At 72.5% G+C, this 53074-nt stretch carries 46 protein-coding genes and 1 pseudogene; 21 read left to right on the plus strand and 26 right to left on the minus strand.

Annotated features, from left to right (window positions below; translation table 11 throughout):
* Both AB0E88_RS31590 and AB0E88_RS31595 read right to left on the minus strand, forming a co-directional pair.
* Positions 1-819: M48 family metalloprotease (locus AB0E88_RS31590; RefSeq protein WP_361637772.1), on the minus strand; the 819-nt coding region annotated here is incomplete at its 3' end.
* Complete coding sequence (locus AB0E88_RS31595) at positions 816-1184, minus strand: BlaI/MecI/CopY family transcriptional regulator (protein ID WP_361637774.1); 369 nt, start codon at positions 1182-1184, stop codon at positions 816-818. The genes AB0E88_RS31595 and AB0E88_RS31590, both read right to left, overlap by 4 nt.
* A gap of 107 nt (positions 1185-1291) precedes the next feature.
* On the opposite strand from AB0E88_RS31595, the gene AB0E88_RS31600 reads away from it, so the two are divergent.
* From AB0E88_RS31600 to AB0E88_RS31610, 3 genes are read left to right on the plus strand one after another with little or no spacing between them, the layout of a single operon-like run.
* Positions 1292-1960 (plus strand): DedA family protein, encoded by a 669-nt coding sequence (locus tag AB0E88_RS31600; protein ID WP_361637776.1) that lies wholly within the window; start codon positions 1292-1294, stop codon positions 1958-1960.
* On the plus strand, positions 1957-2565 hold the full coding sequence (locus AB0E88_RS31605; RefSeq protein WP_361637778.1) for a phosphatase PAP2 family protein: 609 nt from the start codon (positions 1957-1959) through the stop codon (positions 2563-2565). Before AB0E88_RS31600 ends, AB0E88_RS31605 begins: the two co-directional genes overlap by 4 nt.
* A complete protein-coding gene (locus AB0E88_RS31610) occupies positions 2562-3326 on the plus strand; it encodes a phosphatase PAP2 family protein (protein ID WP_361637780.1) in 765 nt (254 codons plus the stop codon). The genes AB0E88_RS31605 and AB0E88_RS31610 overlap by 4 nt, the downstream gene beginning before the upstream one ends.
* Before the next feature lie 73 nt (positions 3327-3399).
* Here the strand turns inward: AB0E88_RS31610 and AB0E88_RS31615 are convergent, their stop codons facing one another.
* The 8 genes from AB0E88_RS31615 to AB0E88_RS31650 form a co-directional block, all read right to left on the minus strand.
* On the minus strand, positions 3400-5238 hold the full coding sequence (locus tag AB0E88_RS31615) for a glycoside hydrolase family 15 protein (protein ID WP_361637782.1): 1839 nt from the start codon (positions 5236-5238) through the stop codon (positions 3400-3402).
* A 61-nt stretch (positions 5239-5299) separates the two neighbouring features.
* Entirely contained in the window at positions 5300-6955 is a 1656-nt protein-coding gene (locus tag AB0E88_RS31620) for a thiamine pyrophosphate-dependent enzyme (RefSeq protein WP_361637784.1), read from the minus strand.
* 19 nt (positions 6956-6974) lie between these two features.
* Entirely contained in the window at positions 6975-7802 is an 828-nt protein-coding gene (locus tag AB0E88_RS31625) for an MBL fold metallo-hydrolase (RefSeq protein WP_361637786.1), read from the minus strand.
* Positions 7803-7819: 17 nt separating this feature from the next.
* Positions 7820-8815, minus strand: a complete 996-nt coding sequence (locus AB0E88_RS31630; RefSeq protein WP_361637788.1) for a sugar phosphate isomerase/epimerase family protein — start codon at positions 8813-8815, stop codon at positions 7820-7822.
* 2 nt (positions 8816-8817) lie between these two features.
* The gene (gene iolE / locus AB0E88_RS31635; RefSeq protein WP_361637790.1) at positions 8818-9732 is read right to left on the minus strand and encodes a myo-inosose-2 dehydratase; all 915 of its coding nucleotides are present in this window, start codon (positions 9730-9732) and stop codon (positions 8818-8820) included.
* On the minus strand, positions 9729-10253 hold the full coding sequence (locus tag AB0E88_RS31640) for a hypothetical protein (protein ID WP_361637792.1): 525 nt from the start codon (positions 10251-10253) through the stop codon (positions 9729-9731). The genes iolE and AB0E88_RS31640 overlap by 4 nt, the downstream gene beginning before the upstream one ends.
* Positions 10250-11359 (minus strand): ferritin-like protein, encoded by a 1110-nt coding sequence (locus AB0E88_RS31645; RefSeq protein WP_361637793.1) that lies wholly within the window; start codon positions 11357-11359, stop codon positions 10250-10252. Before AB0E88_RS31645 ends, AB0E88_RS31640 begins: the two co-directional genes overlap by 4 nt.
* Positions 11356-13284, minus strand: a complete 1929-nt coding sequence (locus AB0E88_RS31650) for a GMC family oxidoreductase (RefSeq protein ID WP_361637795.1) — start codon at positions 13282-13284, stop codon at positions 11356-11358. Before AB0E88_RS31650 ends, AB0E88_RS31645 begins: the two co-directional genes overlap by 4 nt.
* 709 nt (positions 13285-13993) lie before the next feature.
* Here AB0E88_RS31650 and AB0E88_RS31655 point away from each other — a divergent pair.
* The 4 genes from AB0E88_RS31655 (at position 13994) to AB0E88_RS31670 (ending at position 19963) form a co-directional block, all read left to right on the plus strand.
* The gene (locus tag AB0E88_RS31655) at positions 13994-17626 is read left to right on the plus strand and encodes an ATP-binding protein (RefSeq protein WP_361637797.1); all 3633 of its coding nucleotides are present in this window, start codon (positions 13994-13996) and stop codon (positions 17624-17626) included.
* A 281-nt stretch (positions 17627-17907) separates the two neighbouring features.
* Positions 17908-18900 carry a dihydroxyacetone kinase subunit DhaK gene (gene dhaK, locus AB0E88_RS31660; protein ID WP_361637799.1) on the plus strand — a complete coding sequence of 331 codons (993 nt, stop codon included), beginning with the start codon at positions 17908-17910 and terminating at the stop codon, positions 18898-18900.
* A 60-nt stretch (positions 18901-18960) separates the two neighbouring features.
* The gene (dhaL, locus tag AB0E88_RS31665; protein WP_361637801.1) at positions 18961-19560 is read left to right on the plus strand and encodes a dihydroxyacetone kinase subunit DhaL; all 600 of its coding nucleotides are present in this window, start codon (positions 18961-18963) and stop codon (positions 19558-19560) included.
* A complete protein-coding gene (locus AB0E88_RS31670) occupies positions 19553-19963 on the plus strand; it encodes a PTS fructose transporter subunit IIA (RefSeq protein ID WP_361637803.1) in 411 nt (136 codons plus the stop codon). Before dhaL ends, AB0E88_RS31670 begins: the two co-directional genes overlap by 8 nt.
* Before the next feature lie 1062 nt (positions 19964-21025).
* On the opposite strand, the gene AB0E88_RS31675 is transcribed toward AB0E88_RS31670, so the two are convergent.
* The gene (locus tag AB0E88_RS31675) at positions 21026-21748 is read right to left on the minus strand and encodes a glycoside hydrolase family 75 protein (RefSeq protein WP_361637805.1); all 723 of its coding nucleotides are present in this window, start codon (positions 21746-21748) and stop codon (positions 21026-21028) included.
* Between the two features lie 453 nt (positions 21749-22201).
* On the opposite strand from AB0E88_RS31675, the gene AB0E88_RS31680 reads away from it, so the two are divergent.
* The gene (locus tag AB0E88_RS31680) at positions 22202-23170 is read left to right on the plus strand and encodes a fibronectin type III domain-containing protein (protein ID WP_361637807.1); all 969 of its coding nucleotides are present in this window, start codon (positions 22202-22204) and stop codon (positions 23168-23170) included.
* 170 nt (positions 23171-23340) lie between these two features.
* Positions 23341-23889 (plus strand): hypothetical protein, encoded by a 549-nt coding sequence (locus AB0E88_RS31685; protein WP_361637809.1) that lies wholly within the window; start codon positions 23341-23343, stop codon positions 23887-23889.
* On the opposite strand, the gene AB0E88_RS31690 is transcribed toward AB0E88_RS31685, so the two are convergent.
* The 4 genes from AB0E88_RS31690 to AB0E88_RS31705 all read right to left on the minus strand — a co-directional run bounded on the left by AB0E88_RS31690 (position 23837) and on the right by AB0E88_RS31705 (position 28055).
* Positions 23837-24457, minus strand: a complete 621-nt coding sequence (locus AB0E88_RS31690) for a PadR family transcriptional regulator (protein ID WP_361637810.1) — start codon at positions 24455-24457, stop codon at positions 23837-23839. The two genes, AB0E88_RS31685 and AB0E88_RS31690, sit on opposite strands and share 53 nt — an antisense overlap.
* Before the next feature lie 28 nt (positions 24458-24485).
* On the minus strand, positions 24486-26501 hold the full coding sequence (locus AB0E88_RS31695; protein ID WP_361637812.1) for an NADPH-dependent 2,4-dienoyl-CoA reductase: 2016 nt from the start codon (positions 26499-26501) through the stop codon (positions 24486-24488).
* A 155-nt stretch (positions 26502-26656) separates the two neighbouring features.
* Entirely contained in the window at positions 26657-27037 is a 381-nt protein-coding gene (locus AB0E88_RS31700) for a hypothetical protein (RefSeq protein ID WP_361637855.1), read from the minus strand.
* 145 nt (positions 27038-27182) lie between these two features.
* Complete coding sequence (locus AB0E88_RS31705; protein ID WP_361637814.1) at positions 27183-28055, minus strand: hypothetical protein; 873 nt, start codon at positions 28053-28055, stop codon at positions 27183-27185.
* A gap of 276 nt (positions 28056-28331) precedes the next feature.
* On the opposite strand from AB0E88_RS31705, the gene AB0E88_RS31710 reads away from it, so the two are divergent.
* A complete protein-coding gene (locus AB0E88_RS31710; protein WP_361637815.1) occupies positions 28332-30434 on the plus strand; it encodes a SpoIIE family protein phosphatase in 2103 nt (700 codons plus the stop codon).
* A 90-nt stretch (positions 30435-30524) separates the two neighbouring features.
* Positions 30525-31139, plus strand: a complete 615-nt coding sequence (locus tag AB0E88_RS31715; RefSeq protein WP_361637817.1) for a hypothetical protein — start codon at positions 30525-30527, stop codon at positions 31137-31139.
* A gap of 69 nt (positions 31140-31208) precedes the next feature.
* On the opposite strand, the gene AB0E88_RS31720 is transcribed toward AB0E88_RS31715, so the two are convergent.
* Together AB0E88_RS31720 and AB0E88_RS31725 are read right to left on the minus strand one after the other, a co-directional pair.
* A complete protein-coding gene (locus AB0E88_RS31720; RefSeq protein WP_361637819.1) occupies positions 31209-32003 on the minus strand; it encodes a putative protein N(5)-glutamine methyltransferase in 795 nt (264 codons plus the stop codon).
* 190 nt (positions 32004-32193) lie between these two features.
* Positions 32194-33240, minus strand: a complete 1047-nt coding sequence (locus AB0E88_RS31725; RefSeq protein WP_361637821.1) for a hypothetical protein — start codon at positions 33238-33240, stop codon at positions 32194-32196.
* Between the two features lie 79 nt (positions 33241-33319).
* On the opposite strand from AB0E88_RS31725, the gene AB0E88_RS31730 reads away from it, so the two are divergent.
* Positions 33320-33760, plus strand: a complete 441-nt coding sequence (locus AB0E88_RS31730) for a MarR family transcriptional regulator (protein ID WP_361637823.1) — start codon at positions 33320-33322, stop codon at positions 33758-33760.
* A gap of 9 nt (positions 33761-33769) precedes the next feature.
* Here the strand turns inward: AB0E88_RS31730 and AB0E88_RS31735 are convergent, their stop codons facing one another.
* Positions 33770-34486: a GNAT family N-acetyltransferase gene (locus AB0E88_RS31735; protein ID WP_361637825.1), complete on the minus strand. Its 717-nt coding sequence runs from the start codon at positions 34484-34486 to the stop codon at positions 33770-33772.
* A complete protein-coding gene (locus tag AB0E88_RS31740; RefSeq protein WP_361637827.1) occupies positions 34483-35409 on the minus strand; it encodes an NADP-dependent oxidoreductase in 927 nt (308 codons plus the stop codon). Before AB0E88_RS31740 ends, AB0E88_RS31735 begins: the two co-directional genes overlap by 4 nt.
* Before the next feature lie 148 nt (positions 35410-35557).
* Between AB0E88_RS31740 and AB0E88_RS31745 the strand changes: the two genes are divergently transcribed.
* The 6 genes from AB0E88_RS31745 (at position 35558) to AB0E88_RS31770 (ending at position 40885) form a co-directional block, all read left to right on the plus strand.
* Positions 35558-36163 (plus strand): sulfite oxidase-like oxidoreductase, encoded by a 606-nt coding sequence (locus AB0E88_RS31745; protein WP_361637829.1) that lies wholly within the window; start codon positions 35558-35560, stop codon positions 36161-36163.
* Positions 36156-36911 carry a ferredoxin reductase gene (locus tag AB0E88_RS31750; protein WP_361637831.1) on the plus strand — a complete coding sequence of 252 codons (756 nt, stop codon included), beginning with the start codon at positions 36156-36158 and terminating at the stop codon, positions 36909-36911. Before AB0E88_RS31745 ends, AB0E88_RS31750 begins: the two co-directional genes overlap by 8 nt.
* Before the next feature lie 125 nt (positions 36912-37036).
* A complete protein-coding gene (locus AB0E88_RS31755) occupies positions 37037-37624 on the plus strand; it encodes a hypothetical protein (protein ID WP_361637833.1) in 588 nt (195 codons plus the stop codon).
* 152 nt (positions 37625-37776) lie between these two features.
* Positions 37777-38745: an acetylxylan esterase gene (locus tag AB0E88_RS31760; protein ID WP_361637834.1), complete on the plus strand. Its 969-nt coding sequence runs from the start codon at positions 37777-37779 to the stop codon at positions 38743-38745.
* A 97-nt stretch (positions 38746-38842) separates the two neighbouring features.
* Positions 38843-40009 (plus strand): serine hydrolase domain-containing protein, encoded by a 1167-nt coding sequence (locus tag AB0E88_RS31765; RefSeq protein WP_361637835.1) that lies wholly within the window; start codon positions 38843-38845, stop codon positions 40007-40009.
* Between the two features lie 126 nt (positions 40010-40135).
* Complete coding sequence (locus AB0E88_RS31770) at positions 40136-40885, plus strand: GntR family transcriptional regulator (RefSeq protein WP_361637837.1); 750 nt, start codon at positions 40136-40138, stop codon at positions 40883-40885.
* A 57-nt stretch (positions 40886-40942) separates the two neighbouring features.
* Here the strand turns inward: AB0E88_RS31770 and AB0E88_RS31775 are convergent, their stop codons facing one another.
* The 3 genes from AB0E88_RS31775 to AB0E88_RS31785 all read right to left on the minus strand — a co-directional run bounded on the left by AB0E88_RS31775 (position 40943) and on the right by AB0E88_RS31785 (position 44151).
* Positions 40943-42736: an RICIN domain-containing protein gene (locus AB0E88_RS31775; RefSeq protein ID WP_361637839.1), complete on the minus strand. Its 1794-nt coding sequence runs from the start codon at positions 42734-42736 to the stop codon at positions 40943-40945.
* Between the two features lie 121 nt (positions 42737-42857).
* Positions 42858-43583 (minus strand): class I SAM-dependent methyltransferase, encoded by a 726-nt coding sequence (locus tag AB0E88_RS31780; protein WP_361637841.1) that lies wholly within the window; start codon positions 43581-43583, stop codon positions 42858-42860.
* A gap of 4 nt (positions 43584-43587) precedes the next feature.
* Positions 43588-44151, minus strand: a complete 564-nt coding sequence (locus AB0E88_RS31785) for a PadR family transcriptional regulator (protein WP_361637843.1) — start codon at positions 44149-44151, stop codon at positions 43588-43590.
* A gap of 71 nt (positions 44152-44222) precedes the next feature.
* Between AB0E88_RS31785 and AB0E88_RS31790 the strand changes: the two genes are divergently transcribed.
* From AB0E88_RS31790 to AB0E88_RS31800, 3 genes and pseudogenes are all read left to right on the plus strand, one after another.
* Complete coding sequence (locus AB0E88_RS31790) at positions 44223-44621, plus strand: nuclear transport factor 2 family protein (RefSeq protein WP_361637844.1); 399 nt, start codon at positions 44223-44225, stop codon at positions 44619-44621.
* 331 nt (positions 44622-44952) lie between these two features.
* Positions 44953-46119 (plus strand): transcription termination factor Rho, encoded by a 1167-nt coding sequence (rho, locus tag AB0E88_RS31795; RefSeq protein ID WP_361637846.1) that lies wholly within the window; start codon positions 44953-44955, stop codon positions 46117-46119.
* Positions 46120-46209: 90 nt separating this feature from the next.
* Positions 46210-47088, plus strand: a pseudogene (locus AB0E88_RS31800) (serine hydrolase); the annotation flags it as partial.
* 32 nt (positions 47089-47120) lie between these two features.
* On the opposite strand, the gene AB0E88_RS31805 reads toward AB0E88_RS31800, so the two are convergent.
* The 4 genes from AB0E88_RS31805 to aspA form a co-directional block, all read right to left on the minus strand.
* The gene (locus tag AB0E88_RS31805; RefSeq protein WP_361637847.1) at positions 47121-48581 is read right to left on the minus strand and encodes a glycosyltransferase 87 family protein; all 1461 of its coding nucleotides are present in this window, start codon (positions 48579-48581) and stop codon (positions 47121-47123) included.
* Positions 48578-50311, minus strand: a complete 1734-nt coding sequence (gene mptB, locus AB0E88_RS31810) for a polyprenol phosphomannose-dependent alpha 1,6 mannosyltransferase MptB (protein WP_361637849.1) — start codon at positions 50309-50311, stop codon at positions 48578-48580. The genes AB0E88_RS31805 and mptB overlap by 4 nt, the downstream gene beginning before the upstream one ends.
* A 16-nt stretch (positions 50312-50327) precedes the next feature.
* Positions 50328-51260 (minus strand): glutaminase, encoded by a 933-nt coding sequence (locus AB0E88_RS31815; RefSeq protein ID WP_361637851.1) that lies wholly within the window; start codon positions 51258-51260, stop codon positions 50328-50330.
* 68 nt (positions 51261-51328) lie between these two features.
* The gene (aspA, locus tag AB0E88_RS31820) at positions 51329-52756 is read right to left on the minus strand and encodes an aspartate ammonia-lyase (RefSeq protein WP_361637853.1); all 1428 of its coding nucleotides are present in this window, start codon (positions 52754-52756) and stop codon (positions 51329-51331) included.
* Positions 52757-53074: the final 318 nt, after the last annotated feature.

The raw sequence follows: 53074 nt of genomic DNA on the forward strand, positions 1-53074 counted from the left end.
GGAGGCGCCGCGCGGCGGGCGCGCGGCGGGCGACAGGAGGGCGGCCACGCGGCGCGGTACGGGGCCGGAGGTGGCCGCCGGGGTCATCGCGGGCCGGGTGGTGTCCGCCGTGTGCGTGGCGAGGGCGGCGCGAGCGATGGCGCGCGCGGTGAGGCGGCGGTCGCCGACGGCGGTCGCCGCGGCCTCGTCGGCGGCGCGCTCGGCGGCCAGCCGGATGGCCTCGCGGACCGGCCGCAGGGCGGGGTGGCAGTGGGCGGCCAGCTCGGCCGCCGCCAGGAAGTAGTGGTGTCCGCCCGCGTTGTGGGCGCGCTCGTGCGCGAAGAGCGCCTCGCGTTCCCGCGCGTCGAGGCTGCGCAGCATGGCGGTGGTGACGACGATGCGGTGCGGGCGGCCGGGCAGGGCGTACGCGTCGGGGCGCGGGGAGTCGACGACGCACAGGTCGCCCGCGGCGGGCCGGCGGCCGGCTTCGGAGCGCGCGGTGCGCAGCCCGGCGGCCTGCCGCAGCACCGTGCGGACCAGGGCGAGCGCGGCGAGGGTGAGCAGGCCGGTGGCCAGGGCGGCCAGGGGCAGGACCAGGCGCGCGGACGGCGTGTGCAGCGGGTGCACCAGCTCACCCAGCGCGGCGAGGGCCGGGATCCGCAGCAGGCCGGTCAGGGCCAGGGAGCCGAGTGCCGCGACGGTGCCGGCCGCGAGCAGGAGCGCCGAGACGGTCAGGGTCCACAGCGCGGCCACGGGCGCGCAGCGGTCGAGGACCCTGCGGGCCGGCGCGGATGCGGCCCAGGGCAGGAGCAGGGGGATCAGCAGCAGGGCGATCCTCACGGGCCCTCCTCCAGCAGTCGGCGCAGGACCTCCTCGTCGTCCGGGCTGAGCTGGGCGACGAAACGGGCGAGGACCGTCTCCCGGTCGCTGCCGCGGTCGAGTTCGCTGTGCATGCGCAGGGCGGTCAGGCCGTGCGGGTCCTGGGTGGGGCGGTAGGCGTAGCCGCGGCCCTGCCGCTGCCGCTCCAGCGTCCCCTTCTCGTGCAATCGGGACAGGATCGTCGTCACGGTCGTGCGGGCCAGGCCGGAGGCGAGTTCGGCCTGCACCTGGGCGGGGGTCAGCGGTGTGCCCGCCGCCCACAGCGCGGCCATCACCGCGGCCTCCAGCTCGCCCGCCGGCCGGCGTTCGTCCTTGTCGGCGCTCATGGAACGATCCTCACCCCGCGATCGTCTACAGTGTCGTAGACCGTCTACTTGATTGTAGACGGTCGGGTGCCGTGCATCCGGTGGCCCGCACAGAAAGGACTCATGCGATGACCACACCCGTGGTCCTATCGTCGCAGCTCGCGGTGAATCCCCTCGACGCCCGGTCGCTGCTGGCCGCCTTCGGCGTCCTCGGCGTCGGCGTGGTGATGTTCGCCGAGACGGGACTGCTGATCGGCTTCTTCCTGCCGGGCGACTCCCTGCTGTTCACGGCGGGCCTGCTGTGCACCGGCACGGAAGGGCACGGCATCCGGCTCTCCCTCGGGCCGCTGCTCGCCGCCGCGGCGCTGGGCGCGCTGGCCGGCGCGCAGTGCGGTTATCTGCTCGGGCGCCGTGCGGGCACCACCCTGCTCGCCCGCAGCCGCTCGGCGCGGCTGCACGAGGGGGCGCACAGAGCCGAGGAGCTGCTGGCGCGCTACGGGCACGCCAAGGCGATCGTCCTGGCGAGATTCGTCCCGGTGGTGCGGACCGTGCTCAATCCGCTCGCGGGTGCGCTCGGAGTGCCCGCGCGGGTGTTCACCGTGTGGCAGGTGGCCGGCGGCCTGGTGTGGAGCGTCGGCCTGACCCTGGCGGGATACGCGCTCGGGTCCTCCGTCCCGAACGTGGACCACTATCTGCTGCCGCTGGTCGCACTGATCGTGGCGGTGTCGCTGGTCCCGCTCGCCCTCGAGCTGTACCGCGGCCGCAAGGGTGCCAAGGCGAGGGAGGCCGGCGGATGACGCTCGCGTTCTCAGCGGCGTCGATCGACGGCTCCGCCTACCGCGACGTGGTGGACCTGGCGGGACGCGCGCCGGGCTGGCTGGACACCACGATCAGAGTGTGGTCGGACTACGGTCTGGCGGTGTTCGCCGTCCTCATGGTCCTCGTCTGGTGGCGGGCCCGGCGCACGGGGGCCGCCGCGGCGGTGACGGCGCTGGCCGTGCCGGTGGTCGTGGTCCTGGCGTACGGCCTGAACGACGTGCTGAAGATGTTCGTCCGCGAGGACCGGCCCTGTCAGACCCTTCAGGTGCGCACCCTGGAGGCCTGCCCGGCGCACGGGGACTGGTCGTTCCCCAGCAACCACGCGGCGATCGCCGCCGCGGCCGCCGTGGCGCTGCTGCTCGTCTCGCGATGGCTGGGGGCGCTCGCCTGCCTGGCGGCGGTCGCCATGGCCGCGTCGCGCGTGTGGATCGGCGTGCACTACCCGCACGACGTGCTGGTGGGGCTGGTCGTGGGCGGGCTCGTCGCGCTCGCGGCGCTCCCGCTGCTGCGGCGCCGGTCGGACGCGCTGGCCAGACGGCTGACGGCGGCCGCGCCGCTGCGTCTGCTGCTGACGGTCTCATGAACGGCGGGGGCGGCGGCACGGCGGCGAAAGAGCGCAGCGGGCGCAGGGACGTCGCCGATCTCGCGGGCAGCGTGGGAGTGGGCGCGTGGGCGGCGTTCGCCGTACTGGCGCTGGTGGTCACCGGCCGGGCCGGTGCGCCGCTCTGGCTGGACGACAGGTTCCTCATATGGTCCGTCGGCCACCGCCCGGAGGAGGCCGTGGCGCTCGCCCGGGGCGTGACCGCGACCGGCACGGGAGCCGTCCCCTACCTTCTCGCCGCGCTGGCCGGCGCGGTGGCCGGACGCACGCCGCGGACCCGGCTGCCGGCCGCCGCCGTCGCCCTGGCCTGCCTCGCCGCGGGCCAACTGGTGCGTTACGGCGTGATGGAGCTGGTCCGCCGCTCCCGTCCACCGGAGGCGGAGTGGACGGCTCACGCGAGCGGCTGGGCGTTTCCGTCCGGTCACACCACGACGGCCGCGCTGACCGCCGGCGTGCTCGTCGTCGCGCTCACCCTGCGCGCCCCGCGCGGAGGCACCGCGCTGCGGATCGCCGTGTGCGGCTGGGCGCTGCTCGTCGGCCTGACCCGGGTCTACCTCGGCGTGCACTGGTTCACGGACGTCGTCGGTGGCTGGCTGTTCGCCGCGGGCTGGCTGGGGCTCTGCCTGTGCGCGGCCGCCCGTCTGCTGCCCGCGTCCTTCCTCACCGGCCCGGCCACCCCGGAACCGGGACACGACGCCGCGCCCCCGGACCCCGGCCACCGGGGACGGCCGGGCGCTGCCTGACGCCGCGCGACGCCGAGGCACTCCGCGGTCGGAAGGGTGAGAGCACACCCCGCGCCCGGCCGCACCTCGCGGGTCACCGCCTGTCGAGCGCCTTGTCGAGGGTGAGGGTCGCGTCGATCAAGGCGAGATGGGTGAACGCCTGCGGGAAGTTCCCCAGTTGGCGGCCCGTCGGGTCGATCTCCTCGGAGTACAGGCCCAGATGGTTGGCGTACCCCATCATCTTCTCGAAGACCAGCCGCGCCTTCTCCGTCCGCCCCGCTCGGGCGAGGGCGTCGACGTACATGAACGTGCACAGCGAGAAGGTGCCCTCCGAGCCGCGCAGGCCGTCGGGCGACGTCTCGGGGTTGTAGCGGTAGACGAGGCTGTCGCTGACCAGTTCCCGCTCGATGGCGTCCAGGGTCGACGCCCAGATCGGATCCTCCGGGCTGAGGAACCCGACCGTCGCCATGCGCAGCAGCGACGAGTCCAGCACGTCACTGCCGTAGTGCTGGACGAAGGCGTGCGCCTTCTCGCTCCAGCCCTTGGTCATGACCTGCTCGTAGACGGCGTCCCGCTCGGTCTGCCACCGTCCCGACGCCGACGGCCACCCCTTCGACTGCGCGAGGCGCAGCGCGCGGTCGAACGCCACCCACGACATGACCCGGCCGTAGGTGAAGTCCTCGCGCCCGCCGCGGGTCTCCCAGATCCCCTCCTCCGCCTGGTCCCAGTGGTCGGCCAGCCAGTCCAGGTTCGCCCGCATCGAGGTCCATCCCTCGTACCCGACCTGGAATCCGTGCTGGTGCGCGAAGTACATGCTGTCCAGCGCCTCGCCGTAGATGTCCAGCTGGAGCTGGGTCGCTGCGCCGTTGCCGATCCGCACCGGCCGGGAGCGCGCGTAGCCCTCCCAGTGCTCGAGGGTCTGCTCGTCCAGGTCGGACGAGCCGTCGACCCTGTACATGATGTTGAGCGGCCCCGTGTCCCCACCGCTGCCGGCCCGCTCCTTGACCCGGTCGCTCAGCCAGGCGTTGAAGGCGCGCGCCTCCTCCGTGAAGCCCAACCCGAGCAGGGCGTACACGGAGAAGGAGGCGTCACGGATCCAGGTGAACCGGTAGTCCCAGTTGCGTCCACCGCCCAGTTGCTCGGGCAGCGCCGTCGTCGGGGCGGCCACCACGGCACCGCTGGGTGCGAAGGTCATGAGTTTCAGGGTGATCGCGGAACGCTCCACCATCTCGCGCCAGCGCCCGGTGTAGCGCGACTGGGCGAGCCAGGAACGCCAGAAGGCCGCGGTCTCGTCGAAGAGCTGCTGGTAGGCCTCCTGGCGGACTTCGGCCGGTGGCCCCCCGGCGCCCGTCTCCAGCACGAGCCCCCGCTGCTCGCCGGCCCGCAGCGTCAGCGACAGGTGCAGATCGGCGCCCTGGTCCGTGGCGACGTCGACGAGCCGCTCGTCCTGGGGTTCGCGGATGGGATGCACGGTGAGTTCCGTGCCGTCCTCCGCGGCGAAGACCGCTCCGTGCTGGGTGATGTGCAGCTCGTGCTTGCTGCGTCCGTAGTCGAATCGCGGGGCGATCTCCACCTGGAACGTCATACTGCCGCGCACACAGCGCACCAGACGCACCAGCCGGTGGCGGGGGGTGACCGTCGTACCGGTCACCGGCATGAAGTCGACCACCTCGCCGGCGCCCGCCTCGGTCATGAACCGGGTGACCAGGACAGCCGTGTCGGGCAGGTACAACTGCTTGGTCGCATGGGTGCGATGAGCCGGCCGGACCGTGCAGTGACCGCCCTTCTCCTGGTCCAGCAGCGCCCCGAAGACACTCGGCGAGTCGAACCGCGGGGAGCAGAACCAGTCGACCACGCCCTCGGTGGTCACCAGCGCGGCGGTCTGCAGATCGCCGATGAGACCGTGGTTCTCGATCAGTGGGTAACCGTCCATGGGGGCGTTCCCTCCGGTGTGAGCAGGTGTCCGCTGGAGATCGGATCTCCTCGGCGTCCCGCTAGTGCGCCTTCCAGTTCGCGTTGTCGGGGATCGTCTTGTCCGGCACGTGGACCTGGACGATGGACGGGCCGCTCGAGTTCTCCAGGGCGCCCGCGACGGCGTCTCCCAGCTCGCCGTACGTGCCGACTTCCCAGCCCCGGCAGCCGAAGACCTCCGCCAGTGCGCTGTAGTTCCACCGGTGCAGCTCGCACGGCTTGTAGAACGGCCTGTCCGAGTGGAATATCCCGGCGTCGGCGAGCCACTGCTCCACGGCGTAGACGCCGTTGTCGACGACGAAGATGACCGGATGGAGCCCGAACCGGGCCTGCGTCGAGAGGCACTGGGCGGTCATCTGGAAGCCGCCGTCACCCGAGAAGACCAAGACCTTGTGGTCCGGGCCCTTCGCCAGGCAGATGCCCGTCGCGGCCGCGGCGCTGTACCCGATCGCCGAGTAGGACGACTGGACGACGAACCCTCCCGGACCGGGCACTTCGAGCAGCAGGCTCCCGAAGTAGTTCATGCTCGCGTCGGCGCCGACGATGGTGTCCCTGTCGACGTACTGCTGGATGTAGTTGTAGAACCCCTGGTAGGTGATCACGTCGGTGTCGCTCACGGCCGGGACGCTGCGAGCCGGTTTGTCCGGCAGCTTCTGCGTCCTGGGCGTGATGTTCTCCGCCAGGATGCCGTCCACGAGGTGCTCGAGCGCGACCTGCCCGCCGAAATAGGTTCCGAACTTGACCGCGTCGAACGAAGCGAACGCGGTCTTGTCGTAGTCCGGGTCCCAGCCCAGCGAGTTGATGTCCGTCAGCCACACACCGAGGGCCAGTACGAAGTCGGACGTGTCGACCAGGTCCGTGACGGCGGTCGATGACGCCTGGCCGTCGAGCACACCGACGAACCGCGGATCGTCCTCGGAAAGGACCGCCTTGCTGAGGAGTTCCGTGACGTAGGGGACGTTCAGTGTCTCGATCAGCGTCATGGCCTTGTCCTGAAGGCCGAGCCGGTCGATCTCCACGCCGAGCCAGATGAGCGGATTCTCGGCGCTCTCGAGCCTCGCGCGGATCCGCGCGACCGACTCCTTCAGACTGGTCTCGTCCGACAGGGTTCTGGCCGGCTGGAGGACGCCCCTCGGCGGCTCGCACTCCAGGTCGACCATGTCCTGGAGCAGCTCGATGTAGATCGGGCGCCGTTCACTGATGCACCGGGTCAGCGCATAGTCGATCAGCGTCGGCGCGAGGTCGGGATTGTCGAGCCGGATGGCCGCGACCGTCACGTGCTCGAACGACTGGAGATCCGTTTCCCGCCCGCTGATGAAGTGGTGTGCGCTGAAGCCGGTCTGCTCGAAGGTGATGGTCTTCTTGATGCTCGGTGTGCCGTTGATCAGCACGAGCGGCACCTTCTCGACATAGGCGCCCGCGGCGGCGTTCACGGCGCAGAGCGCGCCCGCGGAGTAGGTGACGCAGAGGGCGCCGATGCCCTTCAGCCGTGCGTACCCGTCCGCCGCATAACCGGCGTTCACCTCGTTGACCTCTTCGATGATCTTCACGCCGCCCGGCGTGACATACCCGTTCAGCCATTCGATGGAATAGTCGCCCGCGATGGCGAACAGGTGCTCCAGCCCGAGTTGGCGAAGCCTGTCCACCAGGTACTTGCCTACAGTGCAGCCCTCGTTCATGGTCGGAGCACCTCCGTGGTCAGTAGTCGCTCGCGCCGCCGAACAGCCGGGGCATGTAGATGTCGAAGATCCCCGGGCACCTGCGTTCCGGATACCGCCGCAGCATGAAATTCTTGAAGGCGTCGTCCGTCAGCCCGTCACCGACCGCCTGCCGGGCGGCGGAAAGGTATTCGATGTTGCGGGCGACTTCGTTCTTGTCGGCCGGCAGACCGTGGCCCGGCATGAACAGTTCGTAGTCCGAGGCCAGCATGTCCTGCAGCACCCGGCTCCAGTGGTCCATGTGTTTCGTCAGGTACAGATGGGTGCCGCTGTAGATCAGGTCCTGAGCGACATACACCCCCACCTCCGGAAGCCTGATGGTGAGGTGGTAGTCGATCTCGGTGTCCGTCACGCGGTCGAAGACGTACCGGAGCCCGTCGATGGTCTCTTCACCGGGGCCGGCGACTTCCTTCGGAACGGCTATGCGCTCCGGAGCGAGGTCACCGAGTTTCCAGTGGTCGCTTCTCGAGTCCTCTCCGTGCTCCTGGATGAAGGTCTTGGTCTCGGACAGCGCGTACACCGTGACGTCCGTGAAGGCGGTGCCGAGTCCGAACCAGTGGTCGGGGTGGCGGTGGGAGACGTACAGCCTTTCGATCGGCTTGCCCAGGCTGTCCGCGTACTCCCGGAACGCCCTCGCGTAAGGGGTGAGGAACTGTCCGTCGACGAGGACCAGCTGGTTCCTGGTTTCGATGACATGCGTGGCGTTCGCGATGTTGTCGTCCGTGAAGGACGCGACGAAGGTGTGAATGCGGACATCGCCTGCCTGCTTCACGACCATGCTGATGGGATCCGATATCTGAGCCGGCATGGGAGGCCTCTTCCGGGTTAGGCGGTCCGCTGTCGCAGTTCCTCCAACGCGGCCCTCGCGACGTCGTAGGCGCTGTCCCTGCCGGGCACGGGGTCGTCCTCGCCGGGTCGCCAGAAACGCCGGCGTGCCATGCGCATGGAGCTGTCGAAGGGCGGGATCGCGTTGAACACTTCGATCAGATAGGGCCCGCGGTACACCGGCTCGATCTCGTTCGAGATGACGTCCCACGGGATCCAGCTGTCCTTCACCGCGCCCCGGTCGGGTGCGGAGATGTGGACGTAGTAGAGCCGGTGCTGCCCTACCGCTCGCGCGATGTTCTCCTTCAGGACCGACGGCCCCTGGCTCTCCATCACGACCTGTGCGGTGTCGATCGTCACGCCTCCCTGGGCGTGCTCGAGGCCCTCGAGGAAGTCCAGGACCTCCGAGACCATGTTGGGCGGCGGTGTCTCCCAGCTCTTGACGGGCTCGACGGCGAGCTTCACCTCGCGTGCTTCGGCGTACTCCACCAGTTCTTCGAAGACGGAACGCGCCGCGTCGTAGCGCGGCCTCATCCAGTCCTGGAGGGCGTCGCTCCAGATCGGCTCGTCGGTGTCCGTGACCGGGAAGACGCCGTAGGGATAGATGAACGGCCCGGACATGATCGAGTCGCCGCCCAGGACCCGGGTGATGTCGACACGTGACTTGAGGTAGGACAGGGCCTGCCCGCGCTGCTCCTCGTAGGGTGACGTCGGGTCGAAGGTCCGCGTGGTCCCCACGTTGGTGGTGAACTTCGCCTCCCCCAGCCCCGCCCGCTCGAACGCCGTCTTCAGGCCGCTGTAGCAATCGACCTCGAGCTTGTGGTCGACGCCGGCCGGCTGGGCGGCGATATGCACGTCGAAGCCGTCGTACCCCATGTCGGTGAGGGCCTTGAGGTGATCGATCAGGACCCCGGTGTACCGCGTGTCCTGGGGCCGGAGATCGGCCGTGAACATGAAGAAGCTGAAGAACACGTCCCGTCCGAGTGTCGCGTTCATCGTCACCACCCCAGGACGTCGGCGAGATAGGCGCGGGCCTTCTTGGCGTACTCGAGCGGGACCGCCTTGTTCGGGTCCTGCTCCGCCTCGACGACCAGCCACCCCTGGTAATGCGCGTCGGCCAGCACTTCGAGGATGGGCCGGAAGTCGATCGCGCCCTCTCCGGGCACGGTGAAGACGCCGAGCTCGATGGCGTCCTGGAACGACAGGCCCTCCTCCCGCACCCGCTTCACGACCTCGGGCCGGACGCTCTTCAGGTGGACGTGGCCGATACGGCCGGCGTGCGCCCGGGCCAGCTCCAGCGGGTTGTCGCCGGCGAAGGCCAAGTGGCCGGTGTCGAGGAGCAGGTGGACCAGGTCCGGGTCGGTCGAGGCCATCAGCCGGTCGATGTCGGCCCGGGTCATGACGCCGGTGCCCATGTGGTGGTGATAGCTGAGCTTCATCCCGGCCGAGCCGGCGATCCTGCCGAGTTCGTTCAGGCCCGAGGTCAGGGCGTCCCACTGGGCGTGGGTGAAGACCGGGCGGTTGGCGAACACGTCCACGGGCAGCAGGTGCGAGGAGGCGCCGAACTCGGCCACGACCAGTTCGGTCCCGCCCAGCGCCTTGATGTGGGCCAGCGTCTCCTCGAAAGCAGCGATCGTCTTGTGCCGCATGTTGCCGATGGTGAAGTACGTGCTCGTCCAGGGTTCGGACACCCGCAGGCCGCGGATCTCGAGGGCGGCCCTGAGCTCGGCCACGTCCGCCGGGTACTTGTGCCCGAGGCTGCAGCCCTGGAAGCCGGCGAGCGCCATCTCGCTCACGGCCTGACCGAAGGAGATACCGGCGTCGATGGTGGGGAAGTCGTCGTTCCACCACAGGGTGCAGCAGACGCCGAGCTGCACCTTGTCGGGGCTGAGGCGGTCGGCCAACGCCGTCATCGTGTCGCCCCCTTCAGATAGCGGTCGTCGATGCGGGGCGGCTGAGCCCAGGAGCCGTATCCGGGTGCCTTGGCGCCCGGAGGGTTGGCCCCGATGGCCCGCCACAGCAGCCCCTCCTGGTAGGAGGCGGCGGTGACCGTGGAGGTGCCCGCCCCGGTGTGGGGCCCGTAGTGGTCGACCCAGTCGGGGGGCAGCGCGTACCACATCCCGACGTACCAGAGCTTGATGACCTGGCGGGCCACCGGGCCGAGCCGGTCGTCGCCGAAGATCCGGTGGCGCAGGGCCCGGTCGAACAGGTCCCGGTCGAGCGGGGTGGCGGCGCTTGCGGCCTGACCGGCCGCGTCGGCCCGGGCTGCCCGGTGGGCGTCCAGGAGGGCGGTGACGACCTCGTCGCCGCAGGCCTCGCGCACTTTCGCCAGATACTTGTGGGCCAGGCCGGTGCCGAGGAGATCGGTCTCCTCGAAGGCCGTGAGGTCGACCGACAGGGAGAGGAACCTCTCGAAGGACGGGGCGGTCATCATGTCACCGCCCGGACCGTCGCGGCGGCATCCGGTGAGGCCTGCGGATCGGATCCGACCGCGTCCGGAATCTCGAAGGTGGGAGCGGCGTGCAGGCCGCCGCTGCCCGGCAGGGGGCTGCGCACCAGCCGGTTGAACCCGTCGCGCAGGCGGAACATCTCGCAGACGGCTTCCTGCAGGAGGCCCGGCTGCCCGTTGAACGCCTTGGTGAGCAGGGCGAGGAAGTTCGCGTAGTCGGTGTTGAAGTCCCGGGCGACGCGGGCGAGTTCCGACCCTTCCGGGTAATCGGCCAGGCGGGCACTCACCTTCACCTTGTACACGTCGTCCCAGCAGATGCTCAGCTCGGGTCCCGACGGTGCGCCGGGGTGGTCGCCCTCCTGGTAGTAGCGGCCGAGCTGGAGCTGGCGGAAGCGGTAGTAGTGGGCGAGCTCCCCGTCCGCGTCGTAGATCCCCGAGTCCAGGCCCTCCCCCTGGGCGGCGATGAAGCGGAGCGCCCGCTGGGCCGAGTCCAGGTCGGTGACGACGATGATCTCCCCGCCGCCGGAGTAGAAGAACTCCGGCCCCACCTGGCGAGCCGGATCCCCGCGGAACAGCGCGGGGTCATCGGCCGCCACCTTCTCGAGTCCTTCGATGATCTCCTCGTAGAACTCGCCGATGCTGTAGAAGCGCATCCCCTCGGTCGTGGGGCTGGCGACCAGCGGCGACGACCTGCCGTTCGATGTCGGCACCAGCCGTGACTCGCCGCTGGGTACCTTGCCCGGACGCTCGATCTTGCAGAACGTCTCGATCGCCTCGGGGGAGAAGGGCCGCAGGTCGACGGTGAAGTCGTCCTCGCCGTCGGGCAGGCGGGCCGGATACGACGGCACGAAGCCGGGGCGGGTCAGATCGGGCGTCCCGCCGATGGCGTTCAGGACGTTGGCGACGAGGGTCAGGTGCAGCATCTCCTCCACCGCTGCCACCCGGATGATGTGGGCGGCGTCGGAGTTGGTGGTGGAGCGGATGGAGTAGTACGCGGTCAGGTACGTGGGGATGGTCGCGTGCTCGAGCGCCATCGCCGCGTTCAGGTAGCTGGTCAGGTCGTCGCGGTTGCCGATGGTCGACACGGTCATCGGGCCACCTCCCCTGAGGTCGGCGCCGCGAGACGCCGGTCGGGAGCAACGTTCGTCGGAGCGGTCTCGGAGCCGAGCTGGGCCAGCATGGCCCGGACGCTGCGCAGGCACAGGGCGGCGACGGTGAGCGTCACGTTCGACGTGCCCACGGTGGGCATGCTTCCGCCGCCGACCAGGTAGAGGTTGTCGTGGTCCCAGCACCGCTGGTCCGGGTCGACCACCGACGTCGACGGGTCGTCGCCCATCACATGGGTGCCGGCGAGGTGGTTGCCCCCGCGGATCTCGTAGCCCACGCCGTCGTGGACGGCGTAGCCCCAGAAGTTCGGCTGGTACACGGTGTGGTCCTCGGCCCCGAGGCGGGCGAAGATCCGCTTCGACAGCTGCCGGGCGTATGCCACCCCGCGCATCGTGTACTCGGGGATGTCGTAGGTGAGGACGGGCCGCATGTTCCCCAGCGGGTCGGTGAAGTCCGGGCTCACGGTGACCCGGTTGCTGGGGTTGGCGGGGACCTCGACCATGAAGGCCAGCTGGAGCTGGCGGGACACACGGTCCACCAGGGCCTGGCGCAGGGACTCGCCGTAGCGGCCGCCGGAGTCCACCAGGCCGATCAGGTCGGTCATCGGTGAGCCCCGGGCCCAGCCCCAGCCGTCGTTGTGGATGTCGACGGTGAAGGCCGCCTGGTGGCTGCGGAAGCGGCCGCCGCGCAGATCGGTGATGCCTCCCGTGCAGTTCGTGCCGCGGAAGGTGCCGGCCACCTCCGGCAGCAGGCCCCACGCCAGCAGGTAGGCGTGGTCCATGAAGTTGCGCCCCATGAGCCCGCTGGAACTGCGCAGGTCGGAGGCGAGCATCAGCCGGGGGTTCTCCACCGCGTTGGCGGCCAGCACGAACAGCCGGCCACGGGCTCTCATCGTGGTGTAGCCGGGGCTGTCGGGCCGGGCGTAGCGGCGGTACTCGATCTCGGTCACCCGGCCCGTGTGTGCGTCGGTGTGCACCTTGTGGGCCACCGCCTGCGCCACCAGGTCGACCCGGCCGCTCTGGAGGGCGAGGGCGAGGGTTTTGCCGGCGTTGTACTTCGCCTGCACCGGGCAGATGGGCACACAGTTGTTGTTGCCCTGGCACCGCTCGCCGACCTCGACCTGGTACGCGCTGACCGCCCCTCGGGGCACATAGCCCTTGCCGCCGTCGTAGGCCGGGTTCGGTATGCCGTTGCGGCCCTGGGGGAACGGCCTGACCCGCAGCTCCCGCTGCTCCCCGTCGAGTTCGACCGGCATCCCGTCGAGGTCCTTGGCGACCATCCGGTCCAGGTAGGACAGGGGGAGCCCCTTCATGGGGAACACGTAGTCCTCGTCGAAGGTGATCCCCAGGTAGGCCTGGTCCTCCACGTCGGCGGAGACGCCGATCTCGCGTTCGGCCTCGTTGTAGTACGGGGCGAGGTCCTCGTAGCTGAGCGGCCAGTCCGCGCCCTCGCCGTAGAGCGTCCGCATCCGGAAGTCCTCGGGCAGCATCCGCAGCGTCTTGCCCTCCCAGTGCATGGTGGTGCCGCCGAGGACCCGCGTGTACGTGGTGTCGGTGGCGAAGGGCCCGGTCTGGACGAGGTAGGCCGAGGCATCGGGCGCCCCCGGGGTGATGCGCCGTGTCTCGCTGGCCCGGGGCATCGGGGCGTTGGGGACGGGCGGGTAGGGGGCCTGATTGTCCTTGCCGATGGCCGAGTAGAACCGGTCGAGGTAGCGCTCGTAGCCCCTGAGGGTGAGGTCTTCGGCGGGGCCCGCTTCGAGAATCAGCACTCTCTTGCCGGCCTCGCTCAGGCGCGAGGCGATCAGGGCGCCGGAGATGCCGCCGCCGACGATGACGGCGTCGTAGACGACCTCGGCCGCCGCCATGGGGTCGGTGCGCTGCGCCGCCCCCTCGGGGAACTTCGCGTACATGAGGCAGTCACCCCTCCTCTGCCTTCTCTGCTCCGTGAACTCACGAGCGGGTTCCGTGGAATCCGCTCGCGGTCGGCGCCGTGATCACGCGGATGGGAAAGGCGTGGGAGCCGAGTACGTCCGTGGGCGGTCGCCGGGAATACATGGAATTCCGGTGCGAGCGGGCCGGACGGCCGGCGCAAGGAAGCGCGGATCGGGTTTGTTCGGAGAATTTCGATGATCGGGCCGCATGTGTGATCGCTGCCGGTAATGCCCGGCACACGGACCACTGCCGCACTGCCGACGATACGCGGAAAGCGTCAAGATCGCCGACTGAGAACGGGGATTCCACCCCATAGTTCCCTGAGTGAACGTCATAAACTTACCCTGTAATGGGAGATGGGTTCCGAAAGGCCTGTTCCCGACGGTTGGGTGACCCGTCAACCACTCACACCTGAAAGTATCTCAGGTCATGTCGGCCGCCCCTCCGGACAACCCAGACCCTTGGGCAGCACACCTTTGTCCGCCGGCCCGGCGGCCGTGTTGCGGTATTGTCTGCCGGTGCTTTCATGGAATTGAAAGGCATACGTGCCGGTAGATATATGCGAGGCCGATGCTCTGAGCGCGGGGCGGCGATATCGCCTTCCGACACGACTCGCCGGTCTCCCTTCACACCAACACGCGGCGTCCACGCGACGTCCCGCCCATCCTTTCAGCGCGGAGGAGCCTCATGTCCACCAAGGTCATCCGCCATCCGGAAGGGGCGGTACGGCCGCACGGCGCCCCCTGGTACACGCTGTATCCGCGGCGGTGGTGGGCGCGGATATCGCGGGCGACAGGCAGGAGATGGCGCAAGTTCCGGACCGAGAGGGAGGCACGCAGGAGCATCGTCCCCAATCGCAGTTGGCGCTCCTGGAGGTTCACCCTCGGCCCGGTGTTGCGCGTGTGGGCACTGCTCTGGACGCTATTGCTTTTCGTCTGGGTGGGACTGGCTCTTTTCGATTTCTACAGGTACGGAGAGGAAAACAACACCGACCTGCACGCCGTGCTCCATTCCCTGTGGTTCGACGCCGTCAATCACATCCTGGGCCCCGTGCTGACGGGTTCCGTACTGCTGGCGTTCTTCCTGCTCTACTGGTACCACAAGACGAAGCAGCCGCTCATCAAAAAGGCGCGCACCCAACCCCACGATCTCGTCCCCACGGCCGGAACCCTCGTCAACCGGATCGTAGGGCGCCGGGAATTGTCGCAGGTGATAGCCCAGACACTCCGTAACCGCAGGACCAGGAAGCCGTATCTGCTCGTCGGTGGCGTGGGGGTCGGCAAGACGGCCGTACTGGTGGAACTGACTCGGATGCTGGCCCAGCAGTCCGCCGTTCCCGTGCCCATAAGTCTGCGTGACAGAAAGGACGACGGCGAACTCGACTTCGAGGAAATGGCACGGCGCCGCTTCGCGGAGGAAGCGGACCAAGGAGTGCTGGCCGGCAGCAACATCGACAAGACGTGGCGGCAGTTGAGACTCGACGACCAGGCCGTCGTCATCGCCGACGGCCTGGAGGAGGCACTCCTCGGCGAGAAGTACCAGGAGGACCGCGACAACATCATCCGACGGGCGATCGAGCGAGCGGACCGCCAGAAGCTGCCCCTGGTCATCGCCTCCCGCCCGCACGCGCCCCTCGAGGGCACACGGGCGGCGATCGCCAACCTGGAACCCCTGAGCGAGGAAGCGGCGCTGGAGTACCTGATACGGGAGCGCGGTGAGCTGGACGAGCGGCGCCTCGACTGGGTGGTGGAAACGGCTCAGGTCACGGATTCGCCGATCTATCTGCGGATCGCCCGGGTGCTCCAGCAGCACGGGCTGCTGGAGCATCTGACGCTCCGTGACGAAGGCGGTCGCCTGGACACACGCAGCAACGACTGCTCCACGCTCAGGCTCGGTCTGCTGAACACGTACCGTCAGGCCATCGAAGACGGACGCATCTTCGACAAGTTGGTGATGGACCACAGCGAACGCCGGGAAACCATATGGGTCGTGTCGGCGCTGGCCTGCCTCGGTCTGCTGCAGGACAGCATCGAGGTGACCTTCGACGACTTCATCAGCGCGCATGTGGACGACCTGCTCAGCCACCGGCAGTCCCAGGACGATCGCCCGCAGTGGCCGGGCGACGCCGAGCGGCACGGAATCCGGCTTGTCGTCTCCACGGCGCAACGCGACGCGATCTGGGAGGTGGTGAGCCGGAAGATCGGCGCGTCGGCGCCCTGGCTCAACGCCCTGGACTACCCCGTCGAGTGCCGCACGGAGCTGGCGCGGTACACGGCCAACGGCCAGCTCCTGGGGCTGGTCTACGGCTGCAGGAACAAGGTTCGGTTCCCCCACAGCATCCTTCAGGCATACCTGGGTTATCGCCTCCTGAGAGAGATGGACGACGACGAGATCAACGCGGTCGTCGAACCGGCGCTGCGCAGCCCGGGTCCGTCCCGGGAGTTGCTCATCGCTCTGGTGCTGCTGTCACGTCACCCGGCGGCTCCCCCGGCCGCCCGGCCGGCCGCCTCGCAGGACACGGCTCCGGGTGACGGCAGTGGCCCGGACGCGCGGCCCTGCCTCTCCGAACTGCTCAGCCGGGCCGCGGCGAACCGGCATGACGCGAAATACTTCGACCTGTACGCGGCGGCCCTGGAAATGGACTGCATCAGTCCGAAGCCCATGCAGGACGAGCTCGCCCGGGACCTCGAGGAACAATGGGCGGTCCTCGACATCAGGGGCGATCAGCGGACCATCGAGGATGCGAAACTGCGGTTGGTGCGGCGCTTCGGAGCCGCACTGCGGGAACGGGACCGGCGCAGCAAGGGCGGTGAGGCCCTGCCCTACAAGCGGCTCTTCGACATCGGTACGCATGAGCCCTCCCGGTCCGTCCGGCTCGCGATCGCCCATCAGATAGCCGCCGGTGGCGACGCGGCCTTCCAGGGCCTGCGCTCGGAGTTCCCGCTCGGAACCGATCCGATGACCCAGTACCTGGAAAAGACCCGTGCGGCCAAAAGGAAACTCGACGACGACTACAGTGCGTGGCTCGACGAGGTGGACGCGGACCCTGATGCCGATCCGGAGGCGAAGGAGACCCGGCAGCACAAGCATGACCGGATCGTCGAGGAGTACGAGCAGTGCCGCACCATCTGGTGGCGCCACTTCGCCCTCCGGGCCTGGCTCGTCCCCATGATCGTCGGGTCGGTCTCGGAGAAGTACCGGGACGAGGCGAAGGAGCGGCTGAGTCTGTGGTTGGACAACCTGACCACCCCGGCCGGCCGGCAGAGCCCGCCCATGCCGCTCTCCTTGGAAATCGCCTTGGCCCAGGGCTTCAAGAACGCGGCGAACCGCAGGCGACGGCACCCGGACGCCTATGAGGAGACCCGGGCCTACCTGGTGAAGCAGGCCGAGAAGATGCTCACCCGCAGCCGCTACTGGTACGCGCAGCTGAGCCTGATCCAGGCGCTGTGCCTGTGGGAGCTTCCCGACACCCTCGGGCACGCCGCCGGGTCCGGCGCGGCGAACGGACACCGCGGCCGCTCCACACCGGCGGACACCGGCGGGCCGGGAAACGGCGACGTGGCGTCCGACGGTCCCATGGAGCCGATGCGGTCGGTCACCCGCTGGCTCGCGATGGCGGGCAGTGCGCACCGGGCCGCGGCTGCCCCCGGCGTCACGTACGGGCGGCGTCCCGACAGAGTGCTCCACCCGTTCGTCGCCGAAGCCGGCGATCTGGTGACCCTGGCCCTGGAGACGGGACACCCGGAGCGGTTCATCTGGGTCGACGAGAACGAAGCCACCGACAACGTCGGTTCCACCCCGGCCGACCCGGAGCGCTACCGGAAGCACAACCTGTGGATCGCCCCGTCCGTCGGGTGGAGTGTGCTGCACCCGCGAACCCAGCGGCTTCTCGCCGACGTCCTGGTGATCCTCAATCTCATCGAGGGCGACGGGACCCCGGACGCCATCGAGGAGCGCCTGAAACGCGCGAACCGGAACGACCTTCCGTACTGTCTCACCCACGACCGCAGCCGGCTCCACCCCGAGCGCAGTGTCGGCCGGGCCGAGGGGGGCGAACCCCGCACCACCTGCGTGTCCCCGTGCGAGTTCCGTCTGTGCCCCTATCCCCCGCAGGCCGGAAGCGCACGCAGGGAGATGGCGGAGCTGTTCTGCCGGCAGCAACAGGCACTCCTGCACAGCCGCTTCCGCTGGCACCTGCCGGCCGTCAGCCGGCACACCGCGCCGTGGGTGTCGATACCCGTCCGGGAGTTGGACGCGTTCTGGGAAGAGATGGCCAACCGGAACCGCAAGACCACCGACGAGGACGAGCACTTCCTCTGAGGCCACGGGTGCCCGCGTGCGCGGCGGCCGACCCGCCCGCACCGTCGCCCGCCGCGCAGTACGCGCCCCCGCCCGGTCGCCAGGTTGTGTCGGGCAACTTTCGACTGCGCAGGGCGTTCCGCGTGACCTCGGCGCCCACAAGGTCGATACTGCCGACATCAGGACATTCAGCCAGACCGGGGCCGCCGTGGACCATCAAGATCGTTGACTGGCCACTTCCCGACCTGACCTGGAAAGATGTAGGCCAGGGGCCCACCTGTCCATCGCTTCAGGAGGTACCCATGAAGATGCTGATCAACGTCCCCGAGACCGTTGTCGCCGATGCGCTGAAGGGGATCGCGGCCGCCCATCCGGAACTGACCGTCGACGTCGAGAACCGGGTGATCGTACGGCGGGACGCCCCCGTGGCGGGGAAGGTCGGACTGATCTCCGGTGGAGGCTCGGGGCACGAGCCGCTGCACGGCGGATTCGTCGGCCCGGGCATGCTGTCGGCGGCCTGTCCGGGTGAGGTGTTCACCTCGCCGGTCCCCGACCAGATGCTGCGCGCCGCGGCGGCCGTGGACAGCGGCGCCGGGGTGCTGTTCATCGTCAAGAACTACACCGGCGACGTGCTCAACTTCGACATGGCGGCCGAAATGGCCGAGGACGAGGGCATCCAGGTCGCGAAGGTGCTGGTCAACGATGACGTCGCGGTCACCGACAGCCTCTACACGGCCGGTCGCCGGGGCACCGGGGCGACGCTGTTCGTGGAGAAGATCGCCGGCGCCGCCGCCGACGAGGGGCAGCCGCTGGAGCGCGTGCAGTCGATCGCCCGGCAGGTGAACGAGAACGCGCGCAGTTTCGGCGTGGCCCTGAGTGCCTGCACGACCCCGGCCAAGGGCAGCCCCACGTTCGACCTCCCGGCGGGCGAACTGGAGTTGGGCATCGGTATCCACGGCGAGCCGGGCCGCGAGCGACGGGCGATGATGACCTCCGGGGAGATCGCGGACTTCGCGGTCAACGCCATCCTCGAGGACATGAACCCGCGCAGCCCCGTCCTGGCCCTGGTCAACGGCATGGGTGCGACGCCGCTGCTGGAGCTGTACGGCTTCAACGCCGAGGTGCAGCGGGTACTCGCCGCGCGGGGCGTCGCCGTCGCCCGCACCCTGGTCGGCAACTACGTGACCTCGCTCGACATGGCGGGCGCCTCGGTGACCCTGTGCCAGATCGACGAGGAACTGCTGCGGCTGTGGGACGCGCCGGTGAGCACGCCGGGGCTGCGCTGGGGCATGTGACACGGTGATCAGCAGGTGCGCGACACCCCTGGCCACACCTCTACCACGCAAGGAGATCACGTGCTCGACGCCGACTTCTTCCGCCGCTGGCTGACGGCGGCCGCCGCGTCCGTGGACCGCGAGGCCGAACATCTCACCGCGCTCGACTCGGCCATCGGGGACGCCGACCACGGCACCAACATGCAGCGCGGCCTCACCGCCGTGACCGCCGCCCTGCAGGAGGAGTCGCCCGACACGCCCGGTGCGGTGCTGATGCTGGCGGCGAAGCAGCTGATCTCGAAGGTCGGCGGGGCGTCGGGCCCGTTGTACGGCACCCTGCTGCGCCGGACCGGCAAGACGCTCGGGGACGCCGCCGAGGTCAGCGAGGAGCAGTTCGCGCAGGCCCTGCGCGCCGGGGTGGACGCGGTCATGGCGCTGGGCGGTGCGGCACCCGGCGACAAGACCATGATCGACGCCCTCGTCCCGGCGCTCGACGCGCTCGGTGACGGCTTCGCGGCGGCGCGGACCGCGGCGGAGCAGGGCGCGGAGGCCACCACACCGTTGCAGGCCCGCAAGGGCAGGGCCAGCTATCTCGGTGAACGCAGCATCGGACACCAGGATCCGGGGGCGACCTCGTCGGCCCTGCTGATCGCGGCCCTCGTGGAGGCGCACGGTGAGTGAGGACAAGCTGGTCGGGATCGTCCTCGTGTCCCACAGCGCCGATGTGGCGGAGTCGGTGGCCAAGCTGGCGAAGTCGCTGTCGGGGGGCGGCTCGGCGGTGCCGGTCGCCCCGGCGGGCGGCACCGAGAGCGGCGGGCTGGGCACCAGCGCCGAACTGATCGCCGCCGCGGCCGCCTCCGTGGACCGCGGCGCCGGGATCGCCCTGCTCACCGACCTCGGCAGCGCCGTGCTGACCGTGAAGGCGCTCCTCGCGGAGGGCGACGAACTGCCCGAGGGCTCCCGCCTGGTGGACGCGCCGTTCGTGGAAGGCGCGGTCGCCGCGGTGGTCACGGCGGCCACGGGCGCCGACCTGGACGCGGTGGAGGCGGCGGCGAAGGAGGCGTACGAGTACCGCAAGGAGTGAGCCGGGCGAGGGCGGCCCGCAACGGCTCGGGAGCGCCCTGGCCCAGCACGCGCAGGGCTCGCCGGGCGCGCCCGCGGTGGGCCCCGGCACCCTGGCCGCCCGGCACGCGACGGGCCTGCGGCCCCTGGCCCGCCCGGCACGCGGGTCGGGCCCGCGGCACCCTGGTCCGCCCCGCACGGCGGGCGCACGGCACCCCGGCCCGCCCCACACACTGCGGGTCCGCGGCACCCGGGTCCGCCCCGCACGCGACGGGCCTGCGGCTCCTGGCCCGCCCGGCACGCGACGGGCCCGCGGCTCCCTGGCCCGCCCCGCACGGCGGGCGCACGGCACCCCGGCCCTCCACATGCGGCGGCTTCGCAGCGCACGCGAGCCGTTCCCGCAGGGGGCCGCCAGCCCACTTCCCAGCCCCGCGGACGCCCGCGCACAGCGGGGCCCGGCGGCGGGCCGGGCTCCGGAAGCCATCGCCGCGCACAGCGGTCGCGGGGGCACCCGGCCCCGGAGTCATCGCCGCGCACGGCGGGTCGGGGCGGGCACCCCGGCCCCGGAAGTCATCGCCGCACGCGCCGGGACACGGAGGCAGCGCACGCGAGCCGTTCCCGGCGGCCGGCGCCACGCGTGCCCGCGCCCCGGCGGACACCCGCACGCCAGGGATCACAGCGGGCCCGCGCCGCCGGGATCCCTTCCCGGCCGGGGCCGCCACGCGCGCCCCCAGCCCCCGCGGAACACCCGCGCAGGGCGCGGCGCCGCGTCTCGGCGGCGCCGTGTCCCGTCCAGCCGCGGCCACCCGCGCGTGACGAAGGCGGTCGCCCGGTAGCGCCGGGATACTCCCGCGCCCGCGGTCACCACTCTCGCCCCGGTCCCGGAGAGGCACCCCACGGCACGGGGCGCAGCCGCTCCGCGCCGCCCCGATCCGTCACGGGCCGGGGCGCGCCACGCGGGCCGCCAGGCGCGCCAGGCGCGGCGGGCGGGGCCCGGACGCCGGCGCCGAGGATCCGCCGCCTCAGACCTCGCTGTGCACCGGCGTTTCGCGAGGGCCCCCCGTACCCCCGGCGGACACACCTCTCAGCCGCCGCCGCGATCGCCGCGTACGAACTGGCGGGCCAGTCGTTCGCCGACGGCCGTCACGGCTGCTCGGTCCTCCAGGGGTTTGACCTCGGAGTCCTTGAAGACGATGTACGTGACCCCGGAGGGGGTGCCGCCGCCGTGCGGGTCGGCGCGGATGCCCAGCGCCCGGGCGGTGGCGTAGGAGGCCTCGCCGATGATGTCGCTCGGGCCGATGTCGCCGACGACGGCGTACTGGACGCGGCCGTGGTGGACGACGGCGGCGACCGAGCCTCCGCGCACCCCGTCCCTGCGGTGGTCCCAGCGGGCGCTCGGCGCGGGTACGACGATGTAGGGCAGCGTCTCGGCGCTCGGGTAGCGCCCGTCGGCCTGGGCGAAGGCGGTGGCTTCGGCGAAGAGCGGATCGGTGTCGTCGTTGCAGTGCGAGGTGGGCCGCCCGTCGCAGTCGATGTCCAGGTCCGCGGTCCAGATCACGGCGTCGCGGGTGCCGCACACGGGGACGGTGGCGGGCGCGTCGGCGTCGGTGCGGTAGCGGCCGCGGGAGACAGGCGTGCAGATGCGGGCCCGGGAGAGCAGCTCGGCGGCGCGTACGGCGCCTGGCGGCCGGGCGGACATGAGCGCCCGGGGACCCGAGGCGGGCGGCCGCGGCGCGGCGGCGGACGGCAGGGCCGGGGCCAGCAGGACAAGTCCGGCCGCGGCCAGCGTCATCGACGGGACACGCACGATCGAGGGACCCTCTCGTGGGGGACGGTGACGGTCACTCAGCCAATCTGGGGCGGGCGCCTCGCCCCGGCCACCCGGCGGGGCCGTACGGCGCACGGCCGCTGACGGGCCGCCAGGCGCCGGGACGCCGGGGCCTGTGCCGGCTCCGGCATCCCGGCCGCCCGCGTCCGGCGCGGGGACAGCGACGACAGCGGTCCGCGCCCACGGCATGAACTCCCGAGCGCATCGCGGGAGTTCGGCACCGGACCTCAGCATACGTAACGGCCGCGAGGACACCAACGCCCGACCGCACACCCGGCCTCCTCGCACCGACCCCGCACCCGGCCCCGCACCCACCCGCACACCGAGGACCGCCCGCCGCACCCTTGATGGGTACGCGCCACGGATGCCATGGTGAGCCTATTGGTCCGGACCTTTGCCGTCCTGCTGGGCGACCGACACGGGAGGCACGTCGTGCGACGCGTGGTGCTGTACACGGTGTTCCTGCTGCTGGTCGCGTCCTGCGGACGGGCGGGCGCGGACGACGACAGCGGGGCGGTGCCGGGCGCCCCGGCCGGCGTGACGGCGACCGCGGGCAGTTCGACCAGCGTGCACGTCATGTGGAACGCCGTCTCCGCCGCCGACGGCGTCCGCGCCTACGAGGTGTACCGCGACCGCGCCAAGGTGGCGGACGTACCGGCCGGCGAGCACATGGTGGACGTGGTCCGGCTGCGGCCGGCCACGGCGTACGTCTTCTCGGTGCGCGCCCGCGACCGGGCCGGCCGGCTCGGGCCACCGAGCCGGGAGGTCACGGCGACGACCCCGGCCGCCACGGCGGCGGACCGCTCGGCACCCACCCCACCGGGCCGGCTGACCGGCCGGAGCGCCGGGAGCACGGCGGTCCAGCTGTCGTGGACGGCTTCCCGGGACGACCGGAAGGTGGTGTCGTACGACGTCTACCAGGGCGGTGTGAAGATCCACAGCGTGGGCGGGGCGCAGACGGCGACGGTGGTGACGGGGCTGCGGCCGGGCACCCGGTACGCCTTCACCGTGCGGGCGCGGGACGCGGCCGACAACCTCTCGCCCGCCGCCGGTCCGCTCCGGCTCACCACGGCCCCCGGCACGGACGACGGCCGGGACACCGCGCCCGGCTCCTTCCGCGTCACGAGTCACGAGGCGGACGGCGCCTACTACCTGGATCTGTCCTGGGTTCCGCCGCGCACGGACGGCACGGTCGGCGAGTACCAGCTGCAGCTCGACGGGCGGACGGCGACCTCGCTGGTGTGGGGCGCCGACGCGCCCCGGGACCGGGCGGCCTACAGCTTCTACGCCGGTGGCGAGCCGGGGGTGCGCCACCGGCTGCGGCTGCGGGCCCGGCTGCCCGACGGCAGCTGGGGCGGCTGGTCGGCGGAGCGGGTGGCGACGACCGGGGCCGGCCGGTGACCCGCGGGCGGACCTGGGCCGTCGGGGGGAATCCGTCACCTGCCCGGGTGCCGTCCGCATGCGTGGGCGCGCCGGGGGACGTTGGCTGCCCCTGAGGCAGCACGGGCGTTCCCGATCCTCGGCGGCGCAAGGGATGTACCGCCAGCCGTGCCGCCGCCGGAGGACACCCCATGCGCAACTCGCACTGCTTCGGACGCCACGGCATGGCCGTGGCGGCCGCCGCCGCCCTGCCGCTCGCCCTCACCGCCGCGGGCCCGGCCACCGCGCGCGGCTCGGGCATCTCGGTGAGCACGACCGGCTCCACCGTGTCCGTGGTGACCAGCGCCTGCACCCAGATCAACGGCAGCTGGGGCACGGCGGCGCTGCTCAGCAGCAGCCAGGCGAACTTCGCCCAGGGCCGCCAGGTGGCACTGTCGGGGACCGGCGTCAGCCAGTCCGCCGCGTGGTCGAGCGTCACGCCGGGCACCTACACGGTCATCGTGATGTGCGCGAACAACACCACCGCCGGCACCCAGTCGGTGATCGTCTCCGCACCCGTCGCGCCCACCGTCCGGCCCACGCCGTCGTCCTCGCCCTCACGCGGGGTCATGGGCGGCCTCGGCGGCGCGGCCCGGGACTACGGCCCGGTCACGATGGGCGTGGGAGCGGCCCTGGTGGGCGGCGGTGTCATCGGGGCGGCGTGGTTCCTGCGCCGTCGCTCGAAGCCGCACCGCCTGTGACCGACGCGCCCTCCGCCGTCGGCGCAGCGGCCTCGCCGAGGGTCTCGAACTCCTCCAGCGCGTGCGTGAGCCAGCGCGTCCAGAAGGTCTCCAGATCGATGCCCGCCCGCAGCACGAGGTGGCGCAGCCGGTCCTGAGGACCGTCCTTGCCGGGCGGGAAGTCGCGCTGCTCGATCTCCAGGTACTCGGCCAACTGCCGCTGGTGCAGCTCCAGATGGCGCCGCAGGTCGTCCTCCAGGCCGGCGGTGCCCACCACGGCGGCGGCGCGCAGCCGCAGCAGCATGACGTCGCGCATCGGCCTCGGGTCCTGCGCCGCGGCCGTCCAGCGCTGCAGCTCGGCACGGCCCGCGGGCAGGACCTCGTAGGCCTTCTTCTGCCCGCGGGCCGGCTGTTCGCTCGGCAGCGCGCGGATGTACCCCTCGGACTCCAGGCGTCCCAGCTCGCGGTAGATCTGCTGGTGTGTCGCGGACCAGAAGTAGCCGATCGACCTGTCGAAGCGGCGGGTCAGCTCCAGCCCGGAGGACGGCTTCTCCAGCAGGGCGGTGAGGATCGCGTGCGGCAGGGACATGGGGTCATCCTAGGGACGCGCCGCGCGCCTACAGGGCGGCGGCGACCTCCGTGCCCTGCTTGATGGCACGCTTGGCGTCCAGTTCGGCGGCGACGTCGGCGCCGCCGATCAGGTGCGCCTTGCGGCCCGCCGCCACCAGCGCGTCGTACAGGTCGCGGCGCGGCTCCTGGCCGGTGCACAGCACGATGGTGTCGACCTCGAGGACCCGGCTCTCGCCGTCGACGCTCAGGTGCAGTCCGGCGTCGTCGATCCGGTCGTAGGTTACGCCCGGCACCATGGTGACGCCGCGGTGCTTGAGCTCGGTGCGGTGGATCCAGCCGGTGGTCTTGCCGAGGCCGGCGCCGACCTTGCTGGTCTTGCGCTGGAGCAGGTGGACCTGGCGGGGCGGTGCCGGCCGCTCGGGCGCGGCGAGGCCGCCGGGAGCCCGGTAGTCCAGGTCGACGCCCCAGTGGCGGAAGTACGTCGCCGGGTCCTCGCTCGCCCGGTCGCCGCTGTCGGTGAGGTACTCGGCGACGTCGAAGCCGATGCCGCCCGCGCCGAGGATCGCGACGCGGTCGCCGACGGACGCGCCGCGCTGGAGCACGTCGAGGTAGCCGACGACGCGGGGGTGGTCCACGCCGGGGATGTCCGGGGTGCGCGGGGTGACACCGGTGGCGACGACCACCTCGTCGTAGTCCGCGAGGTCGTCGGCGCCCACCCAGGTGCCGAGGCGTACATCCACGCCGTGGGTGTCGAGCTGGTGGCGGAAGTAGCGCAGCGTCTCGTCGAACTCCTGCTTGCCGGGGACCTTGCGGGCCACGTTGAGCTGGCCGCCGATCTCCTCGGCGGCGTCGAAAAGGGTGACGGTGTGGCCGCGTTCGGCGGCGGAGACCGCGCAGGCCAGGCCGGCGGGGCCGGCGCCGACGACCGCGACGCGCTTGGTCAGCCGGGTCGGGGCCAGCACCAGCTCGGTCTCGTGGCAGGCGCGCGGGTTGACCAGGCAGGAGGTGATCAGCCCGCTGAAGGTGTGGTCCAGGCAGGCCTGGTTGCAGCCGATGCAGGTGTTGATGGCCGCGGAGCGGTCCTCGGCGGCCTTCCTGACGAACTCCGGGTCGGCGAGCATCGGGCGGGCCATGGAGACCATGTCGGCGACGCCGTCAGCGAGCAGTTCCTCGGCGAGTTCGGGGGTGTTGATGCGGTTGGTGGTGACGAGCGGGACCGACACCTCGCCCATGAGCTTCTTGGTGACGAAGGTGTAGGCGCCGCGCGGCACGGAGGTCGCGATGGTGGGGATGCGGGCCTCGTGCCAGCCGATGCCGGTGTTGATGATCGTGGCGCCGGCCGTCTCGACGGCCTTGGCGAGGGTGATCACCTCGTCGAGGGTGGAGCCGCCGGGGACGAGGTCCAGCATGGAGAGCCGGTAGATGACGATGAAGTCCTCGCCGACGGCCTCGCGCACCCGGCGCACGATCCCGACCGGGAAGCGCATCCGGTTCTCGTAGGAGCCGCCCCAGCGGTCCGTGCGCCGGTTGGTCTGGGCGGCGATGAACTCGTTGATGAGGTAGCCCTCGGAGCCCATGATCTCCACGCCGTCGTAGCCGGCCTGCTGTGCCAGGCGGGCCGTGCGGGCGTAGTCGTCGATGGTGCGCTCGATGTCGGCGTCGGTCAGCTCGCGCGGCGGGAACGGGCTGATGGGGGCCTGGAGGGGACTCGGGGCGACCAGGTCGCGGTGGTAGGCGTAGCGGCCGAAGTGCAGGATCTGCAGGGCGATCCTGCCGCCCTCGCGGTGCACGGCCTCGGTGACCTGGCGGTGCTCGTCCGCCTCGGCGTCGGTGGTGAGCTTGGAGCCGCCCTCCCAGGGCCGCCCCTCCTCGTTGGGGGCGATGCCGCCGGTGACGATCAGACCCACGCCGCCTCGGGCGCGCTCGGCGTAGAAGGCCGCCATGCGCTCGAAGCCCCGCTCGGCCTCCTCCAGGCCGACGTGCATCGAGCCCATCAGGACGCGGTTGGGCAGCGTGGTGAAACCCAGGTCGAGCGGGCTCAGCAGGTGCGGGTAACGGCTCATCGGGCCCTCCGTGCGCGGTGTCTTGCGCACTGTTCTAGAGGACCCGCGAGCCTTTATGCAACTAGTTGCACAACGAGGTGGCCGGTATCACCCGCCGGTCGTCCCGAACCGGTCGTCCCGGGCCGGTCGCCGCCGGCGGCCGTCGGCCGGCCGCATCACCTGCTCTCCAGGCGCAGATGCAACTCCCGCTCCTGATCGCCCGAGGCCTGGCTGAGGTCCTGCACGTCGAACAGGCCGTCCAGCGTCTTGCGGAAGCGGTCGACGGCCCAGTAGCCGCCCTGGACGTCCGCCGTGACGCTGCCGCGCAGCGGAGCGGGGTGCACGGCCTTCTCGGCCCCCTCGTGCGCGTCGTCGACGTCGAAGGTGCCGAGCCACACCATCGGACGGACCTCCGACAACTGCTGCGGCACGTCCTCGTGGCACCGGTCGGACTCGAAGTACCCGCACAGCGCGTCGAAGACGGTCCGTGCGTCCTCCTTGCTGCAATCACTGATCTCCAGCGAGACCGAGTGGGGGTGCGCCTTTTCGTTGTCCATGTGCTGGTGCATGCACTGCTCCTTCCAAGACCGCGCTGCGGCAGTGCGGGTTCCCCGCGATGCCGCTCCCCCACACCCAAGAAAAGCACCGGCCGCCGGTGCGGGCCACCAAAGGGCCGCCGGCGGCCGGTGCCGAACCGCGGGCTCAGCTCCGCACGAGGCGGTAGGTCTTGCTGTCGGTCAGGACGCAGAAGCCGGGCGAGACGACGATGACGCGCAGGGTGCCGGTGCGCCGGTCGTAGTCGACGCCCTCCGCCTCGAAGCCGCCGGAGCAGGCGCTGCGCAGGGGCAGCTGGCGCAGGGCGGTGACCTGGCCGTTCACGTCGGCGGTGCCGTTCGGAGCGGCGGACAGGTCGATCTGCAGCAGCGGCTTGGTCATGCCGAACAGCGTGCCGTCGGGGTCGTCGGAGGCGCACAGCAGCCGGGTGGAGGTGACGAAGTCGCAGCCCTGGACGTCACGGACGGCGCGGTCGAGGTGGACGGTGGCGGCCTGGGGCAGGTCGGCCGACGGCGAGGTGGCGGGGTTGACACCGGGCGTGGGCAGGACGAGCAGCCGGTTCATCGTGCCCCACTCGCCGGTGAGCATCCATTGCCCGTCCGGGCTGATCGCCACCCAGGAGTTGTTCAGGGCCTCGCCCGGGCTCAGCGTGTGGACGTACTCCGACCAGCCGCCGCCCGGCGCCTGCACCCGGAACATCTTCGCGTTGCCGGAGTCCCGCTGGTACGGCTCGACGTAGTGGCCGTCGTAGGAGGCGTCGGGGTCGCCCACATGGTTCCAGCCGCGGCTGGAGACGCCGAGCGGGATGGTGCCGATGCCGGTGTAGCGGTTGGGGCTGCCCGCCGGGACCTCGATCGAGGCCAGGCCCTGGCTCTCGGTGAGCGGGTCGGCGCGGTCGGAGCCGACCTCGCTCCAGGTGTCCGCGGCCGTGGCGTGCGGGGCGCCGCACAGCACGAAGGCGGCGGCCACCAGGGCGGTCAGGGCGGTGCGACAGCGTTGCCGGACGGTGCGTGGGGGCATGGGCCGACTCCTCGGTCAGGGGGTGGTCGCGCACAGTCTGGCGGCGTCGAATGGTCATGTACAGACCAACAACGTGAACGGATTCCGTCGGCCCGGCGACGGTCCTCCCGGACACGGGCGCGCCGGCCCGCCGCGCCCGCCGGGACGTTTCCGGTCGTGTTGGGGGATGGTGGAGGTGGGGGCGGAAGGCGTAGGAGAAAGGGTTGTGCGCGGTACACCATGGGGAGTCGGCACGGGGGAACGCGTGCCGCACGGACGGGCGGAGGCGGTACCTGGATGACGTCAGCCAGATCTCCCGTGACCGACGGCGACCAGCCGTCGGGCGGCCCGGTGCGCCCCAGCGGGCTCCTCGACGTCCTGAACGTCGCCTCCGTGGTCCTGGACACACAGGGGCGGGTGGTGCTGTGGAGCCCGCAGGCCGAGGAGCTGTTCGGGTACTCCGCGCAGGAGGCGCTCGGCCGGTACGCGGCCCACATCATGGTGCACGAGAAGCACCTCGACCTCGTCGTGAAGCTGTTCGCGGACGTCATGGAGACCGGGCAGAGCTGGGCCGGTGCCTTCCCCGTCCGGCGCAAGGACGGCACCACGCGCCTGGTGGAGTTCCGCAACATGCGCCTGCTGGACGACCGGGGCGACGTGTACGCGCTCGGGCTGTGCGCCGACCGGTCCACCGTGCGCCGCCTGGAGCGGGACGTGGCGCTGTCGACGCGCATGGTCACCCAGTCGCCGATCGGCCTCGCCGTGCTGGACGTCGACCTGCGGTTCGTGTCCGTCAATCCGGCCCTGGAACGCATCAACGGCCTGCCCGCCGAGGAGCACCTGGGCCGCCGGCTGCGCGAGGTGCTGCCGGACCTGGACGCGGACGCGATGGAGTCGGCGGCGCGCCGGGTGCTCGCGACGGGACTGCCGGTGGTCGACCAGGCCATCGTGGGCCGCACCCCGGCCGACCCGCGCGAGGACCACGCCTGGACGATCTCGCTGTACCGGCTGGAGGACGCCGTCGGCAACGTGCTCGGCGTGGCCGCCTCCGTCGTGGACATCACCGACCAGTACCAGGCAAGCGTGGAGGCCGAGGCCGCCCGCCGCAGGCTGGCCGTGATCGCCGACGCCTCCGCCCGGATCGGGACCACGCTGGAGCTGGAGCGCACCGCGCACGAACTCGCCGACGTGGCCGTGCCGGAACTCGCCGACATCGCCGCCGTGGACCTCCTGGAGGCGGTCGTGGAGGGCCGGCGCAGCAGCCTGGGCCCGGCCGAGGCGGCGGTGATCCGCGCGCTCGCCGTGCAGGCGCGCGACGCCCCGGAGGCGCTGCGGGCGGCCGACCCGCCCGGACAGATCGCCCGGTACGGACCGGACCGGCTGGTCACCGAGTGCGTGCGCACCGGCCGGCCGGTCATGATGGCGCACGTGCGGCCGGAGAATCTGCCGCGCATCGCCCGCTCCGCCGAGGCCGCCGAACTGCTGGAGGCCGCCGGCGTGCACTCCTATCTCGCCGTGCCGCTGATCGCGCGCGGCGAGGTGCTCGGCGCGCTCGACCTCAAGCGCACCCGCAACCCGCTGCCCTTCAGCCGGGACGACCTGCTGCTGGCCCGCGAACTGGCGGCCCGTGCCGCCGTGCAGATCGACAACGCCCGCTGGTACCAGAACGCCCGCAACACCGCCCTGACCCTGCAGCGCAGCCTGCTGCCCAGCCATCCCCGGCTCACCGGCGGCCTGGAGGTCGCCTCGCGCTACCAGCCGGCGGGCGCCACGACCGAGGTCGGCGGCGACTGGTTCGACGTGATCGAGCTGGACGACGGCAAGACGGCGCTGGTGGTGGGCGACGTGATGGGCAGCGGCATCAACGCCGCCGCCACGATGGGCCGCCTGCGCACCGCGACCAACACCCTCGCCTCCCTGGACCTCGATCCCGCGCGGCTCCTGGAGCACCTCGACAAGATCACCTCCGGCCTCGACGAGGCCATCGCGACCTGTGTGTACGCGGTGCACGACCCGCGGCTCGGCCAGTGCCGGATCGCCAACGCCGGGCACCTGCCGCCGGCCCGGGTGCGCGCCGGAAGGGCGGCCGAGCTGCTCGACCTTCCCACCGGCGCGCCGCTCGGCGTGGGCGGTGTGGCCTTCTCCACCACGACCGTCGAGGTGTGCCCCGGCGACCAGCTGGTGTTCTACACCGACGGTCTGGTGGAGACCCGGCGGCACTCCCTCGACGAGCGCCTCGCCATGCTGCTCACCCTGCTGGACGGGCCGCAACGGCCGCTGGAGGAGATCTGCGACCTGCTGCTGCGCACCCTGCACCACCCCGACAACCACGACGACGTGGCCCTGCTCGTCGCGCGGGTCCGGCAGGAGGGGCGCTTCGCAGGAAGCCGGGAGGGGTGATTCACAGGTAGCCGTTATCCCGCTCTTACCGGGCCCCCCGGACAATCACAGGAAGGGGGGCCGTGACGCCGGCCGAGGAGTGTGAACGCGATGCAGGAACCGGACCAGGAGCGTACGCGGGAGCGTGGGTCCGCGCGGGAGCCGTGGCGCCGCCGGTCGGCGCGCGGCCGTACGGTGATCGCGGCCACCGCCGTCGCCGTGCTGGCGCTGGGCGGGACCGTGGCCTACGCCGCCACCTCGGGTGACTCTCCTTCGCCGCCCGGCGCCTCCGCGTCGTCGTCCCCCTCGCCGGGCGGACCGGACGGGCGGCACGAGCGGGGCGGCCCCGGGTTCGGCTTCGGTACGGCCGTGCACGGCGAGGCCACCGTGAAGGACCCCGGCACCGGGAAGTGGGTGGTGCGGATCTGGCAGCGCGGCACCGTCGAGACGGTCTCCGGTGAGCGGGTCACCGTCAAGAGCGAGGACGGTGCGTCCTGGACGTGGACCGTGGGCTCGGACGCCACCCTCCGCGGCGGCACACCGAAGAAGGGCGACACGGTCCTCCTGGTCGGCACCCGGGGCGCCGACGGCACGCGCACGGCGATCCGCGCCCTGACCGGCGACTTCGCCGACCGGGGTCCGGGCCACCACGGGGGCGGCTTCCGCGACCACCGGTGGGACGACGAACCGTCGCCGAGCGCGTCCGGGGGCGGGGCCACGACCTGACGGCGGCCGTCCCCGAAGAGGCACATGCCCCGCCGGGCCGCCTCCTGCCGTGGGGCGGCCCGGCGGCGCTCAGTCCGCCGTGCGCGTCCCGACGACCACGTGGGCGTAGCCCTCGTCCGCGACCGCCAGGCGCGGCACGAGCCCGGCCCGGGTGAAGGCCTCGACGGCCGCGGGCGCCTGGTGCTCGCTCGTCTCCACCAGCAGGCAGCCGCCGGGCGCCAGCCACCGCGGCGCTTGCCCGGCCACGCGCCGCAGCACGTCCAGGCCGTCCGCGCCGCCGTCCAGCGCGGTCAGCGGCTCGTGGTCGCGGGCCTCCGCTGGCAGCAGCCCGACTTCGGCGGTGGGGACGTACGGCACGTTGGCTGCGAGGATGCCGACGCGGCCGCGCAGACGGTCCGGCAGCGCCGCGAACAGGTCGCCGCAGTGGACCTGACCGCCGTACGGGGCGACGTTGCGCCCGGCGCAGCGCACCGCCGCCGGGTCGATGTCGGCGGCGTGCAGTTCGACGTCGTGCAGTGCGGCGGCCAGGGCCGCGCCGACCGCGCCGGAGCCGCAGCACAGGTCGACCACGACCGATGCGTGCGGGAGGTGGGCGAGCGCCTGGTCGACCAGGAACTCGGTGCGCCGGCGCGGTACGAACACGCCCGGCTCGACGGTGACCCGCAGGCCGTGGAACTCGGCCCAGCCGAGGACGAGTTCGAGCGGGAGTCCCGCGACGCGGCGCTCCACCATGGTGGCGGCCTCGTCGTCGTCGCGGGCGGTGTCCAGGATCAGCCGCGCCTCGTCCTCGGCGAAGACGCAGCCGGCGGCGCGCAGTCGGGCGACGACGGAAGGGAAGGGATGGGAGGTGGACGGTGTGGGCATGGAAGCCGAGGGGCCTTTCGGTAGCCGAAGGGCGCTCCCTTGGGTCACCTGCCGCCGGCGGTCCGCGCGCGGCGAGGGGAGAGCACCCGACCTGTCCTTGCGGTGATGGGTCCCACCTCCCTCGGTGACGCACGGCTGGGGCGGTCCGCAGCCGGACCGCCACACTACCCCAGCGCCGCCCTCCCGGTGATCACACTCCGACGGTCTCCTCGACCTCTTCCTCGGCCGCCTCCTCCTCGGCCGCCGCTTCCTCCGGCTGCGGCGCGGGGGCGGTCGCGGGCGCCTTGGCGCGCTCGTACAGGGCGGCCACACCGGTCACCGCGAGACCGGCCAGCAGCCAGGCCGCCAGCGTCCACAGGGTGCGGCCGAGGCCGTCTTGGCCGAAGTACAGCAGGCTGCGGGTGCCCTCGACGAAGCCGGCGCCGTTCCAGAAGGCGTGCAGGGAGCCGAAGAAGCCGTTCTGCAGCTCGGGCCGGAACAACCCGCCGGAGCTGGTGAAGTTGAGCATCACGAACAGCACCATCATCGCGAGCGTGGTCCACCGCTTGAGGAAGGTGTGCAGACCGACGCCGATGAACAGGATGCCCGCGGAGTACAGCCACGCCATGCCGAAGACGCCGGCGAGGTCGTGGTGGGCGAGGTGGAAGACCGGTCCGGCGAGCAGCGTGCCGATGCCGCCGACGACGGCCGAGACGCCGAGCGCCAGCAGGGCGCGCACCCGCATCGCCAGCGCCCCGCCGGCGGCACCGATCGCGGCGACGGAGGCGTAGGAGCCGATGGAGACGGCGATGAGCAGGAAGAACAGGCCCTGGCCGGTGGGGTCGTCGGAGACCGGCCGGGCCACGTCGGTGACCTTCAGCCAGGCGCCCTGCTTCTCGGCGACCGGGGTGAAGACCTTCTCGACCGCGGTGGCGCCCATGTCGGAGGCGGCGGTGGCGACGACCAGTTCGGGGTTCTTCGCGCCGGGCACGTAGGCGCCGGTGATGTCGCGGTGGACCAGCAGGTCGACGGCGGCGTCGCGGGTGGCGACCGTGCGGACGTCGAGCTTGTCGCCGACCGCGTCCTTGACCGACTGGGCGAGCACCTTGGCCTCGGGTCCGGAGCCGACGACGGCGACCGGGAGGTGGTTCGGCTCCGGGGTGACGAACGCCCCCATGTACGCGAGCCCCATGCCCAGGCACATCAGCAGCGGGGTGATCAGGTGCGTGAGCACATGGCGCACGGCGGGCGACCTCATCGCTCACTCCTCCAATGGTTGGCTTATACAACTCCAGCTACAAGTTGTACTATACAACCAGAACCCCGAAGGAGGGCAAGTGAACGCAGCCGAGGCCGTCGAGACCATCCAGCGCGAGATGACGATCTTCGCGCGCCGCGCCCGCGCGTCGGCCGGGCGCATGCACCCGGAGCTGTCGCTGGTCTCCTACACGCTGCTCGGGCACCTGGAGGAGCGCGGCGGCTGCCGCGCCACCGACCTGGCGGCGCACTACGCCCTGGACAAGTCCACGGTCAGCCGCCAGGTCGCGGCACTGGAACGGACCGGCCTCATCGAGCGACGGCTGGACCCGGAGGACCACCGCGTCCAGGTCCTGCACCTGACCGAGGCCGGCCGCAGCATCCTCGCCCAGGTCACCGAGAGCCGCCGGGCCGCCTTCCGTGAACGCCTCGCCCAGTGGCCCGAGGACGACCTGGCCCGCTTCGCCGACTACCTCGTGCGCTACAACGCCTGGGAGCCGGAGCGGGAGGAGGAAGCCTGAGCGAGAGCCCTACGCCACCGGCACGGCCCGCCCCTCCCCCAGCGCCTCGGGCACCCGCGCCTCCAGGAACGCCGTACGGCGGCGCAGCCTGAAGCCCAGGGCCTCGTACAGCCGGATGGCGTTCGTGTTCTGCGCGCCGGTGTGCAGGAACGGGCTCTCCCCACGCTCCCTGATGCCGTGCGCGACGGCGCGGACCAGCCGGGCGGCCAGACCCTGGCCACGGAAGGCCGGGTCGGTGCAGACCGCGCTGATCTCGGTCCAGCCCGGCGGGTGCAGCCGCTCCCCCGCCATGGCGACGAGCGCGCCGCCGCGCCGGATCCCCAGATAGGTGCCGAGTTCGATGGTCCGGGGCAGGAAGGGGCCGGGGCGGGTGCGCGCCACCAGGTCGAGCATCTCGGGAACGTCGGCCGGGGTGAGCCGTACCGCCTCCGGGTCGGGTGCGGCGGCCAGGCCGGCGTCGACCAGCTGGACGCCCTCGATGTGGAAGCTGATCTCCCAGTCGTCCGGGACGGGGCCGGTGTAGCCGGCCAGCGGCACCCCGGCGCCGGGACCGGCGAGCGCGGCGACGTCCGCCCAGTCCCGCTCGTCCGGGTCGTCGGGCAGGGCCAGCCACGGCGACACGTCGAGCGGGTAGCGCAGCACCCGGCCGCGCCGCTCGGCGAAGGGGGCGTGCGGGCCGGTCAGCGAGGCCAGGGCGGGGTTGTCGAGGACGTGCGCGGCGCTCATCCGGCCACCTCGATCACCGTCTTGCCGCGGGCGTGACCCTCCTCGACGACGCGCAGCGCCTCACCGGCCCGCTCCAGCGGGAACACGGCGGTGACGAGCGGGTCCAGGTCCCCGCCCGCCACCAGCTCGGCCACCGCCTCGAGTACGGCGTTGTCGCGCACCCGGGCCACGCGGGAGCCGCCGAGCCGCTCGGCCTGGTCGGGGGGCGCCGCGGCCGTGACGAGCCGGGCGGTGCCGGTGCGCAGACGCGCCGCCTCGGCGAACACCTCGCCGCCGACGAGGTCGTAGATCCCGTCGATGCCGTCGGGCGCGGCGGCGCGTGCCCGTTCGCTCCAGCCCGGGCCCGAGGGCACGTGGACCGCCCCGAGCGACTCGACGAGGTCCTTCTTGGCCTCGCCGGCCACTCCCACCACCCTCAGCCCGAAGGCGCGGGCGATCTGCACCGCCGCCACGCCGACCCCGCCGCCCGCGCCGGTGACCAGCACGGTCGCGCCGGGCGTCAGGCCGAGCTGCCGTACCCCGTCGTAGGCGGTCGCGGCGGCCACGGGCAGGGTGGCCGCGGCGGTGAAGGTCACCCCGGCCGGCTTGCGGGCGATCAGGTCCACCGACAGCAGCGCGTAGTGCGACCAGCCGCCGAGGACCGGTCGGCCGAAGACCTCGTCACCGGCCGCGAAGCCCTCGACACCCGGCCCGGTCTCCTCGACCACGCCCGCCACCTCGCTGCCGAAGTACGCGGGGAAGTCCCGCTCACCGCTGTCGCCCGGGCGCCGGTAGCCGTCGCGCAGCTTGTGGTCCACCGGGTTCACCCCGGCCGCCCGCACCGCGATCAGCACCTGACCGGGCCCGGGCCGGGGGCGGTCCACGTCGACGAGCGCCTCGGTCTCCGGGCCGCCGTACCGGGTGAAGACGTACGCCTTGGGCATGGGCTCCTCACTCTCCTTCGCTCTTCACCGGCGGCAAGCGACGGACGCGGGGGCGTATTCCCCGGCCTGCGGGATGTTCATACGGCCGCAACGACCGGGTGGGAACGGTGGGAGCGAAGCACACTCCGCGACCCCTTACGGTTGAATCATGAACGTCACCCGAGGCTTCACCGGACGCCCCCGCGTCCAGGACCCGGGCCTGCCGCCGGGTCAGTACGACGCGGGCGACGACTGGCCCGTGCTGTCCGCCGAGGTCACCCCGGACATCGCGCCGGAGCAGTGGACCTTCCGGATCGACGGCCTGGTCGCCCGCCCCCGCAGCTGGGACTGGGCGCAGACGCAGGAGCTGCCCTCGTCGCGGTACGAGGGCGCCATCCACTGCGTGACCGGCTGGTCGAGGTTCGGTACGCGGTTCTCGGGCGTGTCCCTGGACGTCTTCCTGGCCGAGGTGGGCCCGCAGCCCTCCGCCACGCACGCCGTCGCGTACTCCCACACCGGCTACACCACGAACCTGCCGCTCGCCGATCTGACCGGCGGCCGGGCCTGGATCGCGTTCGCCCACGACGGCCGCCCGCTGCCCGCCGAGCACGGGGGCCCGGCGCGGCTGCTGGTGCCGCATCTGTACTTCTGGAAGAGCGCCAAGTGGATCGCGGGCCTGCGCCTGCTCGACCACGACCAGCCGGGCTTCTGGGAGAAGAACGGCTACCACCCGCGCGGCAACCCCTGGCAGGAGCAGCGGTACTCCGGTGACTGAGACCTTCACTCCCCCGACCCGGTTCGCGGTGCCCGGCCGGATCGCCGTGAACGAGCAGACGGCCTCCACGTGGCAGACCGCGACCCTCACCGCGATCCGCCGCGAGACCGCGCGTGCCGCCACGTTCCGGCTGGCGGTGCCCGGCTGGCCCGGGCATCTGCCCGGCCAGCACCTCATGCTGCGGCTCACCGCGCCCGACGGCTACGTCGCGCAGCGGCACTACTCGATCGCCTCCGCGCCGGACGCGACCGGGCACATCGAGCTGACCCTGGACCACGTCGAGGGCGGCGAGGTGTCCGGCTGGTTCCACACCGTGGCCCGGCCCGGCGACACCGTCGAGGTGCGCGGCCCGGTCAGCGGCTTCTTCGCCTGGCCCGGCGACCGTCCCGCGCTGCTGATCGGCGCGGGCTCCGGCGTCGTACCGCTGATGTCGATGGTGCGCCACCACCGGGCGCGCACTCTGACCCCGCCGGTGCGGCTGCTGGTGTCGGCGCGCAGCCCGGAGGACCTGATCTACGCGCGCGAGTACGGCCCCGAGACCACCCCGGTGTTCACCCGGCGCGCCCCCGCCGGGGTGCCGGTGGGACGGCTGCACGCGGGGCAGGTGGCACCGCTGGTGGCGGCGGCGCCGCCGGGTGGCTGGGAGGCGTACGTGTGCGGTTCGAACGCCTTCGCCGAGCACGCCTCGCGGCTCCTGGTGGCGGCCGGCCAGCCGGTGGACCGGATCCGGATCGAGCGCTTCGGCTGACCTGGAGGCCGCAGGGACAGCGGCGTCCGGGACTTCCCGTTTGCGCGGATCCGGTGAAGGATGTCTGCTGGACGGGGTACGAGATCCATGTGGGCACTCGCACGCGTGACGGCGAGGAGGTCGACATGCGAACCCGGGTGCGCAACTGGCGCTGGCGGCGCAATCCGCTGCGGCGCCGGTGCGACGTGGTGGAAGCGTGGACGGCGCTGGTCGTCGCGGCGCTCCTGCTCGTCGGCGCGCCGCTGGCCGGGGTACTGACCGGCTGGTGGGCACACGGCGAGGCACGGGCGGTCGCGGCGCAGCAGCGTGCGGACCGGCACGAGGTGCACGCCAGGGTCGTGGGCAGGACGCCGGACACGCCGCCGAGTGTGGACGGCGGCAGCAGGCACACCACCCCGGTGGCCGTGCGCTGGGTCGACGCGCGCGGCGCCACGCACACGGCGACGGCCCGGGTCCCGGCGGGCACGCGCACCGGTGACGCGGTCGACGTCTGGTTCGACGCCCACGGCCATGACGTGGCCGCACCTCCCACCGAGTCCGCCGTCTGGCAGCACACCCTGTCCATGGGGGTCGCCGCCACGGGCGGAACGGTCGCCGTCGTGCTCCTCGTGCACGGCGTGGTGCGCCGGGTGTCCCTGCGCCACCGGCTGGACGAGTGGGACCGGGACTGGGCGCTCACGGAACCCCTGTGGACGCGGCGGCGCCCGGCGTGACCGCCGTCCGCTGTCCCGGACCCGCCCCGGCCGTACACCCGGAGCGCCTCTGAAGCGCCTGGGGCCTCCTGAAGAGCGCTCTGGAAAGCGCTGTCACCTTCCCCGTACGGTGTGATCGCTCCGCATGCCCACCCACCCCGAGGCGGTCCCGTATGGCCCTGTTCGACCTGCCCCTCGACGAACTGCGCGACTACCGCAGCGCGTCCACCGAACCCGAGGACTTCGACGCGTTCTGGTCGAAAACCCTCCAGGAGGCGCGCACGCTTGACCTCGACGCGCGCTTCGAGCCGGTCGAGACGGGTCTGTCCACCGTCGAGGTGTACGACGTGACCTTCGCCGGGTACGGCGGCCACCCGGTCAAGGGCTGGCTCGTCCTGCCCGCCGGAGCCGGCGAGCCGCTCCCCCTGGTCGTGGAGTTCGTCGGCTACGGCGGCGGTCGCGGTCTGCCGCACGAGCACCTGCTGTGGGCCTCCAGCGGCCGGGCGCACTTCGTGATGGACACGCGCGGGCAGGGCAGCGCCTGGGGCGGTGGGGGCGGCACCGCCGACCCGGTGGGCGGCGCCCCGGCCTATCCGGGCTTCATGACGCGCGGCATCGACGCCCCGGAGCACTACTACTACCGCCGGGTGTTCACCGACGCGGTACGGGCCGTCGAGGCGGCCCGCTCGCATCCGCTCACCGACGCCTCGCGCACCGTGGCGCTCGGCGCCAGCCAGGGCGGCGGTATCGCCCTCGCGGTCGGCGGCCTGGTGCCCGGCCTGGTGGCCGTCGCCCCGGACGTGCCGTTCCTGTGCGACTTCCCGCGCGCGACGACCCTCACCGACCGCCACCCGTACCGGGAGATCGGCCTCTACCTGAGGACGCATCGCGGCCGCACCGGGGACGCGCTGCGCACCCTGTCGTACTTCGACGGCGTGCACTTCGCCGCCCGCGGCCGGGCGCCCGCCCTGTTCTCGGCGGCGCTGGAGGACGAGACCTGCCCGCCGTCCACGGTGTTCGCCGCCTTCAACGCCTGGGGCCACGACGACAAGGCCATCGAGGTCTACGAGTTCAACGACCACGAGGGCGGCGGCCCCTACCAGGACGCGGCCCGGCTGCGCTGGCTGCGCTCCTACGCCTGACCCCTTCCTTCCGGTCCGACCAGTCGGTACGTTCTGGGTGCCCGGCGCCGCCTCGGCGTGGCCCGGGCTCCCGGCGGACCTGACACGAGGAGGGCCCATGTCCCACGACGAGCCACAGGTGCACGGCCACTGCGACCCACGGTTCACGGCGGTGCGCGACGCCTTCGAGGAGAACTTCCGGCAGCGGGGCGAACTCGGCGCCGCGGTGGCCGTCACGGTCGGCGGCCGGACCGTGGTGGACCTGTGGGGCGGCTGGGCGGACGCGGCGCGCACCCGGCCGTGGGAGCGCGACACGGTGGTGAACGTGTGGTCCACGACGAAGGGCCCGGTCGCCTTGGTCGCCCACGTCCTGGCCGACCGGGGGCTGCTCGACCTGGACGCACCGGTGGCCGTGTACTGGCCCGAGTTCGCGGCGGCCGGCAAGGAGAAGGTGCTGGTACGGCATCTGCTGTCGCACCGGGCGGGCCTCGCGGGGCTGCGCGAGCCGCACTCCTTCGAGGAGCTGTGCGACTGGGAGCTGACGACCCGCCGGCTCGCCGCGACCGAGCCCTGGTGGGAGCCGGGCACGGTGTCCGGGTACCACGCCCTGACGTACGGCTTCCTGGTCGGCGAGGTCGTGCGCCGGGTGACGGGGCTGCTGCCGGGGGCTTTCCTGCGGCAGGAGGTGACCGGCCCGCTGGACATCGACTTCACCATCGGCCTGCCGGAGGCCGAGGCGCACAGAGCGGCCGAACTGGTGCACGCGCCGGCCCCGGAGAACGGCGAACGGGCGGCTGTCTTCGCCCAGTTGGCGCCCGCCGCACTGGCCGCGCTCACCAATCCGCCGGTGGGCGCGGCGCAGGCCAACTCGGCGCGCTGGCGGGCCGCGGAGATCCCGGCCGCGAACGGACACGGCACCGCGCGGGCGGTCGCCGCGCTGTACGGCGTCTTCGCCGGGCGGGGCGCGTTCGGCGGCCGCCGGCTGCTGTCCGCCGAGGCGGCCGAGCGGGTGCGCGAGGGCCAGGGCGCCTGCCGCGATCTGGTGCTCGGGGCGGGACTCGCCCAGGAGACGGAGGCCGGGCTCGGCCTGTGGCTCAGCGGGCCGAACGGCTCCTACGGTCCGCACCCGCAGGCTTTCGGACACGACGGCTTCGGCGGCTCGTGCGGACTCGCGGACCCGGACGCGGGGGTCTCGCTGGGGTACGTGATGAACCGCATGGGCCCGCACATCGCCGACGACCCGCGCAAGAGGGCGCTGGTCGGCGCCCTGTACGACGCGCTGTGACGGCCGGCGCGGGGGTCTCGTTTCGGCCGAACCGGCAGCCCCTGCTTCCCTGCTGGTGTAGACCAATGGTAATCCTGTGGTGACTGAGCGCGAACGACACGTACGTCACCCACAGGAGGGCGCGGCATGGCCCGCACCACCCCGCTCGACCACCCGCACACCACCGACGCGGACGAGCCGCTCTACCAGCGCGTCGCGGCACTGCTGCTGTCCGAACTGACCGGCGGGACCGTCCCGCCCGGCGAACGGCTGCCCAGTGAACGGTACTTGGCCGCGTACTACGGCGTCAGCCGGGAGACCGTGCGGCAGGCACTGGAGGTACTGCGCGACCGTGGACTGGTCGCCACCGACAGGCGCGGCAGCCATGCCACCCTGCCCGGCCCGGTCCCGCGTCCCGCCCAGGCACTGACCTTCCCGGTCGGCGCCGACGGCACGGACCGGGGCGGACCGGCCCGGGCCACGGTGGCCTGGCAGACCCCGCCGCCGCAGCACGCCGCGGCGCTCGGCCTCGCCCCGCACCGGCCGACCCTGGTCCACCGCTACGACTCCGTCACGGCCGACGGACGCGGCCACCGGTCGGCCGTGACGTCCTTCTCGGCGGTGGCGCTGAACGAGGTCGAGGAGCTCGCGCGGTACCGCGACCGAGCCGACGGCACCGCCTCAGCGGAGCTGCGCCGCGTCTACGACTGGATGCGCCGCGCCGGACTCACCCTGCACCACCGTGACTCCATCGTCCGCCCCGACGACGGCCCGTCGATGCGCGTGACGCGGTATGTGCACGACCAGTACGCCCGCCCGCTGGAGATCACCGACCTGGTCGTGGACGCCCAGCAGGAGGCGCTGGTCTACGAGTTCACGCTGCCCGCCGCCGGCTGAGCCGCGCACGACGGCCGGGACCCGTGGAGGCGGGTCCCGGCCGCTCTCACGCCACGGTCAGCGGACCGGGGTGAGGGTCAGGGTCTGCTCGGCGGCGGTGCGGGAGCCACCGACCGGGCTGCCGCCGGTGTCGGTCCAGCCGCGCGGCGGTGTGGTCTCGGCGAGCCGGCCGCGCGTCGCGGACAGGCCGATGACCAGACCGCTGTAGCGGTTGACGAGCCGGTAGCTCCCGGTGGGGGTGCCGTCCGCGGTGCGGCTCGGCACGACGAACCACTGCTGCCCCACGGCGGGCCCGCCCGTCCCGGCCCGGGTCACGACGGGCTTCGCGCCCCAGGCCCGGCCGGAGACGGCGCCGGAGTCGACGCCGAGGAGCCGGCCCGTGGCGGCGTTGGCGACGCGGTAGGAGCCGTCGCCGTCGGCCGTGAAGATCCACGCCTCCCGGCGGGAGCCGGTCGGGGCGGCCAGGGACGTCGTGGTGGCGCCCGCGGCCTGGGCGAGGACGCGTCCGTCACCGCTGGTGATCCGGTAGCCGGCGCCGCTGCGCACCGGTGCGGCCGGGGCGGCGGCGCCGATGGTGACGTCGACGTACTCGCCGTAGGAGCCGTTCGAGCAGCCGAAGGAGCAGTAGGAGCGGAAGGACTTGCCGACGATCTGGCTGCTGGTGCGGTTGGCGGGGTCGAGGAACCAGCGGTACCAGGAGGCGTTGGTGTGGCTGCCGGTGTCGCCGATCAGCCGCCATTTCTGCGAGGCGAGGTCGTCGGTGGCGTAGAACTGCTGGGGCGCGTTGCCGCTCTGGTCGGCGGCCTGCGGTTCACCGATGTAGAGGCCGAGGTAGGCGTTGTAGGTGATGTCCATGACGAACAGGGGGGAGGTGGGCGGCGTCGTGCCCGCGGCGACCTGCTGGGCGGCGGTGCCGGGGGTGGCCGGGTCGTACTCCTGGCCGGGCGGGGTGTAGCCGGTGGGGTGGGCGGGGTCGGCGGGGACCATGTTGCTTTCGCGGCCGCCGGTGCCGGGTTCGCTCCAGGTGCCGTCGTACCACTTGTGCCAGCTGCCGGGCGCCATCTTGCCGGCGATCGGTGCGCGGGCGACGTGGGCGTGGAACGCCTTCCAGCTGCCGCCCTTGTCGACGATGCGGGAGCCGTAGAAGACGTAGAAGTAGCCGGAGGCGGTGTCGGCGTACAGGCGCGGGTCGCCGTCGCCGTAGTGGTATGTCTGCTGCGGGAAGGCGCCGGTGTCGCCGCGTTTCGTGCTGTACGGCGAGGTGATCACGTGGTCTTTGATCGTCCAGGTGCGGCCCTGGTCGTGGGAGACGGCGTAGTCGATGGCGTCGTAGTGCAGTCCGTCGGCGAAGGGCTGGGGGGTGAACTCGTTGTGGACCAGGCCGTACCAGTCGCCGGTGTCCGGGTCGACCCACACGCCGGCGAGGTCGCAGTAGTTGCGCTGGGCGTAGCCGGACCCGGAGGGGGCGTAGGTGGCTTCCTTGCCGGTGGGGCTGTTGTTGCAGCGTGCGGTGGTGTCGTTGTTGCGGTCGGCCGGGTCGGCCGGGTTCACCGCGTCGCTGAGGGCGCTGGAGCGGGTGGCGCTGTCAAGGTCCTTGCCGGTGTAGAAGGTCCACTCGCGGGGGTCGCCGGCGCCGTAGAGGGCGTGTGCCTGCTGGTAGTGGAAGGTGCCGTCCTTGTCGAGGTACGGCGCGGCGGGGGTGTCGTCGGGGTGGGTCCAGGAGCCCTTCGCGCCGACGGTCACCGTGTAGTCCGCGGCGGCGGCCGGGGGGCTCGCCGCCAGTCCGCCGCCGCACAGGGCAAGGACGGCGGCGACGACGGCTGCGGCTCGTCTTGCGGGGGGAGTGGGCACGACTCCTCCTCCTTGAGATCGCTAACATGCGTGGAACAGCTGTAGCGGCCCGAACTATGGCACAGCTTGTTAGCGATGCCAATGGACTGCGCAAGGAGGCCGTCCGCACGGAGGGAGAGATTCAGGCGGTGCGCCGGGCCACGACGGTCCGCACCCGGGGGCTGCCGTCGCGGCGACGACCGAAGGCGGGCAGGGCGTACAGCTCCACCTCGAACCCGGCACGCCGCAACTCCCGTCGCACGTCCGCGAGTCGGAAGGCGCGGTAGTACATCACGAACGGGGGCCGCCACAGCGCGTTGCGGACCCGCATCACCGTGTCGAAGCCGAGCAGCATCCAGTAGGCGGGCTCGGTGGGCCGCGGCGGGGCGACGACCGGGAACGCGAAACGGCCGCCGGGGCGCAGCGCGGCATGCACCTGGGCGAAGAGGCCGGGCAGTTCAGCCGGCAGGAAATGGCCGAACGCACCGAAGCTCACCACGAGGTCGAAGGCCCCGGCGAAGGGCAGGGCGCGGGCGTCGGCGCGCACCCAGGACACGCTCGGCCCGGCCGGCGGTGTGCGGCGCCGCGCGACCTCCAGCATTCCGGCGCTGAAGTCGACGCCGGTGACGCTGCGCCGGCACAGCGGCGCGAGCACCTCGAGCCCGGCTCCGGTGCCGCAGCACAGGTCGAGACCGTCGTCGTAGGGGCCGAGCGGGGCGAGTTGCTCGGCGACGGCGTCGAGGACGGAGCCGGGTGTGCGGAAGGGTGTGTGGTCGAACTTGGGGGCCAGCAGGTCGTAGCCGTGCTCGACGGAGGACAGCGCCTGGACGGCGAGTTCGCGCAGGGTGGGGCCTTCGGGGCGGAACACCGGGTCAGCCTAGAGGAACGCGCTGTTCCAGGACGGCGAGTGCGCGGTCGCACCAGCGCAGGTTCTCCTCCTCGAAGGAGATGCCCGCCATGAGGGTCAGATACGGGCCGATCCGGTCGGCCGCGCGCAGGTACTCCTCCTCGTCGCGGCCGTCGAGCAGGCGCTCACGGACCCGCCGGTAGCGGTCCAGCTTGCCGCGCGCCCAGGACCTGCGCTCCTCGATCAGCGCGCGCGTGGCGTCCGGGTCGGTGCCGTCCATGGCCTGGATCTTGATCAGCAACTCGTCGCGGACGGCCGTGGGCCGGCGGGGCGGCGCGACGGCGAAGGCGCGCAGTTCGGCGCGGCCCTGCTCGGTGAGGGAGAACATCCGCTTGTTCGGGCGGCGCTCCTGCTGGACCAGACGGGCCTCGATCAGCCCGTCGGCGGCGAGGCGGTCCAGCTCGCGGTAGAGCTGCTGGGGGGTGGCGGGCCAGAAGTTGGCGAGCGAGACGTCGAACACCTTGGAGAGCTCGTACCCGGAGGCCTCGCCCTCCAGCAGGGCGGCCAGCACCGCGAACCTCAACGACATGTGGACACGCTAACAGCAGATGACTATTGTCCTCCGCACCTATTCAAATAATTGAGTATGAGGTGATCCCGATGCGTGCGTTCCGCGAGGCGGTCGAGGCGGGCGACCTCGACGCCGTCGAGGCCCTGCTGGCCGACGACGTCGTCTTCACGTCCCCGGTGGTCTTCAAGCCCTACCCCGGCAAGGCCATCACGGCGGCGATCCTGCGCGGCGTCTGGACGGTCTTCGAGGATTTCCGCTACGTCCGTGAACTGACCGGGGCCGACGGGCGCGACCACGCGCTGGTCTTCACCGCCCGGGTGGGCGACCGCGAGCTGACCGGCTGCGACTTCATCCACGTCGACGACCAGGGACTGATCGACGAGTTCACCGTCATGGTGCGTCCGCTGTCGGGCGCGCAGGCACTGGCGGCCGCGATGGGCGCCAAATTCGACGACATCGCCGCCGATGCCGCGGCTCGGTCGGTCTGACCTGCCGCGACAGCTTTCCGGAATAGCCCGGGGCGTCACCGCGTTGTGCGTGGTGGCGCCCTTTGCCGTTGCTTCACGGACATCCGGTGCTACAGTGCGAACAGCACTGCGACAGTGCGAGTCGCACTGGTCCACGCCCCGTCGAGGGCGTCGGTGCACATTCCTCTCCTTCCGCGCCTTCCTCCGCAGTTCACCTGATTCAGGTGTCTCTTTCCCGCCGAGGCGCGACGTCTCCGCCGCCGGGCCGCGCTCTTCCGCGCCCCCCGTTCCGCGGCATCTCCCCTTCTCTTCCGCTGTCTCACATCGGCCTCCGCGAAAGGACCGAACCCCCATGACCACCACACTCGAACGCCCCTTGGCGCCCCAGCAGCCCCCGTCCGACCTGCTCGTCGGCGGTGTCCTGGACATCGACGGCAACGGGAAGGGGCACCTGCGCGCCGCCCACCTCCTGCCCGCACCCACCGACCCGCCCGTCGCCCCCGCCCTGATCCGCCGGTACGGCCTGCGCAAGGGCGACCATGTCGAGGGCGTGCGCGGCGGCCGGCAGGGCCTGACCGAGGTGCGGCACGTCAACGGCCGTACGCCCGAAGAGGCGCGCAGGCGCCGTGACTTCAACCGGCTGACCCCGCTGCACCCGCGGGGGCGGCTGCGGCTCGAACACCCGGCGGCCGGGGCCGCCGGACGGGTCGTCGACCTGTTCGCCCCCGTCGGCAAGGGCCAGCGCGGGCTGATCGTCGCCCCGCCCAAGACCGGCAAGACCGTACTGCTCCAGCAGATCGCGGCGGCGATCGCCGGCAACCACCCGGAGTGCCGCCTGATGGTGCTGCTGCTCGACGAGCGGCCCGAGGAGGTCACCGACATGCGCCGCTCGGTGCGCGGCGAGGTGTACGCCTCGACGTTCGACCGCTCACCCGCCCAGCACATCCAGCTCGCCGAGCTGGTGATCGAGCGGGCCAGGCGGCGGGTGGAGGACGGCGAGGACGTCGTGCTCCTGCTCGACTCGCTCACCCGGCTGTGCCGGGCCCACAACCACGCGGCCTCCGCCGGCGGGCGCACCCTCAGCGGCGGTGTCGACGCGGCGGCGCTCCAGGGGCCCAAGCGATTCTTCGGCGCCGCCCGGCTGGCCGAGGAGGGCGGCTCGCTCACGATCCTCGCCACCGCCCTCGTCGAGACCGGCTCGCGCGCCGACGACCTGTTCTTCGAGGAACTCAAGAGCACCGGCAACATGGAGCTGCGGCTGGACCGCGAAGCGGCCTCCCGCCGCCTCTTCCCCGCCGTCGACCTGCCCGCCTCGGGCACCCGGCGCGAAGAACTCCTGCTGGACTCCGACGAGTTGACGGCCGTGCGCGGCCTGCGCCGGGCCCTCGCGGCGCAGAACGGGCCGGCGGGACTGCAGACGCTGCTCCAGCGGCTGCGCGAGACACCCGGCAACGCGGCGTTCCTGCGCCGCGTCCAGCCCACGCTGCCGTCGGACCGACGGCCCGCGGAGAGCTCGTGAGCGGCGAGGAGTGCGGCATACGGGTGCACGCGTGACCCGTTCGGCCCGGGCAGAAGGGGGGAATCTCCCGAGCATTCCTAGGTTGATCGTATGACCATCGGATTTCCTTCCCGGGTTGCCCTGTCGACCTGTGCGCTCACGGTGGCGGGCGTCCTCGCCCTCTCCCCCGCCGCGGCCGCCGCCTCGGGCGGAGCGCAGCCCACGCCCGGCGGCCCGCGGGCGGCACAGCCCTCCGTCCTCCAGGCGTACGGCACCCAGGTACGGCTGCGTGGCGGCGCTCCCCGTCTGCCGGACGTCTCGGCGCTGTCGTGGCTGGTGGCCGACGCCGGCACCGGCGAGGTGCTCGCCGCGCACGACGCGCACCGCAAGCTGCCCCCGGCCTCCACCCTGAAGACGCTTTTCGCGCTGACGGTGCTGCCCGCCCTGCCGGCGAACCAGGAACACCGGGTCAGCGAGGAGGAACTCGCCGGGATCGGGCCGGGCAGCAGCATGGTGGGGGTCGCCGAGGGCCAGACGTACACCGTCGCCGACCTGTGGCGCGGCGTCTTCCTCAACTCCGGCAACGACGCCGTGCACGTGCTGGCCGCGCTCAACGGGGGCTGGTCGGCCACGGCCGCGCAGATGCAGGCCAAGGCCCGCGCCCTCGGTGCCCGCGACACACACGTCGTCTCCCCCGACGGCTACGACACGCCCGGCCAGGTCTCCTCGGCGTACGACCTCGCGGTGTTCGGGCGGGAAGGGCTGCGCAACCCCGAATTCGCGCAGTACTGCGGCACGGCCGAGGCCAGCTTCCCGGGCGGCAGCGGTTGGTCGTACGGCATCCGCAACACCAACCGGCTGCTCACCGGCGCCGACGGGGTGGAGGCCTACCCGGGGCTGATCGGCGTCAAGAACGGCTACACCAGCCAGGCCGGCAACACGCTGGTCGCCGCCGCCCGGCGGGGCACCCGCACGCTCGTCGTGACGGTGATGAACCCTCAGACGGGCGGCGGGTTCGCCGTCTACGAAGAGGCGCGCGCGCTGCTGGACTGGGGATTCGGCGCGGCCGGTCGGGTCGATCCGGTCGGCTCCCTGGACAACGCCGCACCCGGCACCCCGCCGCCGCACGGGCCGCACGCCTCACCCGTCGCCGCCGCCGTTTCCGCGCCCGCTCCGGGTTCGCGGAGCGGATTCGGCTGGGCGGACGCGGCCGCGGTCGCCTCCGCCGCAGCCGCGGGTGCCGCGACGGTCGCGCTGTCGCTGCGCGCCAAGAAGCGCGCCGCCGCGCGCGGATGACCGTACGGCAGCCACAGCAGCAGACCGAGCGTGATCCACGTGTAGGCGTTGGAACCGGCGAAGGCGGCCACGCCGGACGCGTCGTGGGCCCACAGCCAGACCACGCTGGTGCACAGCACCGCGTACAGGGCGCCCGCCACACGTGCGTGCCCGGCACGCAGCAGCACCGCGAAGGACGGCAGCAGCCACACCAGGTGGTGCACCCAGGTGATCGGGCTGACCAGGCACGCGGCGAGACCGGTCAGCGCGAAGGCGGCCGGCCAGTCCCCCGCGGCCGCCGCCCGGCGCGAGCGCCACGCCCACACGCCGAGCACGGCCACGACGGCGAGCGCCCACACCCCGCGCTGCGGCTCCCCGAGACGCGCCAGGACGCCCTGCACCGACTGGTTGGAGACGTAGTCGAGACGGCCCACGCGCGAGGTGTCCCACATCGCCTCGGTCCAGTAGAAACGGGACGGGCCGGGTGCGACGAGAGCCGCCAGGGCCGTCGCCGCGAGGGCGACCGCCGTCGCGACGGCCGCGGCGCGCCACCGGCGGCCGAGCAGGAGCAGGCCGATGAAGAGCGCCGGCGTGAGCTTGATCGCCGCCGCGAGCCCGATCCCGGCACCGGCGAGCACGGCGGCCCGGCCCCCTCGGCTCCCGGCTTCGCCCGCGCCTTGCCCTCGGTCGCGGGCGCAGGCCGGCAGCCAGGCGTCGGCAAGGACCAGGGCCAGCAGGAGGAGGTTGACCTGGCCGAAACTCACCGTGTCGCGCAACGGCTCGAACAGGGCGAGACCGCACAGGATCAGGCCCCAGCCGAACCAGCCGGGACGGCGCCACGCCCGGCCCGCCAGTACCCGCAGCACGACCGCCAGCGCCACCGCGTCCAGTAGCAGCGCCCCGGCGAGGGCGGCGGGGCGGCCGAGCAGCGCCATGGGCAGCATGGCGACCGCCGCGAACGGCGGGTAGGTGAAGCCGTACGCCGTGCCCGGCACCCGGTAGTCGTAGACCTGCCCGTCATGGTGGACCCAGGTGTGCACGGCGCCGTAGTAGACCCGCAGGTCGAACCAGTCGCGCAGCAACGGCACCGTCGCGGTGAACACCGTCACCACGGCGGCGACGGCGAGGAGAAGGATCAGCCGGCCGCGGTCGGTGGCAGGGGTGGGGAACGGCGGGCGGGGGCGGTAGTGCTCGCTCGGCCGGCTCATGCGGTGCGCTCCAGCGCCGGGAGCTGGGCGACCTGGCGGACGTGGAACAGCACGGCCAGGGCCAGTGCCCCGCCGCAGACGGCCAGGAGGAGCTGGCCGGTGTCGGCCGGGCCGCCGCCGGGCAGGACGGCGAGCGCGAGCACCGCCGCGACGGCCGCCGTCCGGTGCCGGACCGGGGCGCTGGGCGCCGCGGCCGCGATGACGAACAGGCCCCACAGGGCGTACCAGGGGCGGATCGCGGGCCCGAACGCGGCCACCGCGGCCAGACTCAGGCCGAGGGCGTACACCGGGCGTGGCCGCCATCGCCACCATATGGCGGCGAGGGCGACCGCGGTGACGGCCAGCCCGAGCGTGTGCCAGGCCGGCACCGCGAGCGGGGCGAGATCGCTGCCGAGCCGGTCGAGCAGCGCGCCGGTCGCGCGGCCCAGCAGGCTGGTCGGGGCCCAGTTCTGCGCGGAGACCGGAGTGTCGAGCGCGCCGATCCAGCCGTAGCCGGTGCCCGCTACGGCCGTCGCCACCACGGTCGCCGCCACGGCCGCGGCCAGCGTCGACAGCGTGGCCGGCAGCAGGCGGCGGCCCGCACGGACCTGGAGGACCACGACCGCGGCCAGGCCCAGCAGGGCGGGTGCCTTGACCAGGGCGGCGAGCGTGATCAGTACGGCGCCGGCCAGCGGGCGGCGGCCCAGCGCGGCGACCAGGCCGAGGCCCAGCAGGCCGAGCATGAGGGCGTCGTTGTGGGCGCCTGCCACCAGGTGCAGCAGGACCAGCGGGTTCAGCGCGCCCAGCCACAGCGCGGCGGCCGGATCGGCGCCGCCGGCGCGGGCCAGCCGGGGCAGCGCGGCCGCCATCAGGGCGACGCCGAGCAGCGCCAGCAGCCGCATGCCGAGCAGCCCGGCGGGCAGGTGACCCCGGGTCAGCCCGGACAGCCCGGAGGCCGCCGCGAGGAACACCGGCCCGTACGGCGCGCCGGTGTGCCGCCACAGCGGGGCCACCTCGTCGGCGAGCGGGCCGCCGAGCAGGGCGGGGCCGTGGGTGTAGACGTCGAGATGGGCGTCGACCATGGCGCCTTGGGCGAGGTAGCTGTAGACGTCACGGCTGAACAGCGGCGGCGCGAGGAGCAGCGGGGCCGCCCAGACCGCCAGGACCAGCAGCAGGGCGCGCGGGGACGGCGGGCGCGGCCCGTGCACCAGCCGGCCCAGCTGGGCCCACGCGGCGATCAGCAGGACGACACCGAAGTACACGCCGACCAGCCCGAGCGCCGCCCGCGCCGAGGTCGGCGCGGGCAGGTCCGGCATCGGCAGGGCGCCCGCCGTCTCCCCGCCCAGGGCGAGGAAGGCGGTACCGGCCAGGCCGAGCACCTGGCAGCGACGCAGATCGACGGGAAAAGCCATGGCCAGCACCGGGCCAGCCTGTCGAGACCGGATGGCCGCAAGGCGACACTCCGGCCTCGGGACGGCGGCTTGCGTGTGGACGGCGTGTGAGCGGGGGGCGTCCCGCGCGGGCGGGAGGAGAGGGAGGGAGGGAGGGAGGGAGGGAGCGGGGTGGTGGTCTGAGGGGTGGGTGGTGGCCTGATCGGGATCGGGGGCCCCGGAGGGATCGGGTGGCGCCCCAGGGGGCGTGGTGGCCCGATCGGGATCGGGGCGCCCCGGGGGGATCGGGTGGCGCCGCAGGGGGGTGTGGTGGCCCGATCGGGATCGGGTGGCGCCCCGGGGATCGGGGGCGGCCCGCACGGGGCGGGTGCGGGCCTCAGAACACCGACAGGCCCGTGAGCGTGGTGAAGCGGTCCAGCGCCGCCACGCCCGCGACGGAGTTGCCCCGTTCGTCCAGGCCCGGGCTCCAGACGCACAGCGTGCAGCGGCCGGGGACGACGGCGATGATGCCGCCACCGACGCCGCTCTTGCCGGGCAGGCCGACGCGGTAGGCGAAGTCGCCCGCCGCGTCGTACGTGCCGCAGGTCAGCATGATCGCGTTGACCTGCTTGGCCTGGCTGCGGGTGAGCAGCCGGGAGCCGTCGGCGCGGATGCCGTGGCGGGCGAGGAAGCCGGTCGCCAGGGCCAGATCGGCGCACGAGGCGCTGATCGAGCACTGGCGGAAGTACTGGTCGAGCAGTTCGGGCACCGGGTTGTCGATGTTGCCGTACGACGCCATGAAATGCGCGAGAGCGGCGTTGCGGTCGCCGTGCGCGGACTCCGAGGCGGCGACCTCCTCGTCGAAGGCGAGGTCGTGGTTGCCGCTCTCGGCACGCAGGAAGGCCAGGAGTTCCGCTGCCGCGTCGCCCGTACGGGTGTACAGGCGGTCCGTGACGACGAGGGCACCGGCGTTGATGAACGGGTTGCGCGGGATGCCGTTCTCGTACTCCAGCTGCACCAGGGAGTTGAACGGGTTGCCGGAGGGCTCCCGGCCCACGTGTTCCCACAGTTCGTCGCCCTCGCGGGCGAGGTCCAGGGCGAGGGTGAAGACCTTGGTGATGGACTGCGTGGAGAACGGCTCACGCCAGTCCCCCACGCCGTACACCGTGCCGTCCGGCTCCGCCACGGCCATGCCGAAGCGGCGCGGGTCGCGGGCCGCCAGCGCCGGGATGTAGTCGGCGGGGCGGCCGCGGCCGGGGGTGTGCTCGATCTCCTCGGCGATGCGCTCCAATACCGGCGCGAAGGTCTGCGACGACGTCATGATCGACATTCTCCCTCCGGGGCGGTCGCGGTGCGCCTGGGGGCTGGGCGGTGGTGGTTCGGGGGGCGGGTGTCGTGTCAGGCCACCGGGGCCGCGTTGCCCGCCACCACCTCCGGGCGGAGCAGCGCGGCCAGGCGGTCCGCGGGGAGCAGGCCCTTCTCCAGCACCAGTTCGGCGACGCCCCGGCCGGTCGCGAGGGCCTCCTTGGCGATGTCCGTCGCCGCCGTGTAGCCGATGTGCGGGTTGAGGGCGGTGACCAGGCCGATGGAGTTCTCCACCGTCGCGCGCAGGCGCTCCGTGTTGGCGGTGATCCCGTCGACGCAGCGGTCGGCGAGGGTGACGCAGGCGCGCTCCAGGTGCGTGATCGACTCCGAGAGGGAGTGGAGGATGATCGGCTCGAACGCGTTCAGCTGGAGCTGGCCGGCCTCTGCGGCCATGGTGATGGCGACGTCGTTGCCGATCACCTCGAAGGCGACCTGGTTGACGACCTCGGGGATCACCGGGTTCACCTTGCCGGGCATGATCGACGAACCCGCCTGTACCGGGGGCAGATTGATCTCGCCCAGGCCGGCACGCGGGCCGGAGGAGAGCAGGCGCAGGTCGTTGCAGCTCTTGGACAGCTTGACGGCGATGCGCTTCAGGACGCCGGACATCTGGACGAAGGCGCCGCAGTCCTGGGTGGCCTCCACCAGGTTGGCGGCGGTGACGAGCGGCAGGCCGGTGATGTCGGCGAGGTGGCGGCGGGCGGCCTCGGCGTAGCCGGTGGGGGCGTTGAGTCCCGTGCCGATGGCCGTGGCGCCGAGGTTGATCTCATGGATCAGCTCGACGGCCTCGGCGAGACGGCTGCGGTCCTCCTCGATCATGACCGCGTACGCCGAGAATTCCTGACCGAGCGTCATCGGGACCGCGTCCTGCAACTGGGTACGGCCCATCTTGAGTACGTCACGGAACTCCACGGCCTTGCGGGCGAAGGCGTCCTGGAGGACCGACATCGCCTTGAGCAGTCCGCGCACCGCGAAGACGGTCGCGATCTTCACGGCGGTGGGGTAGACGTCGTTGGTCGACTGGCCGAGGTTGACGTCCTCGTTGGGGTGCAGGTGGGTGTACTGCCCCTTGGCGTGGCCGAGCAGTTCGAGCGCGCGGTTGGCGACGACCTCGTTGGCGTTCATGTTGGTCGAGGTGCCGGCACCGCCCTGGATGACGTCGACGACGAACTGGTCGTGCAGCTTGCCGGCGCGGATGTCCTGGCAGGCGGCGATGATCGCGGCGGCCTTCTCGGGGTCCAGCAGGCCGAGTTCCTCGTTGGCGCGGGCGGCTGCCTCCTTGACGGCGGCGAGGGCGTCGACGAGGTGGGGGTAGGTGGAGATGGGGGTGCCGGTGATGGGGAAGTTCTCGGTGGCGCGGAGGGTGTGGACGCCCCAGTAGGCGTCCGCGGGGATGTCGCGGTCGCCGAGGAGGTCGTGTTCGGTGCGGGTGGTGACGGTGCGGGTGGTGACGGTCGTCATGGGGGTCTCTTTCGTGGGTGGGTGCGGGAGTGGGTGCGGGTTTGTTTGTGGCTGGTCGCGCCGTTCCCCGCGCCCCTTTTTTGCCTGCGGCGCCTGGTCGTGTTCTGGGTGCGGGTGCGTGGGGGCTGGTCGCGCCGTTCCCCGCGCCCCTTTTGTGCCTGGGGCGGCCCGTTGCGGTGCGTGGTGGGCTGGTGTCGCGCCAACGGTGCGTTGTGGGTCGGGGCCGGGGTGGGGGGTGTCCGTCCTCGGTCCGGCCGGCCGTTCCCGACGAGTGCGCCGTTGCCCGGTGCCGGCCGCTGCGGGCGGACACCCCCCACC

The organism is Streptomyces sp. NPDC028635, assembly GCF_040637635.1.
GTDB lineage: Bacteria > Actinomycetota > Actinomycetes > Streptomycetales > Streptomycetaceae > Streptomyces.

What these genes read in the sequence shown, in the direction of transcription:
- AB0E88_RS31595 (WP_361637774.1), bottom strand. Translation starts at nt 1,184, where the DNA reads ATGAGCGCCGACAAGGACGAACGCCGGCCGGCGGGCGAGCTGGAGGCC.
- AB0E88_RS31600 (WP_361637776.1), top strand. Translation starts at nt 1,292, where the DNA reads ATGACCACACCCGTGGTCCTATCGTCGCAGCTCGCGGTGAATCCCCTC.
- AB0E88_RS31605 (WP_361637778.1), top strand. Translation starts at nt 1,957, where the DNA reads ATGACGCTCGCGTTCTCAGCGGCGTCGATCGACGGCTCCGCCTACCGC.
- AB0E88_RS31610 (WP_361637780.1), top strand. Translation starts at nt 2,562, where the DNA reads ATGAACGGCGGGGGCGGCGGCACGGCGGCGAAAGAGCGCAGCGGGCGC.
- AB0E88_RS31615 (WP_361637782.1), bottom strand. Translation starts at nt 5,238, where the DNA reads ATGGACGGTTACCCACTGATCGAGAACCACGGTCTCATCGGCGATCTG.
- AB0E88_RS31620 (WP_361637784.1), bottom strand. Translation starts at nt 6,955, where the DNA reads ATGAACGAGGGCTGCACTGTAGGCAAGTACCTGGTGGACAGGCTTCGC.
- AB0E88_RS31625 (WP_361637786.1), bottom strand. Translation starts at nt 7,802, where the DNA reads ATGCCGGCTCAGATATCGGATCCCATCAGCATGGTCGTGAAGCAGGCA.
- AB0E88_RS31630 (WP_361637788.1), bottom strand. Translation starts at nt 8,815, where the DNA reads ATGAACGCGACACTCGGACGGGACGTGTTCTTCAGCTTCTTCATGTTC.
- iolE (WP_361637790.1), bottom strand. Translation starts at nt 9,732, where the DNA reads ATGACGGCGTTGGCCGACCGCCTCAGCCCCGACAAGGTGCAGCTCGGC.
- AB0E88_RS31640 (WP_361637792.1), bottom strand. Translation starts at nt 10,253, where the DNA reads ATGATGACCGCCCCGTCCTTCGAGAGGTTCCTCTCCCTGTCGGTCGAC.
- AB0E88_RS31645 (WP_361637793.1), bottom strand. Translation starts at nt 11,359, where the DNA reads ATGACCGTGTCGACCATCGGCAACCGCGACGACCTGACCAGCTACCTG.
- AB0E88_RS31650 (WP_361637795.1), bottom strand. Translation starts at nt 13,284, where the DNA reads ATGTACGCGAAGTTCCCCGAGGGGGCGGCGCAGCGCACCGACCCCATG.
- AB0E88_RS31655 (WP_361637797.1), top strand. Translation starts at nt 13,994, where the DNA reads ATGTCCACCAAGGTCATCCGCCATCCGGAAGGGGCGGTACGGCCGCAC.
- dhaK (WP_361637799.1), top strand. Translation starts at nt 17,908, where the DNA reads ATGAAGATGCTGATCAACGTCCCCGAGACCGTTGTCGCCGATGCGCTG.
- AB0E88_RS31685 (WP_361637809.1), top strand. Translation starts at nt 23,341, where the DNA reads ATGCGCAACTCGCACTGCTTCGGACGCCACGGCATGGCCGTGGCGGCC.
- AB0E88_RS31690 (WP_361637810.1), bottom strand. Translation starts at nt 24,457, where the DNA reads ATGTCCCTGCCGCACGCGATCCTCACCGCCCTGCTGGAGAAGCCGTCC.
- AB0E88_RS31695 (WP_361637812.1), bottom strand. Translation starts at nt 26,501, where the DNA reads ATGAGCCGTTACCCGCACCTGCTGAGCCCGCTCGACCTGGGTTTCACC.
- AB0E88_RS31700 (WP_361637855.1), bottom strand. Translation starts at nt 27,037, where the DNA reads ATGGACAACGAAAAGGCGCACCCCCACTCGGTCTCGCTGGAGATCAGT.
- AB0E88_RS31705 (WP_361637814.1), bottom strand. Translation starts at nt 28,055, where the DNA reads ATGCCCCCACGCACCGTCCGGCAACGCTGTCGCACCGCCCTGACCGCC.
- AB0E88_RS31710 (WP_361637815.1), top strand. Translation starts at nt 28,332, where the DNA reads ATGACGTCAGCCAGATCTCCCGTGACCGACGGCGACCAGCCGTCGGGC.
- AB0E88_RS31715 (WP_361637817.1), top strand. Translation starts at nt 30,525, where the DNA reads ATGCAGGAACCGGACCAGGAGCGTACGCGGGAGCGTGGGTCCGCGCGG.
- AB0E88_RS31720 (WP_361637819.1), bottom strand. Translation starts at nt 32,003, where the DNA reads ATGCCCACACCGTCCACCTCCCATCCCTTCCCTTCCGTCGTCGCCCGA.
- AB0E88_RS31725 (WP_361637821.1), bottom strand. Translation starts at nt 33,240, where the DNA reads ATGAGGTCGCCCGCCGTGCGCCATGTGCTCACGCACCTGATCACCCCG.
- AB0E88_RS31735 (WP_361637825.1), bottom strand. Translation starts at nt 34,486, where the DNA reads ATGAGCGCCGCGCACGTCCTCGACAACCCCGCCCTGGCCTCGCTGACC.
- AB0E88_RS31740 (WP_361637827.1), bottom strand. Translation starts at nt 35,409, where the DNA reads ATGCCCAAGGCGTACGTCTTCACCCGGTACGGCGGCCCGGAGACCGAG.
- AB0E88_RS31745 (WP_361637829.1), top strand. Translation starts at nt 35,558, where the DNA reads ATGAACGTCACCCGAGGCTTCACCGGACGCCCCCGCGTCCAGGACCCG.
- AB0E88_RS31755 (WP_361637833.1), top strand. Translation starts at nt 37,037, where the DNA reads ATGCGAACCCGGGTGCGCAACTGGCGCTGGCGGCGCAATCCGCTGCGG.
- AB0E88_RS31760 (WP_361637834.1), top strand. Translation starts at nt 37,777, where the DNA reads ATGGCCCTGTTCGACCTGCCCCTCGACGAACTGCGCGACTACCGCAGC.
- AB0E88_RS31765 (WP_361637835.1), top strand. Translation starts at nt 38,843, where the DNA reads ATGTCCCACGACGAGCCACAGGTGCACGGCCACTGCGACCCACGGTTC.
- AB0E88_RS31770 (WP_361637837.1), top strand. Translation starts at nt 40,136, where the DNA reads ATGGCCCGCACCACCCCGCTCGACCACCCGCACACCACCGACGCGGAC.
- AB0E88_RS31785 (WP_361637843.1), bottom strand. Translation starts at nt 44,151, where the DNA reads ATGTCGTTGAGGTTCGCGGTGCTGGCCGCCCTGCTGGAGGGCGAGGCC.
- AB0E88_RS31790 (WP_361637844.1), top strand. Translation starts at nt 44,223, where the DNA reads ATGCGTGCGTTCCGCGAGGCGGTCGAGGCGGGCGACCTCGACGCCGTC.
- rho (WP_361637846.1), top strand. Translation starts at nt 44,953, where the DNA reads ATGACCACCACACTCGAACGCCCCTTGGCGCCCCAGCAGCCCCCGTCC.
- AB0E88_RS31805 (WP_361637847.1), bottom strand. Translation starts at nt 48,581, where the DNA reads ATGAGCCGGCCGAGCGAGCACTACCGCCCCCGCCCGCCGTTCCCCACC.
- AB0E88_RS31815 (WP_361637851.1), bottom strand. Translation starts at nt 51,260, where the DNA reads ATGTCGATCATGACGTCGTCGCAGACCTTCGCGCCGGTATTGGAGCGC.
- aspA (WP_361637853.1), bottom strand. Translation starts at nt 52,756, where the DNA reads ATGACGACCGTCACCACCCGCACCGTCACCACCCGCACCGAACACGAC.